This is a genomic window from Pseudomonas sp. AN3A02 (genome assembly GCF_011765255.1).
Lineage (GTDB): Bacteria > Pseudomonadota > Gammaproteobacteria > Pseudomonadales > Pseudomonadaceae > Aquipseudomonas.
Genome location: NZ_JAARNI010000001.1, coordinates 221,815 through 276,904, shown reverse-complemented (window position 1 = coordinate 276,904; position 55,090 = coordinate 221,815). Strand labels below are relative to the sequence as shown.

Below are 55,090 nucleotides of genomic sequence, written 5' to 3'. Positions count from 1 at the left end.
CGGTAGGGCAAAATTGGTATTTGGAAAATATGACTGTTTCGAAGGCTGCGGAACAAATCTCCATGTGTGTAGATGATAGCGCTCAGTAATATATATATTGAAAGAATAAGGTGCTCTCGGAATCAAGAATAATTGAACACTGATTGGGGTTGCAATGGTTTCTAAAAAATGATCCATGATCACATGTTATGCGGGCCCTTTTGGTAATGCCGCTTTTAAGGGGGGGGGCTTAATTCGGATATTGCTGAAATAAGAGTCTTCAGTCGCGATGAAAAAAGCAAAGCTACATGCGTAAGCTATACGCCAGTTCCAAGCAGAAAATCTACATTGGTGATGCCCGTGATTGTCAATGTATATTGTGCAAGAACTGTAGGATAGGTTATATTTTTAGTGCGTCAGTGTTAAAACAAATTCAATCTTGTGAAATTCATCCGATGGAAGCTGGTAAAATGGATGGGATTAGTGCAGGAAATGTACTTGAGGCCGCCATGCAGCACGAGTTGAACGTTTGGAATGGTTAAGTAAAGATAAGGCAGTCTATCAGATCAATGCTGTCAGTATATTCAAAGCAATGATGGTAAAGGTGATGGCAGCGAAGTCACGAACTGTACCAGTTAATATATTCTCAATCGGTTGATAAATATTGTGAAGTTTATAGGGCAGACATGTGTTTTCTTCTTTTTAATACCCTGGGTGTCGTTTGGTCTAAATACAATGGACTCCCAGCCTTGGCCGGCCCTTGCGAGTATGTTTTTTATTTTACTTAACATCACTAATAGCTTCGACAGAAAAGTTTTACTAGTGTTTGCCATCGTTCCGGTTTTTTTTGTAGCTTCCTTATACGCCATGTCTGGGTTGGATTTTTATTTTCTAAGGGCGGGTGCTGCATATATTGGGTTTGCATTAATATATTTTTCGTTTTATCTATATATAAAAAAATATGGCTTTCCTATGTCTGTTTTTGTCGTGATTAATATCATATATATTCTAGCTGGTCTTCTGCAATATATGTTCGGAGTAGAGATTTTGTCTGCGATCATTAATGTGAGGTCCTCCGCTGATCGTGGTGTTACTAGTTTGACCCCAGAGCCCACGTATTTTGGAATTTTCCTGTTTTTCTTATCTTGGATTTATTTATTGCAATGTAATTATCGTCCAGAGAGATGGATGATTTGGCTGATTTTCATAAATCTACTATCTATAATTTTTTTGGCAAAATCTTCAATGGTATTTGTTTTTATTCTGGGTTTTATCGCTTTTTACTGTCTAAAGTTTTTCCGTGCGCGGCATATAATATACTTGGTTGTAATCCTTTCTAGTCTCATTTTGCCGGTAATAATGCTAATGGAAGGGACTAGGATCTATAGTTTATTCATGTTGTTTTATGAGCAAGGGATAAGCGGAGTTGTGTATGCTGACGCGAGTGTCAATAGCAGGCTTGCAGATGTAATACTTCCTCTTCACGGATTTATTAAAAACTGGTTCATGCCGGGTGGTTTTAGCAGTTATGCCGAAACATCATTATCTCTTCGAGATGATTATAATGGCTTCTTCTGGTATGGAGGCGGTGAAAATGTAATTATGTCCTATCTTGGTTCATTTATATATGAACTTGGTATATTTGGATTGGTTTATATGTTGATGCTTTTTAAGCTTGCTGCTGATGGGACGAGACACCGGCTGATTGACCTCTTTCTATTATGGTTTTTGCTTAATTTTGCGATTCCTGTTGGGTTTCCCCTAATACCTATTATGTTGGCTTTCATGTTTTTTTACAGAAATTTTAGTGGGCAAAGCGTACGCTGCAATAAAGAATTAAGGGCGGTTTCGTAGTTGCGAACTTGTATTCGGTCCACTCGATAGAGCGCGTCGTTTTGATGAGTGCTTATAAGCGGCTTTGCATTTTGGCTGGTGATCCTGACAGTAGAGAAAATTATTTTCTCTACTGTGGGGCGTCAGACCGTTGTTATGGTATAAAGAATTTGCTTGATTCTTTTTCGGAGTTCGGAAACGAAAATTTCGATTTGCTGATGTGCGTTGACGGTGATGACCACAGGTGCGTCGAAAGCATGGTGTCTACTCACCCACGTGTCAAATTTCCTGGGCAATTGGATCGTAGCGTAGTTCTGAGCTGTCGGCGTAACGGTAAATTGCTGATTAACCCTCGAAACGATGGGTCTGAATTTACGAAGTATCCGTTTCCTTCCAAGGTAATTGAGTACATTTCATTGGGTATGCCTGTGTTGATGTATGAACTCGATGGTATACCTGATGAATATTACGAATTTTGCTTTGTGATCCCGTCGGGTGAAGATGGGATGAGTGCAAAGCCGTTAAAGGTTTTGAAGCTTTCTGATTATGAGTTATTGGCAAGGGGTTACTCTACCGAAAGATTCATAGTTGGAAATAATATGCCTGGCGTACAGGTAAGTAAGTTGTTGGACGAGATTAAAGGAGATCGTTATGTTTGAAGGCAAAAAGTTGCTCATTACCGGTGGCACCGGTTCCTTTGGTAATGCTGTTCTGAAGAGGTTTCTTGATAGTGATATTGCAGAGATCCGGATTTTTAGTCGCGATGAAAAAAAACAAGATGACATGCGTAAACGCTACGCGAATTCCAAGCTAAAGTTTTATATTGGTGATGTTCGAGACTATCAAAGTGTGCTGAACGCCACTCGTGGTGTTGATTATATTTTCCACGCGGCGGCGCTGAAGCAAGTTCCATCATGCGAATTTCACCCGATGGAAGCAGTCAAAACGAACGTTCTGGGTACCGAAAATCTGCTTGAGGCAGCGATCCAGAATGAGGTTAAGCGCGTTGTATGCCTGAGTACCGACAAGGCCGTATACCCGATTAATGCCATGGGAATTTCCAAGGCAATGATGGAAAAGGTTATGGTAGCGAAGTCGCGAAATGTTGATGAAACCAAGACAGTTATTTGTGGGACTCGTTACGGTAATGTCATGGCATCCCGCGGCTCGGTGATCCCGTTGTTCATTGAGCAGATCCGTGCAGGCCAACCTCTGACCTTGACTGATCCCAACATGACGCGTTTCATGATGACGCTCGCCGATGCTGTAGACCTTGTACTTTATGCGTTTCAACATGGCAGCAACGGTGACTTGTTCGTGCAAAAGGCTCCAGCCGCCACGGTTGAAGTATTGGCCAAGACGCTGACCGCAATGGTGGGGAAGCCGGAGCACGATATTCAGGTGATCGGTACCCGTCATGGCGAGAAATTGTTTGAAGCTTTGCTTAGCCGTGAAGAAATGGCCTGTGCTGAAGACATGGGTGATTACTTCCGCATCCCACCAGATTTGCGCGACCTGAATTACGCCAAATTTGTTGAACAGGGTGAAACCAAAATCTCCAGAACCGAAGACTACAATTCCCACAACACCGAGCGTCTTGACGTTGCCGGAATGGAAAAGCTGTTGTTGAAACTGGACTTCATGCGTGCGATACAGCGCGGCGAGTATGCAACTCCTGAGGAATAATCAATGAAGGTTCTGATTACGGGCGCCAACGGATTTGTCGGCCAGAATCTCATCTCGCACTTGGCCGCGCGTGATGATATTGAGGTCGTCGTGTTTACGCGCAATGACTCTCTGGCGAGCTTGCCTGGCTTGGTAGCGCAGGTGGATTTTATTTTTCACCTGGCCGGTGTAAATCGGCCTAAAGACCCGAAGGAATTCAACACGGGTAATACCGATCTGACCGGTGCGCTATGCGATGCCGTCATTAATAGTGGCCGGCAAGTGCCTGTGCTGTATACCTCGTCCAGCCAGGCTGAGCTCAATAATGCCTACGGTAACAGCAAGCGTGGTGCCGAAGAGTTACTGTCGAATTTGCATTCGGCCGCGAATGCTCCGATTTATATATTCCGCTTGCCAAACGTTTTTGGTAAATGGGCGCGACCAAACTACAATTCTGCCGTTGCGACATTTTGTAATAATATCGCCCGTGATATTCCGATCAGTGTGAATGATCCGCTGGCGGTTATTAATCTTGTCTATATCGATGACGTGGTCGCACGGTTTATCGCGGTAATGGACGGGAAGGTAAGTGTGCAGCCCTTCGTAAACGTCGAGCCTCAGTACAGTATCAGTGTAGGCGGCCTGGTTGAACAGTTGACCTCGTTTCGTGATAGTCGCACCACGATGATCAGTGAGCGTGTGGGCACAGGCTTGGTTCGCGCTTTGTACTCTACTTATTTAAGCTACCTTCCGCCCGAAAGTTTCACCTACAAGGTTCCTAAGTATGAGGATCCGCGTGGGATATTTGTTGAGATGCTCAAGACTCCGGACGCTGGCCAGTTCTCGTTCTTCACAGCCCATCCTGGGATTACGCGCGGCGGGCATTACCACCACACCAAGACTGAAAAATTCCTTGTTATTAAAGGCAAGGCTTGTTTTAGGTTTCGACATATTGTCTCTGGTGAGTTTTACGAGTTGTTCACTACTGGTGAGAGTCCTGAGATTGTCGAGACGGTGCCTGGTTGGACCCATGATGTGACCAATGTGGGCGACGAAGAGGTAATCGTTATGCTCTGGGCTAATGAGATTTTTGACCGCGAGCGTCCGGACACTTTCTCAATGCCCGTGGGTACGGAAGCTTAAACATAATCTCGAGCGTTATAAATTTATGAAAAAAATGAAAGTTGTCACGGTGGTCGGAACTAGGCCTGAAATCATTCGTCTTTCGCGCGTTATTGATGCACTTGACAGGCATTGTGATCATCTCTTGGTTCATACTGGCCAGAACTACGACTATGAACTCAATGAGATATTTTTCCAGGATTTGAACATCCGCAAGCCCGACCACTTTTTGAATGCTGCAGGTGCCAGTGGAGCGGAGACGATCGGTAATGTCATCATTGCTGTTGACCGTGTGCTTGCAGACGTTCAACCCGAGGCGCTGCTGGTACTTGGTGACACCAATAGCTGCATGGCTGTTATCCCTGCCAAGCGCCGCAAGATTCCCACCTTTCACATGGAGGCGGGCAATCGTTGCTTTGATATGCGGGTGCCGGAAGAGATTAATCGGCGCATTGTTGACCATACGGCAGACATAAACCTGACTTACAGTACGATTGCACGTGATTATTTGTTGAGTGAGGGCTTGTCTCCGGACATGGTTATCAAAACGGGTAGTCCGATGTTTGAAGTGCTGACTTACTACCGTGAAGGTATTGAGTCTTCAGACGTTCTCGAGCGACTTGGCCTGCAGGAAGGCGCGTTTTTTGTCGTCAGTGCCCACCGCGAAGAGAATATTGATTCGGATAAGAATTTTCTGAAGCTGGTTGATGTACTCAACACCGTCGCAGCTCACTATAACTTTCCTGTAATCGTGTCCACGCACCCACGTACGCAGAAACGCGTAGATGCGATGGGCGTGGTGTTCCACGAAAACGTAAAGCTGCTCAAGCCGCTGGGTTTCAAAGATTATAATAAGTTGCAACTTACTGCGAAGGCAGTGCTGTCTGATAGCGGAACAATCAATGAAGAGTCATCGATACTGAATTTCCCTGCTTTGAATATCCGTGAAGCTCACGAGCGTCCGGAGGGGATGGAGGAAGCGGCGGTGATGATGGTCGGGTTGGAAGTAAATCGCGTGCTTCAAGGCCTAAACATGCTGGAATGCCAAGGTACTGGGAATAACAGGACCTTGCGTCAAGTTGCCGATTACAGTATGCCAAATGTCTCTGAAAAAGTAGCTCGTATTATTCATAGTTATACGGACTATGTGAATCGTATAGTCTGGAAACGTTATTGATTGAGTTAATGTCAATGCCTGATCGAAAACTAAAAATTCTGGTTGTTACGCAGTATTTCTGGCCTGAAAATATGCGTATCAATGATCTTGTTCGTGACTTTTCAGAAAAGGGTCACCACGTTACGGTATTGACTGGGCTCCCTAACTATCCCGAGGGCAGCATCTACAGCGAGTATCGAACGGCTCCAAGGGAATTTTCGGAATATGCGGGTGCGAAAGTTGTGCGAGTTCCTCTGATACCTCGTGGGAAGCGTAGTGTTAGTCTCATTTTAAATTATGCTTCTTTTTTTATCGCTGCTTCGGTGTTGGGACCTTGGAAATTGCGCGCAGAGCGATACGACGCTGTGTTTGTTTATGCGGTTTCGCCCATCATGGCTGCTATTCCAGCGTTGGTTATCGGCCGTATTAAACGGACACCTGTATTCATTTGGGTGCTGGATTTGTGGCCGGAAACCCTTCGGGCCGTCGGGGCTGTGCACAATCCGAAGGTACTTGGCTGCGTTGGTCGCTTGGTGTCATGGATTTATAACCGTGCTGACTACTTGTTACTTCAGTCGCACGGTTTTTTTGAGAACGTGAAGAAATATTGCACCAAGGATATTGCTGCGGAGCGCCTGGTCTACTTTCCGAGCTGGGCGGAGGATGACTTCTCCAATATCGCACAGCGGACCTCCACGTTGCTTGATCGAGATGATTCGGTTTTCACCGTGCTCTTTGCTGGTAATCTGGGAGAGGCACAGGATTTTCCTGCAATTATTGAAGCGGCTCAATCGCTTGCTGAAACGGTCCCGATCCGTTGGGTGATCGTAGGGGATGGCCGGATGAGTGAGTGGCTCACCCATGAAGTCAGCGCTCGGAAAATGGATAATGTTCTTCTGTTGGGACGTTACCCGCTGGAGGAAATGCCAGGCTTGTTTGCGTGCGCAGATGCACTGCTTGTCTCACTCAAAACCAATGACGTGTTCGAGAAAACCATTCCAGGCAAGGTTCAGGCCTACCTGGCGTCGGGTAAGCCGATCCTGGGTATGATTAACGGTGAGGCTGCTCGCGTTATCGAAGAGTCGGGCGCGGGGTTATGCTGCCCGTCCGGTAATGCGCGTGCCTTGGCAGACATTACATCAAAACTGGCTGCTCTCGATCGCGAACAGCAAAAACAAATGGGCGCCTCTGGTCGGCAGTATTATTTGGAAAACTATTCAAAGCCTACGTTGCTGGCTCGCCTGGAACAGCTATTTCGCGATGCAACTTTACGTAAAGGACGCCTGTAATGTCGCAATCTGTTTTTTTGACCGGGGCCACCGGCTTTGTCGGCAGCGCTGTTATGCGCCGATTGGTAGCTGACGGTTTCAAAGTGACAGCCGCTGTTCGCAATGGAGCTGTCCTTGTTGAGAACGGCGTGCGCACCGCTCATTTTGACACCTTTGAAACGGCTGACTGGGGCGAGCAGCTTCGGGGGGTTGATTCGGTGGTTCATTGCGCCGCTCGTGTGCATGTAATGCACGATACTGAAACCGATCCGTTGGCGGCGTTCCGCAAAGTCAATGTCGAGGGTACGCTGCACCTTGCGCGGCAAGCTGCGGAAGCAGGTGTTCGACGTTTTGTTTTCATCAGTTCCATCAAGGTAAACGGTGAGGGCACCCAGCCAGGTAAGCCATATACTGCAGATGACCCTGCTGACCCACGCGACCCTTATGGTGTTTCCAAGATGGAAGCAGAGCAGGGTTTGAGGGAGCTGGCCAACCATATGCCAATCGAGGTCGTTATTATTCGGCCGGTATTGGTTTACGGTCCAGGCGTGAAAGCCAACTTCCTGAACATGATGCGCTGGCTGGACAAAGGTATCCCTCTACCCTTTGGCTCTATACACAACACACGCAGCCTGGTTGCGCTGGACAATCTGGTTGACCTGATCCTCATCTCGCGTGTTCATCCTCAAGCAGCTAACCAGACATTTTTGGTCAGCGACGGTGAAGATCTATCGACTACTCAACTTTTACGCCGTATGGCCAAGGCGCTGGGTAAATCGGCGCGGCTTTTGCCAATTCCCAGTTGGATACTTAGCTGCGCCGCCAATGTGCTTGGTAAGCGTTCTTTGTCGCAACGGTTATGTGGTTCGTTGTCTGTGGATATAGATAAAACCCGCTCTTTATTGCAATGGACTCCACCAGTATCCGTGGATAGCGCACTGGAGCGGGCTGCAAAACATTATATGGAATGTGAAAAATAATGACTTATTGGTGGTTGATCGTCGTCGTGGCTCTGCTGTCCTTTGCATTGACTGCGGGATTACGACGTTATGCATTGGCACGCAGCATTATTGATATTCCAAACGCTCGTAGCTCTCACTCGGTGCCTACTCCTCGGGGGGGGGGCGTTGCCATTGTGCTCGCGTTCTTGTTCGCGCTGCCTTTTTTGGGTTGGATGCACGTTGTTGCCTCTGATGTATTGATTGCAGTGGGCGGTGCTGGTGCGTTGATCGCGATCATAGGCTTCATGGACGATCACGGTCACATCGCTGCACGGTGGCGTTTACTAGGGCACTTTGTTGCGTCTGCCTGGGCACTGTTTTGGTTGGGGGGGCTGCCACCTGTAGTGATTTTCGGCATGACCATAAATTCTGGTTTGGCGGGCGGTGTTTTTGCCGCTTTTTATCTGGTATGGATGCTCAATCTGTACAACTTCATGGACGGCATTGATGGCATTGCCAGCGTGGAGGCCATCTGTGTGAGCCTTGGTGCATGCCTGATTTATTGGCTATGTGGCTACGAGGACTTAGTCTGGCTGCCTCTCATATTGGCAACGGCAGCCGTAGGGTTTCTTTGCTGGAACTTCCCTCCTGCTCGTATCTTTATGGGCGATGCGGGTAGCGGTTTTCTGGGAATGGTACTCGGCGCGATCTCTATCCAAGCTGCTTGGGCATCCACGCAGTTGCTGTGGGTTTGGTTGATCCTGCTCGGCGTCTTCATTGTGGATGCGACGTTCACCCTCATTCGCAGGCTCATACGGGGTGATAAAGTATACGAAGCGCATCGCAGCCATGCTTATCAGTTTGCATCCCGGCAGTTCGGCAAGCATTTGCCCGTGACTCTGGGGGTAGCGATGCTCAACCTGTTTTGGTTGCTTCCTTTGGCGTTATGCGTGATGTTGCTGGGATTGGACGGGGCAACGGGACTAACTGTTGCCTACGTACCGCTGGTCATCCTGGCGTTCAAGTATCATGCGGGCGCATTGGAAAAAGTAGACACAGCGAGTCCCGGTAACAACTGATGAAGAGTCATGCAGCACGCGTCGAGAGATGTAGTGGAAAATTTTAGGAGCAGTCTGAGGTGGGCAAAGGGGTTATGGAGAAATTACGGGCGTTCTTGGTGGGATTGCCGCGCCGCAAAAAACGACTTATTCAGGTTGCGACAGATGTATTTTTAGTCTGGGCCGCGCTTTGGCTTGCATTTGTCGTACGCCTTGGTATTGATGAGATGGTCAATCCTTTTCTAGATCATTTGTGGTTGTTTTTAGCCGCTCCTATTGTCGCTATTCCTCTCTTTATTCGTTTTGGCATGTACCGTGCGGTCATGCGATATTTTGGTAACGACGCACTCATAGCAATTATCAAGGCGGTCAGCCTTTCGTCCTTAATTCTTGGCGTCGTAGTCTACTGGTACAGCAACCACCAGAATGTCGTACCACGCTCGATTATCTTCAACTATTGGTGGCTTAGCCTGATCATGGTTGGCGGTCTGCGTCTTGCCATGCGCCAGTATTTTTTGGGCGACTGGTTTGCTGCGGCGCAACACGTGCCGTTTACCAGCCGAGAAAACGGGCTGCCGCGCGTTGCAATCTATGGCGCCGGTGCTGCCGGCAATCAGTTGGTCGCAGCCCTGCGTATGGGCAGAGTAATGCGCCCGGTGGCGTTCATTGACGACGACGAAAGTATTACTGGTCGAGTAATCTCAGGATTGCAGGTTTACAAAGCCAAGCACATTCAGCGCATGATCGACGCTACTGGCGCTCAAGAAATTTTGTTGGCCATTCCATCGTCCAGCCGAGGTCGTCGGCGTGAAATTCTCGGTTTCCTTGAGGGCTTCCCCCTGCACGTACGCAGTGTCCCTGGCTTTATGGATCTGGCTAGTGGGCGGGTCAAGGTGGACGATATTCAGGAAGTCGACATCGCCGATTTGTTGGGGCGCGATGCAGTTCCTGCCCAAGGTGAACTCCTGGAGCACTGTATCAAGGGGCAAAGTGTTCTGGTGACGGGGGCGGGCGGCTCCATTGGTTCTGAACTTTGCCGCCAAATTCTATCCCTACGCCCCACCACAATCTTGTTGTTTGAGCACAGCGAGTTCAATCTCTACAGTATTCTCTCGGAGCTTGAGCAGCGTGTGATACGCGAATCTCTGCCTGTGAAGCTGTTGCCAATTTTGGGGTCGGTGCGTAATCAATCCAAGTTACTGGATGTGATGAAGACGTGGCGCGTAGATACCGTCTACCACGCCGCTGCTTACAAACACGTGCCTATGGTTGAGCACAATATCGCCGAGGGTGTACTGAATAATGTGATTGGTACGTTGAATACTGCACAGGCCGCTCTTCAGGCAGGTGTATCCAACTTCGTACTGATTTCTACAGACAAGGCTGTACGCCCTACCAATGTCATGGGTAGTACCAAGCGGCTGGCTGAGTTGACCCTGCAGGCTCTTAGTCGGGAGCTGGCTCCGGTATTGTTTGGCGATAAATCCAATATATCCCGAGTCAATAAAACCCGTTTCACCATGGTCCGTTTCGGAAATGTATTGGGGTCATCCGGTTCGGTGATCCCGCTGTTTCACAAGCAAATCAAATCCGGTGGCCCGTTAACGGTGACCCATCCGAAAATCACTCGTTACTTCATGACGATCCCCGAAGCAGCCCAGTTGGTCATCCAGGCCGGCTCCATGGGGCTGGGCGGCGATGTGTTCGTACTGGACATGGGCGAACCGGTAAAAATCGTCGAGTTGGCAGAGAAAATGATTCACCTGTCTGGCTTGAGCGTTCGCTCCGACAAAAATCCCCACGGCGACATTGCCATTGAGTTCTCCGGCCTACGTCCGGGCGAAAAGCTTTACGAAGAGTTGCTGATCGGTGACAACGTGGTGGCTACCCAACACCCGATGATCATGAGCGCCAATGAAGATCATTTGGCCTGGGATGTACTCAAGGTCAAACTGACCGAACTGCTTGCTGCTGTGGACCAGGACGACTACACCCGAGTTCGTCAGCTTCTACGTGACACCGTCAGCGGCTACTCCCCAGACGGCGAAATCGTCGACTGGATCTACCAGCAACGCCGTCTGGAACCCTGAACTCACACCCTGTAACTCACCCATTTTTGACTCTCCCCCAACATCGCCTAAGTTTGAAAAGCAGCTTCGGAAAAGCTGCTTTTCCCTTATCGATGTCATGGAGCGTCACCAATGCATAAAGCCTATTTCTCATCCCTCATCTTCGCCTTCCTCACCAGCCTTTCGCTAGCCACCACAGCCGCACCCTCCACCAAACCCGAAACCCCGACCCCCATCGCCACCCAAATGACCAAGGTCGACCAAACCACCAAAGTCAGCCTCAACTCCGCCGACGCTGAAACCCTGCGCCGCGACCTCTTCGGTATCGGCGCCGCCAAAGCCAAGGCCATCATCTCCTACCGCGAAACCAACGGCCCCTTCACGGCGATAGATGAGTTACTGGAAGTAAAGGGAATCGGCAAGGCCCTACTGGAAAAGAACCGCGACAGGCTTGAGGTGAAATAAGAACCTGAAAAACAGGCGAGAAGGCCGGTCATCCACCGGCTTTCTTTTGCTCAACAACCTCTGCCTTCAAGCTCCCCCGCACCACATCTAGAATCCGTGTCGCCAACTCGGCACTCTCCACACTTCTCGCCAACACCAGCGCCCCCACCAGCGTCGACATCAGCACCAGGCTTTGCTCCCCGGCATTCGGGTTGCCAAGCGCCGTTTCAACCTGCTTGAGTCGAGCATTGAGGACTTCATCCGTGGTGCGGCTGTGCTGCCCGCGCAACCCCATCTCCGAAGACATCGTTGTCAGCGGGCACCCTTCATGCGGCGAGGTCTGATGCCACTCCGAGAGATAACTGTCGATAAACGCTTCCAGCGGCCGTTCCTGGCTGAATAGCATTGCGCAATGCGCATCCAGTTCTGCAGCCGCCGCCTGTAACGCCTTCTCCACCAACTCATCCTTGGACTTGAAGTGCGCATAAAACCCGCCATGCGTCAGGTTCAGCGCTTTCATCAGTGGCTGCAAACCGGTCGCACCAATGCCGTCACGGCGAAAGCGTACCGAGGCCTCCTTGATGATGCGCCGGTGGGTTTGGGCTTTGTGGTCTTGTGAATAGCGCATGGGAAGGCCTCCGAAACATAAGGCCATATTAACCAAGCTTGGCGGGGCATAGGCGGGTGTTTACAAAATTGTGCGGCTCAACGGGGAGCCGCTTCAGCCTCAACGATCCTGCGCATCCTTGGCATCCGCTTGGGCATTTCGTTCTGCCACGCGCTTGCGTTGTTCATCGGTCAATTCAACCTTGTTGGCGCTGTCTCGCAGCATCAGCAAACCACCGACGATCGAACCGATCGCGACCACTAATATCAACCAGGCATACCACGGCATAGGGCTCTCCTTGAGGCAGCAAACCGTGGGGAAATTTCCCACGGTAATGACTGCTTTGAGTAACGGGCTTTCTTAGTAGTTCATTGTAGGCCCGTTCGGCCCCGGTAACCTTATAGCCCGGTCAACATCGCATCTGCCGGTGCATCGGCGCGGTCTTGCGCGGTCAGTTGGAAGTACACGAACCCCACCACCATGAAACCCAGGGAGATCAGCCCGATCAGCGCGTTGAACCACGCCATCGCCACCAGGCATACCACGGCCAGTACCAGTGCAATCCCCGGCACGATCGGATAGCCCGGTGCGCGGAACGTGCGTTCCAGCAGCGGTTCGGTCTTACGCAGTTTGAACAGGCTGAGCATGCTCATGATGTACATGACGATGGCGCCGAATACGGCCATGGTGATCATTGCGGCGGTCAGAGTCATGCCACCCAGGTTGATCAGTCCATCGCTGTAGATGGCGGCGATGCCGACGATGCCGCCGGCGATGATTGCGCGGTGCGGCGTCTGAAAGCGCGACAGTTTGGCCAGGAAAGAGGGCAGGTAGCCCGCGCGCGCCAGGGCGAAGAATTGGCGGGAGTAACCGAGGATGATCCCGTGGAAGCTGGCCACCAGGCCGAACAGGCCGATCCACACGAGCATGTGCAGCCAGCCCGAGCTGTCGCCGACTACGGTTTTCATCGCCTGGGGCAGGGGGTCGTTGATGTTTGACAGGGTGCGCCAGTCGCCGACGCCGCCGGCAAAGAACATTACGCCCATCGCCAGCACTACCAGGGTCAGGATGCCGCTGATGTAGGCTTTTGGAATGGTGCGCTTGGGATCTTTCGCTTCTTCGGCGGCCATGGCGGCGCCTTCGATGGCGAGGAAGAACCAGATGGCAAATGGAATCGCCGCGAACATTCCGGCAATCGCCGGCGCGCCGAAAGTGTCGGAGCCGGCCCAGCCGTTCAGGGCGAAGTTGCTGAAGCTGAACGCGGGGGCGACTACGCCCATGAACACCAGCAACTCGGCGACGGCAAGCACGCATACCACCAGTTCAAAGGTCGCCGCCAGCTTCACGCCGAGGATGTTCAGGCCCATGAATACAATGTAAGCGCCGACGGCCGCGTGTTTCGGATCAAGGGCCGGGAACTGCACATTCAAGTAGGCGCCGATGGCCAGGGCGATAGCGGGCGGGGCGAACACGAATTCAATCAGCGTCGCCAACCCGGCAATTAATCCGCCTTTCTCACCAAACGCCCGGCGGCTGTAGGCAAACGGGCCGCCAGCGTGGGGAATTGCGGTGGTCAGTTCGGTGAAGCTGAATATAAAGCAGGTGTACATGGCGGCGACCATCAATGAGGTCACCAGGAAGCCCAGTGTTCCTGCCACGCCCCAGCCATAGCTCCAGCCGAAATATTCCCCGGAAATCACCAGCCCGACGGCGATGCCCCACAAATGCAGGGTGCCCAAGGTGGGTTTGAGTTGTGTGTTCATCGTGTAGCACTCCCTGAACGGTTTGGAATGTTTCAGGGCATTGCAGCGGACATGCCATTCATCAATGCCATGTCGTAAAGACGCCGAACTGTCGCCGAGGGGACGGTTTGGCGTTTGAATGCGCCCTGGGCCTGCACCAGATAAGGGCGCTGCCTACAGGAAACGCTCACAAATCCGCCTGTAAACCCCGCATAAACCCACTCTTTACGCCGTCTTTACGCCCCACCCATACCGTCGCTCTCGTTCCTTTACGCCACTCCTGCGGACAATCCTCCTACACGCGGCAGTCGCCGCACGACGGAGAAACTTCCATGAGCGTTCTGGACGGGGTGTCACTGCTGTTGGCTGTGGCGCTGTTCATTTATCTGCTGGTTGCGCTGTTACGCGCGGATCGGAACTAGGAGCAGGCTATGCACAGTTATGACTATTGGCTGATCATCGCCTTCTTTGCCTTGGTGCTGATTCCGGCACCGGCCCTGGGGCGGTTCTACTACAAGGTAATGGAAGGGCAGCGAACCTGGCTCACGCCGGTGTTCGGCCCGGTCGAGCGCGTTTGCTATCGCCTCTCGGGTGTCGATGCAGACCAGGAACAGAGCTGGCAGAAATACGCGCTGGCCTTGCTTGCCTTCAACTTTGCGGGTTTCTTGCTGCTGTTCGCGTTTTTGCTGTTCCAGCAGTATCTGCCGCTGAACCCGCAGAAATTGCCGGGGCTGGAATGGACCCTGGCGTTTAACACCGCGATCAGTTTCATGACCAACACCAACTGGCAGAACTACAGTGGTGAAGCGTCCCTGAGCTACCTCAGCCAGATGGCTGGCCTCACCGTGCAGAACTTCGTCAGTGCGGCCACCGGTCTCGCGGTACTCGTCGCGTTGTGCCGTGGGATCGGTCGCAAATCCACCAAGACTTTAGGTAACTTCTGGGTCGACATGACCCGCGCTACGCTCTACGGCCTGCTGCCGATGTGCCTGGTGTTTGCATTGTTCCTGGTCTGGCAGGGCGTACCACAAACCTTCGCGCACTATGTGAGCGCGGTAACCATGCAGGGTGTTGACCAGGTGATCCCACTGGGCCCGGCCGCCAGCCAGATTGCGATCAAGCAATTGGGCACCAACGGCGGTGGCTTCTTCGGTGTCAACTCGGCGCATCCATTTGAAGACCCGACTGCCTGGGCCAACCTGTTTGAGCTGGGCGCGATCATCCTGATTCCGGTCGCGCTGGTGTTCACCTTTGGCCACTACGTGAAAGACCTGCGTCAGAGCCGGGCGATCCTCGGTTGCATGCTGGCCTTGTTCATCATCGGCGGCGCTACCGCGATGTGGGCCGAGTACCAGCCCAACCCGGCGCTGAACAACCCGGCGGTTGAACAGGCCGCGCCGCAGGAAGGTAAAGAAGCGCGCTTCGGCACCACCGGTACCGTGTTGTGGTCGGTGGCTACGACCGCCGCGTCCAACGGTTCGGTCAACGGCATGCAAGACAGCCTCAACCCTCTGAGTGGGATGGTCTCGCTGGTCAACATGATGGTCGGCGAAGTGATCTTCGGCGGCGTCGGTGCCGGCATGTACGGCATGTTGCTTAACGTGTTGATCGCGGTATTCCTCGCCGGCTTGATGATTGGCCGTACACCGGAATACCTCGGCAAGAAACTCCAGGCCAAGGAAGTGCAGTTGCTGGTCGTGACCTTGCTGGTGATGCCGGTCGGCACCCTGGTGCTGGGCGCCATCGCCGCCAGCCTGCCTGGCCCGGCTGGCGCCATCAGTAACCCTGGCCCCCACGGTTTCAGTCAGTTGCTGTACGCCTACACCTCGGCCAGTGCGAACAACGGTTCGGCGTTCGGCGGTTTCAGCGCCAACACCACATTCCACAACCTGATGATGAGCCTGTCGATGTTGCTTGGCCGCTTCGGCTACATCCTCCCGGTACTGGCCCTGGCCGGCAGCCTGGCGATGAAGAAGACCGCACCGATTGGCCAGAACAGCTTCCCGACCCACGGCCCGCTGTTTGTGACCCTGTTGACCGTGACCATTTTGCTGGTGGGCGGCCTGACCTTCCTGCCGACGCTGGCACTGGGCCCAATTGCTGAACATTTGAGCATGGCTGCTTTTTAAATGAAGAGCCTAGGGGATATGAAAATGAACTTGCCTGCAAAAAACGCGGCTCCCGTCAAAACCCAGGAGCCGGCCAAAACCGCAATGTCGGCCCTGTGGCGCCCGGCGCTGGTCCAGGCCTTCGTCAAGCTGGACCCGCGCCAGCTGCAACGTTCGCCGGTGATGCTGGTGGTCGAACTGACCGCGATCCTCACCACCCTCCTGTGCTTCGTGCCGGATGTTGCCGTACCGACCTACGTCGCCGTGCAAATCGCCGTGTGGCTGTGGTTCACCGTGCTGTTCGCCAACTTCGCCGAAGCCTTGGCTGAAGGTCGCGGCAAGGCCCGCGCCGACAGCCTCAAGGCTGGTAGCGAGGGCCTCAGCGCCCGCCGCAAGGAAACCGACGGCAGCTTCAAAGTCGTACCGGCCACCAGCCTGCGCAAAGGTGATGTGGTACGTGTGGCCGCTGGGGAAATGATCCCGGGTGACGGCGAAGTCATCGAAGGGATTGCCGCGGTCAACGAAGCGGCGATCACCGGCGAATCGGCTCCGGTTATCCGCGAATCCGGCGGCGACCGTTCGGCCGTCACCGGCAACACCCGCCTGGTTTCGGACTGGTTGATGATCCGCATCACCGCCAACCCGGGCGAGTCGACCCTGGACCGCATGATTGCCCTGGTGGAAGGCGCCAAACGCCAGAAAACCCCCAACGAAGTCGCGCTGGATATCCTGCTGATCGGCCTGACGCTGATCTTCCTGCTGGTGGTGGTGACCCTGCAGCCGTTCGCCCACTTCGCCAATGGCAACCTGCCGCTGGTGTTCCTGGTGGCGCTGTTGGTCACGCTGATTCCGACCACCATCGGCGGCCTGTTGTCGGCCATCGGTATTGCCGGTATGGACCGCCTGGTGCGCCTCAACGTGATCGCCAAATCCGGTCGCGCGGTGGAAGCGGCGGGGGACGTGCACGTGCTGTTGCTGGACAAGACCGGTACCATCACCTTCGGTAACCGTCGCTGCACCAACGTGATCGCTGCGCCCGGTGTCAGCGGCAAGGAGCTGGCCGAAGGCGCACTGCTGGCGTCCCTGGCGGACGACACGGCCGAAGGTAAATCCATCGTCGAGTACCTGCGTGGCCAGCACCCGCAAGCCGAGCCATCGACCGATGATTTGACCTCCGTACCGTTCAGCGCGGAAACCCGCCTGTCCGGCGTCGACTACCAGGGCCGTGTGTTCCGCAAAGGTGCCGTGGATTCGCTGCTGGCCTTTATCGGCCTGCAACGCCGCGACCTGCAACCGGCGCTGTCCCGGGAAATCGACAAGATCGCCCAGAGCGGCGGCACGCCGTTGCTGGTGTGTGCCGACGGCAAATTGCTTGGCGCGATTCACCTCAAGGACGTGGTCAAGCCTGGCATTCGTGAACGTTTCGCCGAGTTGCGCAAGCTGGGGATCCGCACCGTGATGGTGACCGGTGACAACCCGCTGACCGCTGCTGCGATTGCCGCTGAAGCCGGTGTGGATGACGTGCTCGCCGAAGCGACTCCAGAGAAAAAGCTGGCACGCATTCGTCACGAACAGAACGACGGTCGCCTGGTTGCGATGTGCGGCGACGGTGCCAACGACGCCCCCGCGCTGGCCCAGGCGGACGTCGGCATGGCGATGAACGACGGCACTCAAGCTGCCCGTGAAGCGGCCAACATGGTCGACCTCGACAGCGACCCGACCAAGCTGCTGGACGTGGTGCAGATCGGCAAGGAATTGCTGGTGACCCGTGGCGCACTGACGACGTTCTCTATCGCCAACGACGTGGCCAAGTACTTCGCGATCCTGCCGGCGCTGTTTGCCTCGATCTACCCGCAACTGGGCGTGCTAAACGTGATGCACCTGCAAAGCCCGCAAAGCGCGATCCTCTCGGCCATTGTGTTCAACGCGCTGATCATTGTGGTGCTGATCCCGCTGGCACTGCGCGGTGTGCGCGTACAGGCGGCGAGTGCGGCGGCATTGCTGCGTCGCAACCTGCTGATCTACGGCCTGGGCGGGATTCTGGTGCCGTTCGTGGGCATCAAGGCGATCGACATGCTGTTGACCGCGCTGCACCTGGTTTGACCCGATGCCTGCAGGCGCCGGCAAACCGGTGCCTGCAGGTTGCAATAACCGAATTGAGGAATTTGAAATGTCCAACATTATCCGCCCGGCCCTGAGCCTGCTGGTGTTGATGACCCTGATCACCGGCGTGGCCTATCCCCTGGTTGTCACTGGCGTGGCGCAAGTCGCGTTCCCAGACCAAGCCAACGGCAGCCTGGTACACGATGCCAGCGGCAAGGTTCGCGGTTCGAGCCTGATCGCCCAGGATTTCACCGGTGACGGCTGGTTCCACCCACGGCCATCTGCCGGCGCGTTTGCGACGGTTTCCAGCAGCGCCAGCAACCTCGGCCCAAGCAACCCGGCCTTGGCTACCCGCGTATTCGACGACGCCAACAAGCTGCTGGTACCCGGTCAGGGGCCGGTGCCGATAGCAATGCTGACTACCTCCGGCAGCGGTCTTGATCCACACTTGCCACCACAAGCGATTGCCTATCAACTGGCTCGGGTAGCAGCCGCGCGTAATCTGCCGGTGGCGACCCTGGAGCGCTTGATGGACGAGCACATCGAAAGCCCGTTGGTGGGCCCGCCGGTGGTGAACGTGCTGGCGTTGAATATGGCCCTGGAAAAACTGTAAACCGTGGCGCCGCTTTCGCAAGCAAGCCCACTCCCACATTCGACTGAGTTTCACCTTTGGAATGCGGTCAAATGTGGGAGCGGGCTTGCTCGCGAAGGCGGACTCAAGAAACCCACATCAACACCTGAAGGAAGCCCGCCCGCATGAGCGACTCCGGCCGCGCCGATGCCCTGTTAGCCGATCTACCCCGGGACGGCCGTGGCCGGCTCAAAGTCTTCCTCGGCGCCGCGCCCGGCGTGGGCAAGACCTACGCCATGCTCCAGGCCGCTCACACCCAGCTGCGCCAGGGCGTGCGGCTGATCGCCGGCGTGGTGGAAACCCACGGCCGCGCCGAGACCGAAGCCTTGCTCAGCGGCCTGCCACAACAGCCGCTGCTGCGCTCCGAATACCGCGGCGTGATGCTGGAGGAAATGGACCTCGACGGCCTGCTCGCCGCCAAGCCCAAACTGGTGCTGGTGGACGAACTGGCCCACAGCAACGCCCCCGGCAGCCGCCACGAAAAACGCTGGCAAGACATCCAGGAATTGCTCTCTGCCGGCATCAACGTTTTCACCACGGTCAACGTCCAGCACCTGGAAAGTCTCAACGACCAGGTGCGCGGCATCACCGGCGTGCAAGTGCGCGAGACCTTGCCTGACTGGGTCTTGCAGGAAGCCGATGAGCTGCTGCTGATCGACCTTCCATCCCGCGAATTGCTGGAGCGTCTGCGTGACGGCAAGGTCTACGTGCCGGAACAGGCCCGCGCCGCCATCGATGCGTTCTTCACCCAGACCAACCTCATGGCCCTGCGCGAGCTGGCGATGCAAACCGCTGCGGCCCACGTCGACGATGATTTGGCCCAGGGTTATCGCCAACTGGGCCAAGCCGCACCCGCCGTGCGTGGCCGGTTGTTGGTGGGCGTGGATGGCGATGCCCAGGCCGAACGCCTGGTGCGTCATGCCAGCCGTGTGGCCCAGCGTCGGCATTTGCCGTGGAGCCTGGTGCATGTGGATAACGGACGGGTGCGGGATGAACAATCGCGCCTGCGCCTGCAAAACGCCCAGCAACTGGCCGAGCGTCTTGGCGGCGAAGTGGTGCTGCTGCGGGCGGGGGAGGTGGCGAAGACGCTGATCCAGCACGCGGCCGAGCGTCGTGCCAGCTTGATCCTGGTGGGGCAATCCCGGCCGCGTTGGCATCGCACCGTGTTTTGGGGTGGCTTGGCCTCACGCTTGCTGCGCAATGCCCGGGGCCTGGAAATCAACGTCCTCGACAGCGACGAAGTGCCGGCCCCGCCGCGCCTGCCGGATGTGCGTGGGCTGGTGTGGTTTGACTATGCCCTGGCGGTGGTCGCGACGGTCATCGCCGCCGCCGTGGCGTGGGGCGTATCGAGCGTTCTGCCGTTGCCCAATATCTCGCTGGTGTTCCTCGCAGCGGTATTGCTGGTGGCAGTGCGCAGTAGCCTGGGCCCGGCGCTGGCCACGGCGGCACTCTCGTTTTTGACCTACGACTTCCTGTTTATCCCGCCGAATTTCTCCTTCGCCATCCAGCGTGAAGAGGACGTGCTGACGCTGTTGTTCTTTCTGCTGATGGCCGCGCTCACCGGCAACCTGGCCGCGCGCCAGCGTCGGCAGTTGCAGGCGTTGCGCGATACCCAGGAAGAGACCAGCGAATTGCTCGACCTGTCCCGCAAGCTCACCGCCGCCACCGATCGCCAGGCGGTGATCAGTGCCGCCGCGCATCACCTGGAAGGCTGGAGCGACCTGCAACTGTGCCTGCTCAACCGCGACGGCCAGGGCGACTGGAAGGTCGAGACCGGCGGGCCGATCACCTTCACCGAAGCCGAGCGCGCCGCCGCCGATTGGGCCTGGCAGCACGATCAACCAGCCGGCATGGGCACCGGCACCTTGCCGTTCGGGCGCTGGTGGTGGTGGCCGTTGTCCGGCGAAGAAGGCCCGTTGGGCCTGCTGGGTGTCAGCCCGAAAGCCGGGCTTGAACTGAGCGGCCAACGCCGTCGCCTGCTCACCGCCTTGAGTCAGCCATTGGCTCAAGCCCTGGCCCGTGCGCAGCTCGGCCAGGAACTGGAAGCGGCACGCCTGCACGGTGAAACCGAGCAATTGCGCAGCGCCTTGCTGGCCTCCGTGTCTCACGATTTGCGCACACCGCTGACCTCCATGCGCGGCAGCATCGACAGCCTGCTGGCCCTCGGCGAAGCGATTCCCCTGGAAGATCGCCGGGAGCTGCTGGAAGGCACCCGCGATGAGGCCGAGCGCCTGGATCGCTACATCCAGAACCTGCTGGACATGACTCGCCTGGGCCACGGTGCGCTGAAGCTGGCGCGGGATTGGGTCTCACCCGGCGATATCGTCGGCAGTTCCCTTGGCCGTTTGCGCGCGGTGCTGGCGCCGCTGCAAGTGACCACCGACGTGCCGCCCGAACTGCCGTTGTTGTACGTGCATGCGGCCTTGATCGAGCAGGCGCTGGTCAACGTACTGGAAAACGCCGCACGCTTCTCACCGCCACAAGGCCGCCTGCAACTCAGTGCTGGTGTGCAGGATAATCAATTGTTCTTTGCGGTCGCCGATGAAGGCCCGGGCATTCCCGAGGAGGAGCGGGCGAAGATTTTCGACATGTTCTACACCGCCGCCAGAGGTGATCGTGGCGGGCAGGGCACCGGGCTCGGCCTGGCGATCTGCCAGGGCATGGTCGGTGCGCACGGCGGGCATATCAGCGTGGCCGAGGGCATCGAAGGTCGCGGTACCTGCATCACTTTATTCCTGCCATTGCAGACCCAGCCTGGCCTGGAAAGCGAACTGTAGGATCGAGGGGGCGCCTGGCGCTTGCTCGCGAAGATCGTTAACGATGATGATGGTGTTCTGAGTTAACGCGCAGCCCTTGCGTTTTTCGCGAGCAAGCTCGCTCCTACAATGAAATGTTTCTTCACGGATTTTGATTGGACACCATGAGCCAGACTGCGACGATTTTGGTCATTGACGACGAACCGCAGATCCGCAAGTTCTTGCGTATCAGCCTGGCCTCCCAGGGCTACAAAGTGATCGAGGCCGGCACCGGCAACGAAGGCCTGGCCCAGGCCGCCTTGAGTAAACCGGACCTGCTGGTGCTCGACCTCGGCCTGCCGGACATGGACGGCCAGCAAGTGCTGCGCGAGTTTCGTGAATGGTCCACGGTGCCGGTGCTGGTGCTGTCGGTACGTGCCAGCGAAGTGCAAAAGGTCGAGGCGCTGGATAACGGCGCCAACGACTACGTGACCAAGCCGTTTGGCATCCAGGAGTTTCTTGCGCGGGTACGGGCGTTGTTGCGCCAGGCGCCGGCGGGGGAGGCACAGGAAGCGGCATTGCGGTTTGGCCCGCTGACGGTAGACCTGGCTTATCGGCGGGTGCTGCTGGACGGTGTCGAAGTGGCGCTGACCCGCAAGGAATACGCGGTGCTGGCGCAACTGGCGCGGCATCCCGGGCGGGTGATCACCCAGCAGCAACTGCTCAAGGATATCTGGGGCCCGACCCATACCGAAGACAGCCATTACCTGCGGATTGTGGTGGGGCATCTGCGCCAGAAACTGGCGGATGATCCGACTCAGCCACGGTTTATCGTGACTGAGGCCGGTGTGGGCTATCGGTTGTTGAACACCGAGGCCTGAAGCGTTAGCTCAACCTGTGGCGAGGGAGCTTGCTCCCGTTGGGCTGCGCAGCAGCCCCAAAATCCCGGGAGCGCTTCGCACTCCAGCGGGAGCAAGCTCCCTCGCCACAAAAGCCCTGCTTATAAAACCTCAGTGTTGCTCACTCTCATACCGATCCAGCGTATCGCTGGCGATCTCCCTGCCCAGCGCGATCAACTCCGGCGCTTTGTAAAACTCGAAAAACCGGCACACCCGCTTCGGCACGTTGATCAGAATATCCGGCGGGTAACCGGCGATCTTGTACTGCGCCAATGACGTCTGCATCACCTCGAAGCTCTGGTTGATCAGGTCCAGCAGCGACGCCGGCCCCACGTTATCGATGATGAACGAGCCGGTCGCCGACTTTGGCGCCCCGGCCTTTTCCGGTGCCGCCGCCGGTTGTTGCGCCTCGGGTTCGGCAGAGTCCAGCCACGGGTTGATATCGGCGGCCTGGGCCAGCAGCGCTTCCTGTTCCAGCATCAATAATTGTTCGGCCTGCTTGCGTCGAAACGGCAAGTGCGAACCCAGTGAACGCACCAGGTTATCGAAGCGGCTCCTGAACGCCGGCGGACGCTGAATCACCGGGAGCGTGTAGTGCTTCTGGTTGGTGGAGTTGAGGTTGACCGCGATGATCAGGTCGCAATGGCTCGACACCACTGGCACGATCGGCAGCGGGTTGAGCAGGCCGCCGTCCACCAGCATGCGGTTGCCCTGCATCACCGGTGTGAACAGGCTGGGAATCGCCGCCGAGGCGCGCATGGCCTGGTGCAGGCAGCCTTCCTGGAACCAGATTTCCTGCTGGTTGGTCAGGTCGGTGGCCACGGCGGTGTAGGGAATGCGCAGGTCTTCGATATTGATCTCGCCGACGATCTTGCGGATCTGCCCAAAGACCTTTTCGCCACGAATCGCCCCCAAGCGAAAGCTCACATCGACCAGGCGCAGCACGTCCAGGTAGTCGAGGCTTTCGATCCAGTTTCGATACGCTTCCAGCTTGCCCGCGGCATAGATCCCACCCACCACCGCACCCATGGAGCAGCCGGCAATGCAGGCGATGTCGTAGCCGCGTTTTTCGATTTCCTCGATCACGCCGATATGGGCGTAGCCCCGGGCGCCACCGGACCCCAGCACCAATGCAACACGTTTGTTCATGACCTGATCCTTCGTAAAACAGGTACCCACAATGCACCCATCGAGGGGCGCGCTTCAATCATCACTGTCACAACCGATTATTTTCGCGAGCGGGCGATCATGCTCGGGTATGCTCTGGCAATCGGAGCTGCGGATTCAGGCAGTCGGATAAGGCACTTTTCTGTGTAGGCAACGTCTACAGCTGTGACTGTTTTTCTTTTCTTGAGGTGTCATTTGATGAAAGCCTGGATGTGTGTGCCTGTGATCGTGTTGGCCCTGGCCGGTTGTGCCGGGAAAACCGCTTATCGCGACAGCTGCGGCACGCAACTGGACGCGGCGTGGCACGAACTGGACCTGGCCAAGGCCGAAGGTTTTGCTGGCACCGTGAGTTACTCCAAGGCTCTGTCGTTGTTGACTGGCGCCAAGACCCAGCAGCAGTTCGAAGCCTTTGAAGGCTGCTCGACCAAGGCCGAGAAGGCCCGCTTCTACATTCGTGAGTCCCGTGCAGGGCGCTAACCCCGCATAGCAACTGTCGAGTGCAACGAGGCTGCATCAGCGGCCTCAAGCTCACAGAAGTCTAATCATTGAGGAGGAAAGGATGTCAGCCTTGGTCGATCAGCTAGTCGCTCAGGTCATTGGCCTGGAAGTAGGGTTACTGAACTGCCAGGCGCGCCTCGCCGCCGTCACGGACGACGAGGCCCTGCATGATCTGCGCACCACCGTGCGGCGCTTGCGCAGCCTGTTGCGACCATTGCGCGGGTTGCCCGGTGTCGAGCAACTCGAGGCGGCCGCCAGTGCCGTCGGCCAACTGACCACGCCGTTTCGTGACCGTGAAGTGTTGGCGGCCTACCTCCACCAGCACGGCCATCACGAGGCGGCTGAGCGGCGTATGCGGCAGCAGCCGGCCACCTACCGCTCGGTTGCACAAGCGCCGGAGCTGGCGCAACTGCTGCTGATCCTCGATGCATTCCCCCGTTTTATCCGCGCCTCCCAACGGCAGAAGTTGCTTAAGGGCCTGAGCACGCGCATTGAAAAACGCCTGGCCAAGCAATGGAAAAACCTCGGCGAGGCGCTGCGCGATCCCAACCATGACCGTCATCGCCTGCGCCTGTTGATCAAGCGTGTGCGTTATGCCGCCGAGGCTTATCCGCAGCTGAACAAGCTGCCGGCCAAAGCCGTGTCCCGTCTCAAGGCGGCCCAAGGCGCCCTTGGCGATTGGCACGACTGCTGGCAATGGCTGGCGCAAGCCGGGCACGAGCCTGATTTGCAGCCGTGCGTGACCGGCTGGCACCGCACCATGGCCGAGGCCGAAGGGCAAGCGGACCGGGTGCTGGACAAGTTGAGCGCCGACTGCTTCGCGTGATTGCGCGGCCTTTCTGTCCGGACTTTTGGCTGGAATAGGTGCTGTGTGGCGCAGGCCGGGTGGTTAAGATCCCTCAATCCTTTCTTCAAGTTGAGATCGCCATGCGCTTTAGTGATTTGCTCGACGCTGCCCGCAGCCACCCGCTGGACGTCTCGGTCCCGGCCGAATGGGCCCAGGGCCGCGCCACCTTTGGCGGGCTGGTCGTGGCGTTGGAGTACGAAGCCCTGCGTGCGCAGGTCCCGGCGGATCGCCCGCTGCGTTCGCTGGCGATTACCTTTGTCGGCCCGGTGGCGCCGGATGTGTCTGCCCGCTACGAAGTCGAAGTGCTGCGCGAAGGCAAGGCCGTCAGCCAATTGCTGGGCCGTGTGGTGCAGAACGGCGAAACGATGACCCTGGTGCAGGCCAGCTTCGGCGCGTCGCGGCCATCGCAGATCGACGTCGCCGCGGAACCTGCGCCCACTTTCAAACACTGGGACGAATGCCAGGAGTTGCCCTACATAAAAGGCGTAACGCCGGAATTCATGCGGCACCTGGCGATGCGCTGGAGCGTGGGCGGCCTGCCGTTCACCGGCAATAAATCCCGTGAGATGGGCGGTTGGGTGCGCTTGCGTGGCGACGTGAAAGAAGAACCGCTGACCGAGGCGCATATCCTCGCGCTGGTGGATGCGTGGCCACCTGCGGTGTTGCCGCACCTGACACAACCCGCACCGGGCAGCACCCTGACCTGGACCATCGAATTCGTCCAGCCGTTGCAAACCCTCAGCACCCTGGACTGGTGCCAATACCGGGTCCACATCGAGCATGCCCGCGACGGGTACGGCCATGCGGCTGCGCAGCTGTGGAGCCCTGACGGCCAGTTGATTGCTATCAGTCGCCAATCGGTGGTGGTGTTCGCCTGAGCCCTCAGACCAACAGGTGTTGATCGTTGGAGGCATCGCTGGCGCGTGCCTCCAGGCTGCGACCGTGATGCTGCAGCGCCAGTGCGGCCAGAATGCCGACAACACCGATGGCCACACTCGCCAGGTTCTCGCTGAATACCCCGGAGACCATCAACAGAAAACCGATCACCAACAGTGGCAGCGCAAGCAGCTGCAGCACTTGATTGGTTGCATGCTGATGATTCTGCGGTTGGGTGCGCCATTGCCAGGCGGGGAGATTCGGATGACGTTTGCCCATGATCGTGATTCCTCTGTCCGTTGAAACATCTTGAACAAAGTGTAGGACGGGCAGGGCGGGGCGGCGAATCAAGGATGGCTATGGGGGCCATAGCCTTTCATTCGGGTTTACAGCTTCAATTGTCCGATGGCCTTGCTCAGTTCCCCGGCCAGGGTCGCCAGCTGATTGCTGGTGGTGGCCGAGTCCACGGTTTGTTGCACGGTGTTCTCGGTGACGTCACGGATGCTCACCACCGCCCGATTCATCTCCTCGGCCACGTGGCTTTGCTGTTCGGCCGCCACGGCAATCTGCGTATTGCTCTCGCGCATCTGCGCCACGGCTCCGGTGATTTCAGCGAGGGCGATCCCGGCCTCTTGCGCCTGTTGCACGCAGTCGTCGGCCTTGAACGAGCTTTCCTGCATAAAGTCCACCGCGTCCCGGGTGCCGGCTTGCAGGGCGGACACCATACGGGTGATTTCATCAGTGGAACTCTGCACCCGCTTGGCCAGGTTGCGCACTTCGTCGGCGACCACGGCAAACCCCCGACCCATTTCGCCCGCCCGCGCCGCTTCGATGGCGGCGTTGAGGGCCAGCAGGTTGGTCTGTTCGGCGATGCTGTGAATCACCCCGACCACACTGTTGATTTTCTGGCTGTCCTCGGCCAGTTTCTGGATCATTTCGGCGGTCTGCTGCACGCCGGTAGACAGCCCGGCAATCGAGCGCTGCACCCGGCTGACCACTTCCTGGCCGCTGCCGGCGAGGGTGTCGGCAGTCTGGGACAGGTCGCGGGTGGCGCCGGCATGCTGGGCGATATGGTAGACGGTGGCGGTCATCTCGTTGATCGCGGTGGCGGCCTGGTCGGTTTCGCTTTGCTGGCCGAGCATGCCGTGTTGCACCTCGTTCATACTGCTGGCCAGGCGTGCGGCACCGTCGTCCAGTTGCTTGGCGGTGCGCGCGACGGTGTTGACCACGCGCTGATAACCCGCTTGCATCGCGTTAAAGGCAGTAGCCATCTGCCCGACCTCGTCTTTACAAGCCAGGGGCACGCGGGCCGAGAGGTCGCCGGTTTTTTCGACGTGCAGCATCACGTCTTTCAAGGTGTTGAGCTGGCTGAGCAGAAAGCGGATCAGCAGCTGTGAGGCGCCGAGCATGGCCAGCATCAGAATCATCACCGCCACGGCGTAATTCGCGAACCGTTCTTCGAACACTTGGCTCAAGCTGGGTCCGTAGGCCAGCACGGCGACCTGCTGGCCGTCTGCACGAGCGATCACTTCGGCGCCCATCAGCGGGTTTTCGCCAAACAACGGCATGTGATTGAAGTCCACCCAGCCACTGGCGGTGGCCAGGGCTGACAGATCCTCGTCGCCCAGTTGTGGGACTTTGCCCTTGGCATAGGTCAGCCAGTGCTCGCCCTTAGGCAGCGGTTGGCCGGCCGGCCAGGCACTGAGCAAGTGCGCCTGGGCTTGCGCCGAAGCCTGGGAGGCCTGGCTGCGGGCCTGTTGTTCGAGCTGCACGGCGTACAACACCAGCAGCAACGTAGTGATGAAGGCGACCGCGTTTACGGCCCAGAATTTGTATTTAAGCGAGATGTTGCTAAGCCAGGCACCCATGGAAGGTTTTCTCTGATAGCGGAAACAGCATTGGCAAGGTGCCATTATTGTGCCGCTATCGAGGCGCCGGGTTTTGATGTGGGTCAATGAGCCGCGTCAATCCGGCACAGGCAATCCAAAAAAGGCCCGGGCGCAGGCGGTGCTGTGTTGCGCCAGGTCTTCCACGGTTTCTTCGCGGTGCAAGGCGACTTCCCGCAGGACTTCCGGCAAATAGGCGGGTTCGTTGCGCCCGTTTTTCGGCTTGGGTCGCAAGGTGCGTGGCAGCAGGTAGGGCGCATCGCTTTCCAGCATCAGACGTCCACGGGGAATTTCCCTGACCAGCGGATGCAGGTGCGTCCCACGGCGCTCGTCGCAGATCCAGCCGGTAATGCCGATGTGCAGGTCCAGGTCGAGGTAGCTGAATAAAGCACGCTGCTCGCCGGTGAAGCAGTGCACCACGGCAGCCGACAGGTGATCGCGGTAGTCCCGCAGGATTTCCAGCAGGCGCTGGTTGGCGTCACGCTCATGAAGAAAAACCGGGAGTTTCAGTTCCACGGCCAGGGCCAGGTGTTCTTCGAGGACTTTTTCCTGCTGGGGGCGCGGCGAGAAATCCCGGTTGAAATCCAGCCCGCATTCACCCACCGCCCGCACACGACTTTCCTTGAGCAGACCGCGCAGGCGCCTGGCGCTTTCGGCATTCCAGTCACTGGCGGAGTGGGGGTGGATACCGGCAGTGGCGAACAGGCGTTGACCGCTTTCGTCCAGTTGTTCGCACAGTTCCAGGGCCTGTTCACTGCCATCGACACTGGTGCCGGTGAGCACCAATTGGCTCACCCCGGCGGCGTAGGCACGGTCGAGAACGGCCTGGTGCTTTTCGTCGAAACTTGGGTTGGTCAGGTTGACGCCGATATCAATGAGTTGCATGGTGCTACCTCCGCCTGCGGTCGGAAAGCATATCAGAGCTGTAGATTTATAAGAAAAGCCAAGAACTACAACGAGTTAAAGCTGTCTTTGAAAGTCGCAAGTAACACCGTGTTTGGTTTGTCGCCATCTGCCGTGCCACCCTTGCGCCCAAAGCCTGCGCTCATGGCGCTCTGTTTCTGTCCCCCAACGCCTCGTTTTTCGCGAAGCAATGGGCAGTATTCTTTCTTCCGGAGAGCGGATGATCCGACCCTCGGCGTTGCTTGTGTTGTGCCTGACGTTACTGCTGCCCATCGCGGCGGTTGCGCGTCTGGACGGCCCGCTGGAGGTGATCAAGCCCGGCAAGGTCCGGGATCTTGCGCAGATCCGCAGCAGCCGCACCTTGCGGGTGTTGGTCAACCAGAGTCGCAACAGTTCCGGTGAAGTCCAGGGCCAGGCCATCGGTGTTGAATACCACCGCCTGCGCGCTTTCGAGCAATACCTCAACGGTCACGCCCGTGACGGTGAAGAGATCAACCTCAAAATTATTCCCAAAGCCAAGGATCAACTGATTGGCGCATTGGCCCGTGGCGAGGGCGACCTGGTAGCCCCCGGCGAATTGCTAGACGTGAAGGCCGCCCACAAGATTGCCGCCAGCGACCCGATAGCCAGCGATGTGTCGTTGTGGCTGGTAGGGCTCAAGGGCGAGCGGCGGTTTACCAAGCTTGAGCAATTGTCCGGGCGCACGCTGGCCTTGACCACGGGCAGTGCCGCGTCGGACGCGATCAATCAGGTCAACCAGAAGCTGGCGCTGCACAAGTTGCCGCCGGTGAAGGTGGAATGGGTCGACCCCAGCCTGGCAGTGGAAGATGTGCTGGAGATGGTCCAGGCCGGGATTTTTCACCTGACGATTGTCGAGCGACCGATTGCCGAGCGCTGGGCGAAGATCCTGCCCAAGCTGCGGTTTGACCGGCAAGTAGCCATCAGCGAGCCGGGTGAAGAATATTGGTTTGTGCGCCAGGATGCTTCGATGCTGCGGGCCAGCATTGACCGTTTCCTCAAGACCTACCACACCCCGTCCGACCAGGACGTGGCATTCCAGCGTATCTACCGCCGCCTGTATCAAGTGCGTTATCCGCTGGCCCGTGCCGATCGACAGCGCCTGGAAAAACTGCGCCCAGTGCTGCAAAAGCATGCCCGTGAGCAGGGCATGGATTGGCTGAACCTGGCCGCGCTGGCGTTCAAGGAGTCTGCCCTCGACCCCGGCGCCAGAAGCAGTGGCGGCCCCACGGGGCTGATGCAGATCACGCCATCGGCGGCCCAGCGGGTTGGGGTCAATAACATCGAGAGCCTGGACAGCAATGTGCAGGCGGGCGCGCGGTACCTGGCGATGATCCGGCGCAAGTTTTTCTCAAGCCCCAAGCTCAACGAACGCGAGCGCATGGCGTTTGTGCTGGCGGCCTACAACATGGGGCCGGAGCGGGTCCAGGGAATGCGTGCCGAAGCGCGGCGGCGCGGGCTTAACCCAAACCAATGGTTTTTCCAGGTCGAGCGCATTGCCATGGAGCAGGTGGGGATGGGTGGCGTCAGCTATGTTAATAGCGTGAACAAGTATTACCTGGCGTTTGATCGGGAACGGGAGTCGTTGGAGCCTGCAGCGCCGCGAGTCGCCTCTCGTAAATAATCTATTAATTAGATTGTTATTAGCCGTTTTATCGGCTTTTATCATTGCTTAAACTGATTAATATAGCGGCCAACCAACCCCTACATCGAAAAGGATTATCAGCATGAGCCCATTGATCACCCGCATCCTCTCCACCCGCGCCGGCTACGGCCTGACGGTTCTGCGGATTTTTGTCGGGATCATTTTCGCCGCCCACGGTTCGCAGAAGCTCTTTGGCTGGTTTGGCGGTGGCGGTCTGGCGGGCACTGCCCAGTGGATGGAAAGCATCGGCCTGGCGCCGGGTACCTTGATGGCGCTGTTGTCGGGTGGTACCGAGTTCTTCGCCGGGCTGGCGCTGATCATCGGCTTGCTGGCGCGGCCTGCGGCGTTGGGCTTGTCGATCATTTCCCTGGTGGCGATTTTCTCGGTGCATATCCACAACGGTTTGTTCATGGCCAACAACGGTTACGAGTTCGCCCTGGCGTTGCTGGGCGGTACGCTGGCGGTCTTGTCGGAAGGTGCTGGCAAATTGTCTGCCGACCGCGCCATCATTCACTGATACCGCGTAAACCCCTTCAAAGGCCCGCCCCGTGCGGGCCTTTTCGTTGCTCGGGATTCTTGACACCGCCCTACAGGCTTCTCTAGGATGTTGCCCATGCGCCGATTTAAACAGCTAATTGCGGGGCGCCACGGGTGACTGATCACAGTCCCGACAGAAGCCAGAGCCATGGGCCAGCTTCGAAATTCCGCTAAAGCGCTGGTTCGGTGTTGCCTCTCACCTGCCCGCAGACTTTTGAGGCAGAGACACGACACGATGAATGCACTACGCCCCGTTATACGCCTAGCCCCGATCACCGCGGACCTTACCCAACGCAATCCGAAAATCCTCTTGGGCGGCAAGCACCAGCCGACGCTACTGCGTTATCTGGATGGTTGGCCACGCCGCACGGGGCGACCTTCAGCCTTTTTGATCCAGTTCGTCGAAGACGGCGACTCCCTTGCGCGCTTTGCGTCCAACAGCTTTGACTTGGCCGTTATTCAAGCCCCCAGTGCCAGCGACGCGGGCGAAGTCATACGCCAGTTGACCCGGATTGCCCGACAAGGGCTGATAGCCCGGCGTTGAATTCTCAGTGAAATGCCGCTGGAGGCAGGTACTGGCGACGGCGGCGCAGCAGGAAGATACCCCACGCAATCAAGCACAGTATCAGCGGTACAGGCAGGATATTGAGCAGCTTCACGTTGCGCTCCAACGCGTGAACCTGGGCATATGACTGAACCTTCAGCGCGTGAATTTCCATCGGTATTCGCAAACGCTCCTTGTTGAGCGCTTGCAGCAATACGTCGGAGGTTACCGCCTGAGCGCCTGGAGAAAGCGTTCGGGGGGTCAGCAATTGCCATTCCTTTTCCGTTTGCTCCAGGCGTTGCGCCCGTTCCGCGGACTTTTCCTGGAAGGCCCGTGCCGCGTCTTCGCGCATCGCCCTTAACACCTGCAGTGATCGACCGCCACCTGCGCGGGGGCGAATGTTCATCAGGGTGTCAGGCGCCGCCAGGTTATCCAGGGTATTCAAGACAAACATGGCGTTATCTGACGAGGGATCACTCGGCGCATCGTTGTCATGAAGCATTCCGGCCACACGATCGCTGAGCAGATCAGTGTCCGCGACCACGACCACATGAATGTGCGCAGACTTTTGCAAGCCGGGTTCACCCCCGCTGATCCCGTCAGGAAAGACGGAGTAGGCGGGCCCCTCGACGCGTGCGGCGATCACCTGGTGCTGACCACGAGCGGCGGCTTCATTGATCAGAGAATCGAACTGCGCCGGCAGGGCAAAACGCTCAGCATTAAACAGGGCCGCTTGCCCGGAGCTTTGCAGCAGCGGGGTGAAGGTCATGCGGCTTTTCTTGGTGGGCGCCAGCGCACCGCTGCTCAAGACATTGACGCTGTGGAGTTTCCAGGTGCTTAAGTCATCCTGTGTCATCGTCTGGCGGGACAAGGACAACGCAGCGGGATGGCGCACCGCCGGCTGACCTGTGGTCATGATCACTTGAGTGGCGTAGTCATGATCGGCGATTACCTTATCCGCGGTCATCTGGATGCCCCAGGCGGTCAGCAATGCTTCCAGCCTGGGGTTTTCCGGGGCGGTGGCGCTGGGCTCCAGCCCGGCAAGCGGGTCGATAAACATCATCAGCTTGCCGGCGCCCAATACAAACTGATCGATCGCGTACAGGGTTTGCTCAGGCAGTTTGCCGGGGTGCACCACCATCAAGGTTCTGATGTGTTCGGGGATTTTCTCGATGCCTGGCTCCAGGCTCACGAGATTGAATTGGCGGCGCATCGCCTGCAATGACTGCCAAGGAGGCGTATTCACGCCGCTGCGCTCATCCCGTTCGCCGTCCATTGGCAGCAGGGTTATCAGGCCTATCACCGGCTGCTCCGGGTGGAGCACTTTATGAAGCAAATGGCTGATCTCATAGTCCAGCAGCGACTCCCGGGCCAGGCTGAACGCCTCGATACTATGTGGCCCATGACCCGCGCTGGTACCGACCAAGCCGAAGAATCCTTGTTGGGCGTCAAGCCCCAGTAACCGCGCCTTGTACTCATCTTCCGAAAAAGGCTTGGGGTCGATGAGGTGCAGGTTGATTTTGCCCTTTGCCGCTTTTTCATACTCCTTGAGCAACAACTCCACCCGTTTACCGTAGCTTTTCACGGCATTGGATTTTTGCGGAGGGTGGCTTGAGTTGAAAAAATACAGATCAACCGGTTGCTCCAGTGAAGCGAGCAGTGTCCGTACAGGGTCGGACAATGTATGAATTTTATGTTCTGAGAAATCAAACCGCACAGTTGGAAGTTTAAGCGCCCATACCAGATTAAAAGCGAGAAAGAGTAATAGCAGGATGCTAATTGTGATGCTGGCACTTAATGGCGATCTCATCGTAGCGTGTCCTTCTCAAGCGTTTCTGACATTCAGGGCAATGGTCGTCATGGCAAGAAAGGCGACGATTATGCTGATGAAGTACAAACTGTCTTGAAGAGCCAGTACCCCTTGGTCAATAGCGTCAAAGCGCGTTGACGGGCTCAGGGAGATGATACGGTCAACGAGCCAGATCGGTGCTTGATGTTCTATGGTGTCAAGTAGAGAAGAAAGTCCGCTGGCGACCAGCAGCAGACAAAGTGTTACTGTAAATATGATCAGACGATGGTGCGTCAGTGCGCAGATAAAACCGCCCACCGACAGATAACTTCCAGCCAATAGCCAACTTCCCAAGTATTGGGACGCAATGACGGTGTTATCCGGATTTCCAAAATAGTTGACGGTGATGACGATTGGAAAGGTCAATAGCAAGGCAATGCCAGAAACAAGCCAGGCCGCCAAAAACTTTCCGATAACCATTTCGAAACCAGTGACGGGTAGGGTTTTCATGAAGCCCATGGAGCCGGCCGTGTGCTCGTCTGCCCAAAGTTGAGTGGAAAGCACAGGGGTCAACAGCAAGTAAAGCCATGGGTGTAACTGGAAGAATCCGTGCAAGTCGACGCTGCTTTGTTCCAAAAGTTGGCTTGTATGAAAGCCAAATGCAGCGGCGGCTGTCAGGAAAACTGCAGTGCTCAGGTAGGTGACGGGGGCCGAAAAATAACTGGCAAGTTGACGCTTGATGATCACCGGTAAAAGTTTCAAATCGATGCCTCCTGGCGCATGTGATGGATAACGTCATCCAGGCGTCCGGGCTCCAGTTTCAGGGCATTGATTTTCCAGCGGCGGTGAGTGATCAGTGCGTTGATATGGGGGTAAATGGTTTGCCCCGGCATGGCGAGTACGGTCACTGTGCCGGGCATCTCGTGGTCTTCCTCGATGCCGGCGACCCCGGGCAATACCGCCAGGGCCAGTAGGTCCAGCGGCGTGTCAGCGGCAAGGGTGACTGCCTGGTAATGACGGGAACTGCGCTGCAGTTCGGGCAGGGGCATGTCTGCCACTAATCGGCCGTTGGCGATCACCAATGCCCGGTTGCAAATGCTGGCCAGTTCTTCGGGCATTCGGGACGCGACAATAATCGTCATTTCGTCGTTCAGCGACTTGATGAGCATTCTGACCTTGTGTTTTTGCTCGGCATTCAGACCTTCCGTTGGCTCATCGAGCAACAGCAGTCTGGGGTCATGCAGGATTGCCTGGGCGATGGCTACTTTGCGTTTCAACCCTGCCGGGAGGGTATCGACCGGGCATTTGAGTATCCGCCCCAGTTCAAGCCGTGCGACTGCGCGGTCAATCATCTTGCGTTTTTCCGCGCCGCGGAATCCGCGTATGCCGGCAATAAAACCGAGAAAGCCCGTTACACTCATTGCGCCATGACTCAGACATTCTGGCTGGTAGCCCGTGACTTTCTTTGCGTGGAGTGTATTGAGGGTAATATCGTGACCGAATACTTTTATATGGCCTGAAGAGGGGAGAATCGAGCTTGCTAGCATTTTGATGAGAGTTGTTTTTCCCGCACCATCATTTCCAAACAGTCCCAGGCATTCCTGAGGTTGGGCACTAAATGAAAAGTCCTGGATGATAGCTTTCCCGCCCATCTTTTTTGTCAGGCTCGTTATCTCGATCATTATGCTTTTCTACTGGATGGATATGGCAAGGCTCGGTTAAGTCGAAGCCTCGATTAACCTGCATGAGCGGCAGGTTGTGATTGGTCGAAAAGTCAAAATTTGAAATATTTTTGTTGTGCGCGTGTCCGGTGTCTTACATTTTAAAAAATGGTACGTTCAATAGGCGGTCTTGGAAACATTAAGGGGGCTGAATAAGATAAGTCCTACGTGTCAAGCTATGTCTCGCTGAAACAATTGTTAGGCATTTGATGCTTTAATTACTGTCGTTGTTTATTTGGCGTGTATTTGAAGTTCTGCCAATTTGAAATGGAGCCTGAACGTCATGCTGCTTCTACGTACCCTTGTTCTAGAACAATCCGGGCATGATGCGCCGGTCAACGGTGCACTGCTGTGTGGTTTTGCGGTGGCTCAGATCGCTTCGAACTTCCTTGCTTATAGTCTGGATGAAGAGACAGAGCCCGGTAGTTCACGGGTATACATCGCAGCGCTGCGCAAAAAATCCGAACGGTACTTTCTGGGGGCGATAGATTCCAAGGAAGACCTGCAAACCGCGACCCGTGTCTTCAAGCAAATCCTGACGCTTGCCGCTGCGCCCGGGACCAAATCCGCAAGTGCCGGCGAGGCCCACATTCCTTATCATTTCGTTGATCTGAAAGGCTGCAAGTTGCCCCCCGCCAGGCCTGAGGATCATCACTCGTTGACGATCAAGAAATCTCTTGTGATGAAGGTCATTACCCTGGGAACGTCGGCGCCCGGTTTGCCCGCCATCGAAAGCAATTCATTGATTGTCCCGTCGATTCGTTTCTCCTCAAGGATGATTTCTCCTCAGAGGGCCGCGGACCCTGCGGAGCCTGCACCGCCAGTGTCCGAACCGGTGCCACAGGCACCCGCGGATACGTTCGAGATAACCGAGCCACTGATTGCGCCACCGATCGAGCCGGTAGTCGCCGCGCCACCGCCACCGCCACCGCAGGCACCGGCAACGCCGCAGCCTGAACCCGCCCGGCATGAAGCGCCCTCATTGTTCGAGGTGGACACTACGCTGGCCAATCTTTCCCGACTGGCGCAAGAGTTGACACAACAAAAGCTCGGCGTGCTCAAGCAGGAGGAAGCACTTGAGCAGTTACGTCTCGAGCTGCGCCAGGAAAAGGTCGAGGTTGAGCAGGAGAGTCAACGGAGTGCCGAGAGAGTTGCCGAAAAAGAGGCCTCCCTGGAACTGTTGACCCGCACGCTGACGACCCGGGAGGAGCATCTGGCGGATTGCTCGGCGTTAAACCAGGCAGAGCAGCGTCGAATGGACGAGCGTGCGCGCGGCCTGGAGAGCGAGGAAGCCCAGGTGCACAACCGTGAACGGGCGGTTAGTCAAAAAGAGCAACAACTGACGGCGACTCTGTCTCAGTTGCCTATCCTGCGGGAAAACCTGAGTGCCGCGTTTCAAACCCTGGACGAGTCTCTTGCACGGCTGAGTGAGTTAGCACACAGCCAGCCTGTAAGTCGCCTACTCCAGTCGGATGCAGATTGACGCTGATTGCTGGAATCCATCGGCGGGTCTGGCTACTTTCCTGTGTTCATTTATCATCGACCTCCACCGCTGACATTGAGCGTCAAATGCGTTGTGCCTGATGCGGCAGCGGGTCTGAACATTGGAACTTCCAGGGGATGTAGAGCTTTTGAGCACTAAGCTGATTACCAAAGAAGGTCATGAAGCCCTGAAAAAGGAGCTTGATTACCTGTGGCGAGAAAAGCGTCCTGATACCACCCGTAAAGTCACGTGGGCCGCCTCCCTTGGAGACCGGAGCGAAAACGCCGACTACCAGTACAACAAGAAACTGCTGCGGGAAATTGATCGCCGGGTGCGCTATTTGCGCAAGCGCCTGGAAGACATGCGCGTGGTGGAGTACATGCCGGAGCAGGAAGGCAAGGTGTTCTTCGGTGCCTGGGTGGAGATTGAAAACGAACAGGGCGAGACCAAGCGCTTTCGCATCGTGGGTTACGATGAGATCTATGAACGCATGGACTACATCTCCATCGATTCACCCATGGCCCGCGCGTTGCTGCGCAAAGAGGTGGATGACGAGGCACTCGTGCAGACCCCGAGCGGCGAAGTGTGCTGGTGGATCACTGCCATCGAATATGTGAAGTAACAACGGATGGCCCGCCCTCTTGGCAGAGGGCGGGCCATTTGCGTTTTCAGCCCTCGCGCAGCACCGTCAACGGGCTGGCATTCAGCGCGCGGCGAGTGCCAAACACGCCGGCACCGCCGATCAGCACTGCACCGATCACCGGCAGCAGCAACAGCCACGGATGTGGGTGCCAAGCCAGGTCGAACGCGTAGCGATACAGCACCAGTGTCACCAGTTCCGTACCCAGCGCCGCCAACAGGCCGCTGACCGCGCCCAACAGCCCGAACTCGATACGCCGCGCCTTGACCAGCAACTTGCGCTCCGCCCCCAGCGCCCGCAGCAGGGCACCTTGGCGAATCCGCTCGTCAAGGGTTGCCTGGAGCCCGGAGAACAACACCGCCATCCCCGCAGCCAGGACAAACAACAGCACGTACTCCACCGCCAGGGTGACCTGGGCGAGGATGCTGCGCAGCTGTTCAAGCAGCGCCTCCACTTGCAGGATGGTCACTGCCGGGAAGGCCCGGGACAGGTCGACGATCTGCTGGTCATGGCCGGGCGCCAGGTAGAAGCTGGTCAGGTAGGTGGTAGGCAGGTCTTTCAAGGTGCCTGGCTGGAAGATCATGAAGAAGTTCGGCTGGAAGTTATCCCAGTTGATTTCCCGCAGGCTGGTGACCCGCGCTTCACGGTTTTCCCCGCCGACGGTGAATACCAGATGATCGTTGAGCTTGAGTTTCAGGCTGTCAGCGACCTTGGCCTCCACCGAGACGCCGGGAATCTCGTCGGTGGGTTGCGCCGTCCACCAGGAACCCGCCGTCAGCTTGTTGCCTGGCGGCAGGTCGGCGGCCCAGGTCAGGCTCAAGTCGCGCTGTACAGCACGATCGCCGCTGGAGTCCTTGCTCACAATTTCCTGCACCGGGGCGCCATTGATGCTGATCAATCGGCCCGGCACTACCGGATACAGCGGTGCAGACTGCGCCTGCAATTCCAGCAGGCGTGCGCCGAAGGTGTCTTTGTCGGCGGGCAGGATGTTCAGCGCGAAATAATTGGGGGCGTCCTTGGGCAACTGGTTTTGCCAGGTGTCCAGCAGTTCGCCACGCAGCAGCGCGATCAAGCCCATGGACAACAGGATCAGCCCGAATGCCAGGGACTGGCCCGCTGCCGCCAAGGGATGACGCAGCAACTGGCCCAACCCCAGGCGCCAGGGCAGGGAGGCCCGGGCCAGCAGGCGTCGAAGGCTCTGCAACAGCAGCAGGAGCAGGCCGCCGAGAATCAGCGCGGCAATCACGCCGCCGCCCAGCAGGGCGAAGGTCAGCACCAGGTCGAGGCTCAAGCGCCACATGATCAGGCCCAGGGCGAACAGCGCGGCACCGTAGACCATCCATGTGCTGGAAGGGATCGGCAGCAGGTCGCGTCGCAGTACCCGCAGCGGAGGCACGCGCCCCAGCGCGGCCAATGGCGGCAGGGCGAAACCGGCGAGGGCGACCAGCCCGGTGCCAATCCCGGCAATCGCTGGCAACAGCCCACCGGGTGGAACGTCCGCCGGCAGCAGGTCATGCAACAGCGCAAACAGCCCCAATTGCGCGAGCCAGCCGAGCAGGGCGCCGGTCAGGCTGGCCAGCAGGCCCAGCACGGTCAATTGCAGGCTGAACAGCAACATGGTCTCGCGCCTGGACAGCCCGAGACAGCGCAATAAGGCACTGGCATCAAAGCGTCTACTGGCGAAGCGGTTCGCCGACAGCGCCACCGCCACGCCCGAGAGCAATACCGCCACCAGGCTGGCCATGTTCAAGTAACGCTCGGCTTTGCCCAGTGCGCCACCGATCTGCTGGTTGCCGTCCCGGGCATCCTGCAGCCGCTGGTTGGCAGCCAGGCCGGGCTTGACCAGGTCGCGATAGGTTTGCAGTACGGTGCCGCCTTGGGGCGCGCGCCAGAGGTCGCGATAACTGACGCGGCTGCCTGGCTGCACCACGCCGGTGGCCTCGAGATCGGCCAGGTTGATCATCACCCTGGGTGTCAGGCTATAGAAGTTACCGGCGCGGTCCGGTTCGTAGGTCAGCACGCGGGCCAGGCGCAGGGTCTTCATGCCGACGTCGATGCTGTCGCCGATTTTCAGGTTCAGTGCCGTCAGCAGCCGTGCCTCCACCCAGGCTTCACCGGGCTTGGGACCACCCCCGGCGGTTTCTTCGGCGAAGGGTTCTGCGGCGCTCTTCAGCTCGCCGCGCAACGGATACTCGTCGTTGACCGCCTTGATGCTGGACAGCTGGATGCCGTTGTCGGTGGCAATCACGCTGGAGAATTCCACCACCCTGGCGTGCTGCAAGCCCAGTTCGGTACCACTCTGGATTTGTTCGGTACGGGCGGGCGAGCTGCCTTCCAGCACCAGGTCGGCGGCAAGGAATTCCGTGGCACGCAACATCATGGCGCCGTTCAGGCGTGCGCCGAAGTAGCCAATGGCGGTGCTGGCGGCGACGGCCACCAGCAGGGCGAAGAACAGCACGCGCAGTTCGCCGGCGCGGGCATCGCGCAGCAACTGGCGAAGGGCAAGGCTGAACAGGCGCAAAAAGGGCAAGCGTGCCATCAAGGCTCCAGGGGCGCGACCATCAGGCCGGCTTCAAGACGGATCAGGCGGCGGCAGCGGTGTGCCAGGCGCTCGTCATGGGTCACCAGCACCAGGGTCGTGCCGCTCTCTTTGTTGAGTTCGAACAACAAGTCGCTGATGCGTTCGCCGGTGTGGCTGTCGAGATTGCCGGTAGGTTCGTCGGCAAACAGCACGTCCGGTTCGGCGGCAAACGCCCGGGCAATCGCTACCCGTTGCTGCTCGCCACCCGAGAGTTGGCGCGGTGAGTGAGTGAGGCGCTGGCCCAGGCCGACGCGCTCCAGCAGGTGCCTGGCACGCTCGCGGGCGTCCTTGCGGCCGTCCAGTTCCAGCGGCAGCATCACGTTTTCCAGTGCATTGAGGCTGTCGAGCAACTGGAAAGACTGGAATACAAACCCCACGTGCTCGGCGCGGATGCGCGCACGCTGGTCTTCGTCGAGGGTACTCAGGGCTTGGCCTGCGAGGGTGACTTCGCCACTGCTGGGCAGGTCGAGGCCGGCCAGCAGGCCGAGGAGGGTGGATTTGCCGGAACCGGAGGCGCCGACGATAGCCAGGCTATCGCCCTTGTTCAGTTCCAGGCTCAGTTCGTGCAGGATAGTCAGTTCACCTTCCGCGCTGGGAACCACTTTGCTAAGGTTTCGCGCGGTGAGAATGCTTGCGCCCATGGAGAATCCAATGCGAATGTGGTTTTTGAGTGCTGGCCTGGCCTTGATGTGCATGGCCCAGAACGCAGCGGCGGGTACAGTCCTGATCGTTGGCGATAGTATCAGTGCCGGTTTCGGACTGGATACCAGCAAAGGGTGGGTAGCGTTGTTGGGACAACGGCTCAAGAGCGAAGGTTTCGACGATAAAGTGGTCAACGCCTCCATCAGCGGCGACACCAGTGCCGGAGGCCTGGCGCGGCTGCCGGCGGCGCTTGCAGAGCATAAGCCAGACCTGGTGATCATTGAGCTGGGCGGCAATGACGGCCTGCGTGGGCAGCCCCCCGCGCAATTGAAACAAAATCTTGCATCGATGATCGACCAGTCCAAGGCCAGCGGTGCCAAGGTGCTGCTGTTAGGCATGCAGTTGCCGCCTAATTACGGGCCGAAATACACCACCGCGTTTGCCAATGTCTACGCGGCCCTGGCCAAGGAAAAAAGCGTCCCGCTGGTGCCGTTTTTCCTTGAAGGCGTCGGTGGTCATCCGGAGCTGATGCAGGCTGACCAATTGCACCCGGCGGTTGGCGCGCAGGGCAAGTTGCTGGAAAATGTCTGGCCAACGCTAAAACCACTGCTATGACGCTTTTCTAGCAGCGGTCTTTCGGCTAAGGTGGCGCCCCCCCGATTTGGAGCCCCCGATGTCGCGTCCTGCCTGGTCCCTGTTTGCCTACCAACTGATCGAGCCTGACGAACAGCTGGATCTGTTCGCCTGCCAGGAAGTCCGGGTGCATCTGGTGACGCGTCAATTGGAGTTGGGCGGGTCGATCGACCGCACCCTCTGCGGTACGTTACTGCCTGCCCAGCCGCGCTGGTCGTCGGTGGATCGCTCGATCTTCCAGGACCAGCGTTTGTGCCCTCTGTGCCGGGCGATCCTCGAGTCGCAAAAGCGCGGTACACCGCCGATCTGGCCAGAGCTGCGCTTCGAACTTTGAATATGGGTGCCCGCCGGGCAGCCGTGTACAATCCATTTTTTACTACCCGTCGATCTGCGAAGGAATTCCCGGATGTTGTCGCGCCTTTCCGCCGTCACCTGCTGCCTGTCTCTTGCTGCGATCTGCGCGGCCGGTTCCGCTGCAGCGTTGCAGTTGCCTTTGCCGCCACCGGGTGAAGATATCGTTGGCCAGGTCCAGGTGATCAAGGCCAAGTACGAAGATACCTTCGCTGACCTGGGCACCACCTACGACCTGGGCTATTCGGAGATGGTCGCGGCCAACCCGGGCGTCGATGCCTGGTTGCCGGGGGCGGGTACCGAGATCGTGTTGCCGACGCGCTTCATCCTGCCGCCCGGCCCGCGTGAAGGCATCGTGATCAACCTGGCGGAATACCGGCTCTATTACTATCCCAAGGGTCAGAACGTGGTGTACACGTTCCCGTTGGGGATTGGCCGTGAAGGCTGGGGTTCACCGGTGGCTCACACCACGATCACGGGCAAGATCCCGAACCCGACCTGGACCCCGCCAGCCTCGATCAAGGCCGAACACGCCGCCAATGGCGACCCGTTGCCGAACGTGGTGCCGGCTGGCCCGGACAATCCGTTGGGGCCGTTCAAGTTCACCCTGGGCACGCCCGGCTACCTGATCCACGGTTCCAACATGAAGTTCGGCATCGGTACCCGTACCAGCCACGGTTGCTTCCGCATGTTCAACAACAACGTGCTGGAAATGGCCGACATGGTGCCGGTAGGGACGTCGGTGCGGATTATCAACGATGCCTACAAGTTCGGCGCAGCCGGTGGCAAGGTTTACCTGGAGGCGCATACGCCGTTGAACGACGATGGCACTCCCTCGGTCGTGGACAAGCACACTGCGGTCATCAACGCTTTGCTCAAGCGTGAAGACTTGTCCAACAACCTGCGGGTCAACTGGGACCAGGTGCGTGACGTCGTTGCCGCCGAAGACGGTTTGCCGACGGAAATCGGTGTACCGGGTGGGGCGCCAATGGTGTCGAGTACGCCGGTCGATCTGCAGCAATAAACCTGCAGGATCCATAACCCGTTGTCGCTTCGCGCGGTGACGGGTTTTTTATTGTCTGGAATCCAGCCGAATTGCAGGCAAAAAAAAGCCGATCCAAGAATGGACCGGCTTGATAACAACCCCGAAGGATTATTACTTGCGGCTTGCTTTTTCAAGCATGCGCAGAGCGCGCTCGTTAGCTTCGTCAGCAGTCTGTTGTGCTTTTTGAGCAGCAGCCAGAGCTTCATCAGCTTTACGATAGGCTTCGTCTGCACGAGCCTGGGAGCGAGCTGCTGCGTCTTCAGTTGCAGTCAGACGAGCTTCGGTTTCTTTGGAGACGCTGCTGCAACCGGTAGCCAGAACTGCGGCCAGAGCCAGAGCAGAGAATTTCAGAACGTTGTTCATCGTGTTCCCCTTCAAGGACTTTCTATTAAATGACTATTCTCTCAGAGTGAGCTAATAGCCGGCGTACATACTACCCATTACTTGTAGTAAGTAAACTGACGTAGCGCAAGAAGCAAAAAAAATTCTCGCGGCCAATCTATTTTGGCTAATCTTTTGAGAGTCTGTATAAAAAATATCCAGATTCTTGCACTCGGCCGAGGATTGGATCCAGCCTGAAAGGGCCGGCTGGCATGTGTTAAGCCATGTAAACATAAGTCATTTTATATATCGTCCCTGACACTATTGTTCAGATTGTCTTTTCGGTCTTCGGTATCTTTTGTGCATGTTGAGGTGACTTTAAGAGCGCGTGTTCGTCTCAAGCTTCAACTGCCGGCAATGTTCAGGCCATCGACCTAAGGATGCTCGATTGGCCCTTTCTATGTCCGCCAGCGCAACGGAAGACGAGCGCGTCTTGAGCAATTGTGCGATTGGCGCCTACTATTTCCCTGTGTTGGTTGTGAGCGCTAGTGCGAGGCACTGGCGGCTTTTCTCGTTGTCGAAACCGGCACCGGGTGGCGTAGATGTTCCTTCGCCGGAAAAACATCGGTAAGGTAGGGGTCAGAAACCAAGACCCGCGAGGAGTAGTGATGAGCGAGGCGTTGTCCATCCACCATGACCAGGCTGGTCATCAGTTCGAGACCAATGTGGACGGTCATCGTGCCTATCTGACCTATATGGACCTTGGGAAGCAGACCCTGGATATCTATCGCACCTTCGTGCCCAACGCATTGCGAGGCCGTGGCATTGCTGCTGCGCTCACCGAGGAAGCGTTGAAGTTCGCCGAAGAGGCAGGTTATACGGTGATCCCGTCCTGCTCTTACGTGGAGCGCTACATGGAGCGCCACCAGCGCCATGCCGCAAAGCTTTGAGCATTGAGTAAGGCGGGACGCAGAGCATCCCAGGATGCATTCCCACGCAAAGCGTGGGAACGATCAAAAAAAACGCCGGGTTTAGCCCGGCGTTTTTGTGTCCGCAGTGTTTGCTCAGCCGCGTTGGCGCTTGGGCAACACGTCCTTGAGCTTGGCATGCATGCTGCGCAAGGTGGTCTCGGTGGCAGCCCAGTCGATGCAGGCATCGGTGATCGACACGCCGTATTGCAGGTCGGCCAGATCCTTTGGAATCGCCTGGCAGCCCCAGTTCAGGTGGCTTTCGACCATCAGGCCGATGATCGACTGGTTGCCTTCCAGAATCTGGTTGGCCACGTTCTCCATCACCAGCGGTTGCAGAGCCGGGTCCTTGTTGGAGTTGGCGTGGCTGCAATCGACCATGATGTTCGGCTTGATCTTCGCCTTGTTCAGCGCCTGTTCGCACAGGGCCACGCTGACCGAATCATAGTTGGGCTTGCCGTTGCCGCCGCGCAGTACCACGTGACCGTAGGCATTGCCTTTAGTGGTGACGATGGACACGCCACCTTCCTGGTTGATACCCAGGAAACGGTGCGGGCTGGACACCGACTGCAGGGCGTTGATCGCCACAGTCAGGCCGCCGTCGGTACCGTTCTTGAAACCGACCGCCGAGGACAGGCCGGAAGCCATTTCCCGGTGAGTCTGGGATTCGGTGGTACGTGCGCCAATCGCCGACCAGCTGATCAGGTCTTGCAGGTACTGCGGGGAAATCGGGTCCAGGGCTTCGGTTGCCGTCGGCAGGCCCATTTCGGCGAGGTCCAGCAGCAATTGACGACCGATGTGCAGGCCATCCTGGATCTTGAAGGAGTCGTCCAGGTACGGGTCGTTGATCAAGCCTTTCCAGCCGACGGTGGTCCGCGGCTTCTCGAAATAGACGCGCATCACCAGGTACAAGGTGTCGGACACTTCTGCCGCCAGCACCTTCAGGCGCTCGGCGTATTCGTGGGCAGCCTTGAGGTCATGGATCGAGCACGGCCCGATGACCACGAACAGGCGGTGGTCGGTGCCGTCGAGAATCTCACGGATGACTTCGCGACCCTTGGTGACGGTCTGCAGGGCAGCGTCGCTCAGGGGGATTTCGCGCTTGAGCTGATCGGGCGTGATCAGGGTCTCGTTGGATTCGACGTTAAGGTCGTTGATCGGTAAATCAGCCATCGTGTTACTCGTCAGGGTCACGGGTGCCGGCCGCCAGCGATCCCCGTGCGGCGGAGCACAGCATGATTTAAGTGCAGCGGGGAGCCGAACCTTAGCGCGTTACAAGGTTGCGAGACAATGGGCAAAGGTCGCTTTAATCCAGCACTGGCTGCACAAAAGCCTCATGGGAGAACTCGCCGGCATGGCGTGTGACCCATTCTCGGGCCAGCGCTTCGCTCTGCCGGGGTGTTGGCCTGGCGCCTTCGTGGAGTCGGCAGTAACGTTGGATCTGGCACACTTGCTCGCCCATCCGTGCCCCGAACAAGGCTTGCTCATCGGTAAAGGTGATGCCGACGCGGTAGCCGTTTTCAGCCTTGCGGCACCACGCTACATAGCCCGGATAGCGGGCCGTGAGGCCCAATGAAGGGATGCGCATCTCGATGGCGGTGCCCTGGCGCCAGGCGCGCGGGTAATTGCATGCGACGCCGCCCAGGCCGATAGTGTGCAGCCGTTGGCGGGAAATGCCGGAAATGGGACGTTGGGTTAATTCGACAGCGACATCATCAGGGTGAGGAAAGAAACGACCCATGCACACGGACTCCGAGCACCGTCCAGTTGACGGCGGTGGCAGCAGTATAGTGAAAGAACTGCACCTTACCGATCTGGATATCGACCAGCAATTATTGGGGCTTCCCGGCACCTCGCTGGTGGTGTTCACCGGCGACGGATGCTCGCGCTGCCGCTTCCTGCACCAGCAACTGCCCGGTTGGGATTTGCCCGTGGACCGGGTCTGTTGGGTGGATGCAGGCCACAATGGCGGCGCGGTGGAACGCTACGAAATCTTTCATCTGCCGGCGTTGTTTGTGGTGTGTGACGGGAAATTCCATGGAATATTAGCGTCACTGACGCGTCTGACCGCCGGCGACCTGACTCAGGGTGTGCAGCAGGCGCTCAAACGAATACCAGAGGAATTGCCATGACCGAAGTTGCAAAAACACAGTCGCCACGGATCGGGATTATCGGCACCGGGGCCATCGGTGGCTTCTATGGTGTGATGCTCGCGCGTGCCGGTTTCGATGTGCATTTCCTGCTGCGCAGCGAGTACGCGGCGGTCAGTGAGCGCGGCCTGCAACTTAACAGCACCCTCCACGGGACCTTGCACCTGCACCCGGTGCAGGCCTATGCCCGCGCCGCGGACATGCCGCCATGCGACTGGCTGCTGGTGGGCACCAAGTCCACGGGTAATGTCGAACTGGCCCCAACCATCGCCCAGATCGCCGCTCCGGACGCCAAGGTCGTGCTGTTGCAAAACGGTCTTGATGTCGAAGATAGCCTGCGGGAACACCTGCCGCCGTCTCTGCACCTGCTGGGTGGCCTGTGCTACATCGGCGTGCACCGCTCCGGCCCCGGCGTTGTCGAGCATCAGGCGCTGGGCCGGGTCAACCTGGGTTACCACAGTGGTCCGGCAGCTAACGACGACGCCAGCCGGCAGGCGATTGTCGAAGAAGGCGCCGCGCTGTTTCACCAGGCCGGTATCGACTCCCAGGCCATGGCCAATGTGCATCAGGCACGCTGGCATAAACTGGTGTGGAACGTGCCTTACAACGGTCTCTCCGTATTGTTCGGCACCGGCACTACGGCGATGATGGCGGATGAGTCGAGTCGCGAACTGATTCAGGCGCTGATGGCCGAAGTGGTACAGGCCGCCCACGCCTGCGGGCATGAAATCCCCGCCAGTTACGCCGGGCAGATGTTCACCATGACCGAAAGCATGGATGACTACCTGCCCAGCATGTATCACGATTACGCGCACAAGCGCCCGCTGGAACTGGCGGCGATTTACGCACGCCCCTTGGCTGCGGCAAAAGCGGCCGGTTGTGAATTGCCACGCATGCAGGCGCTCTACCAGGCCTTGAGTTTTATGGATCGGCATAACCGCTGATTGGGGGGAACACCATGGCAAAGGGATTGGGCGACAAACTGGTGCTGGCGATTTCCTCGCGGGCGCTGTTCGACCTGAGCGAAAGCCACAAGGTCTACCTGGCCCAAGGGGTCGAGACCTATCGCAAGTACCAGATCGACCACGAGGATGAAATCCTCGAGCCCGGCGACGCCTTCCCGTTGGTGAAGAAACTCCTGAGCCTCAACGCCAGCCTCGGCCGTGCCCGGGTCGAGGTGGTGCTGGTGTCGCGCAACAGTGCCGACACCGGCCTGCGGGTGTTCAATTCGATCCAGCATTACGGCCTGGATATCTCCCGCGCTGCGTTTGTCGGCGGGCGCAGTCCTTATCCTTATCTGGCGGCGTTTGGTTGCCACCTGTTTCTGTCCACCCATGCCGAGGATGTGCGCAGCGCCCTGGATGCCGGATTTGCCGCAGCGACGATTCTGTCGGGCGGTGCACGTCGGGCCTCGAGTGCTGAATTGCGGATCGCCTTCGATGGTGACGCGGTGCTGTTTTCCGACGAGTCCGAGCGCGTCTATCAGTCGGGAGGTCTTGAAGCCTTCCAGGCCAGCGAGCGGGAGTCGGCACGCGAGCCGTTGCGCGGCGGACCGTTCAAGGGCTTCCTGGCGGCGCTCAATTTGTTGCAACGTGAGTTCCCGGACGAGTCCTGCCCGATCCGCACCGCGCTGGTCACGGCCCGTTCGGCGCCTTCCCACGAGCGGGTGATTCGCACGCTGCGCGAATGGGACATCCGTCTCGACGAGTCGCTGTTCCTCGGTGGCCTGGAGAAGTCGGCGTTCCTTGAGGCCTTTGCCGCCGATGTGTTTTTCGATGACCAGGAAGGGCATTGCGAGAAGGCCCGGGAGTTCGTGGCCACCGGGCACGTACCCCATGGCATCAGTAACGAGTTGAAAATTCAGACCGAGGGCTGAGCACTGCCAAAGGCGCTGCTAAGCTGAATCAATCCCCGCCATCCTGGCTGCCCAGGAGGTTCTATGATTCGTTCGATGCTGTACGCCACTGATCTGGGTCTGTATGCGCCTTATGTGATGCAACATGCCCTGGCGCTGGCGCGAACGTTCAAGGCTGATCTGTACGTGATTCACGTGGTCGAGCCCATCGGGCTGTTCGCCGAATCCGTGTTGCAGAGCTACCTTGATGAGAAGGCCTTGAGTGAATGGCAAAGCCAGGGGCTGACAACGGTGATGGCAACCATCGAGCAACGGGTGCTCGACAGTTTTCGCGAGGAACTGGGGGAAGGGGAGCAGGACCTCAAGTTGATCCGTTCGGTGCGAGTGATCCAGGGCGATCCCTGTGAAGTGATTCTCGACCAGTCGCAGAAACTCTCCGTGGATTTGTTGATCGTAGGTAGTCACAGCCAGGCGGTCGGGGTGGCAACGCCCCTGGGGAGAACCGCCGCACGGGTGCTGCAGTTGTCGCAGGTGCCGGTGTACCTGGTGCCGCTGTTGCAGCGTCGTCGCAGTGATGACGTGTGATTGGTAGAAAACGATAAAAAGTTCTAGATTTATACTTCTAACCTTTAATATAGTTATATACCGTCGCTGATACCCGTGGCGTCTATCCGCTTTGAGGGACACATATGAAGCTTCAACAACTGCGCTACATCTGGGAAGTGGCGCACCACGACCTCAACGTTTCCGCTACTGCTCAAAGCCTTTACACCTCGCAACCCGGTATCAGCAAGCAGATCCGCCTGCTCGAAGATGAGTTGGGCGTTGAAGTGTTCGCGCGCAGCGGCAAGCACCTGACCCGCGTCACCCCGGCCGGTGAGCGCATCATCACCACCGCCGGCGAGATCCTGCGCAAGGTCGAAAGCATCAAGCAGATCGCCCAGGAATTCTCCAACGAGAAGAAGGGCACCCTGTCGATCGCCACCACCCACACCCAGGCGCGTTATGCGCTGCCGCCGGTGATCAGCAGTTTTATCAAACAGTACCCGGACGTGGCGTTGCACATGCACCAGGGTTCGCCGATGCAGATCGCCGAGATGGCCGCCGACGGCACCGTCGATTTCGCGATTGCCACCGAAGCCCTGGAGTTGTTCGGCGACCTGGTGATGATGCCGTGCTATCGCTGGAACCGCTGCGTCGTGGTCCCGCAGGGTCACCCGTTGGCCAAGTTGCCGAAGCTGACTCTGGAAGCCCTGGCTGAATACCCGATCGTGACCTATGTATTCGGTTTCACCGGCCGTTCAAAACTCGACGAAGCCTTCAGCCATCGTGGCCTGACGCCGAAAGTGGTGTTCACCGCCGCCGACGCCGACGTCATCAAGACTTATGTACGCCTGGGCCTGGGCGTCGGTATCGTCGCCAAGATGGCGGTCGACACCAAGCTCGACAGCGACCTGGTGGTGCTCGATGCCAGCGAACTGTTCGAATCCAGCGTGACCAAGATCGGTTTCCGTCGCGGCACCTTCCTGCGCGGTTTCATGTGCGACTTCATCGAGAAATTCGCGCCGCACCTGACGCGCGAAGTGATGGCCAAGGCCATCCAGTGCCATAACAAGCAGGAGCTGGAAGAGCTGTTCGACGGCGTTGAACTGCCGGTTCACTGATCGGCTTACTTGACCTCGGTAACAGCAAACTGTTGCCGAGCGCCCCCCACCAGAATCTCCACCGCATCCCCTTCGAACTTGCCCAGCAGGCTTTTGCCCAGAGGCGAGCGTGGGGTGATGACGGTCACCGGTTGCCCCACCACATCGACCTTCAACCCTGCGCCGTCCGGTGCCAGGAATAGCCACTGCTGGCGATCGTTTTCATCCACCAGCCCCAGCAATGCGCCCACCTCGATACCGCGCTGGTCATCGTAGGCACGCAGTTGCATGTTCTGGCAGAGCGTCAGCGCCTGCTTGATTTCTTCGACGCGCCGGGCCTGGCCTGCGGCCAGGTAGGACGCTTCCAGCCCCAGGGTGTCGTACTTGTTCTCGGCGATGTTTTCTTCGTGGGTCGCGGTTTCATACGCGGTTTGCGCGGCGCGCTGGGCGATATCGAGATCGACCGCGAGTTTGTCCAGGACCAGTTGGTGAACGGCGTGCTTATTCATGGGCGGCTTTCGTGATCAATCGCAAAATTGCAGGACGTTGGCCCGGCTCTTGTCGTTGGGAGCGTTCTGGTCCTGTTGCAGCCAGAACTGGCATTTGGGGTTGGACAGGTTGCGCGGGTTGTTGCGGGCCTGCTCCAGGGTTTGCTGTTGCTCCTGCTTGCGGAGGTTCTCCTGGTACTGCTCGAACATTCGGTTCGGCGGCTCCGGTGCAACCACCTCCGGCTTGCCCAGCTGCTGCACCACTCGGGCCACTGGGGCTACGGTTTGCTCAGGCAGGTAGCGGGACGCCAGCCACAGGCTCAGCACGATGGCAATAAACCCCAGCCACAGGCCGAAGGCCACGGCGATGCTGAGCTTGAACAGCGAGAACGAACGATCAGACATGGTGGCCTCCTGGCAGGCACGTGCGGCATGGCGCCGATTGTCCCACAGCCACGCGCAGAATAATCGCGATCAACCCTTCGCAATCGAGGCATTTATACGGACAATCGAGCCTTTGAGCGTTGGAGCCCGGAATGAAAGCCCGCTGGGATATTTTTTGCAGCGTCGTCGATAACTACGGCGACATCGGCGTGACCTGGCGCCTGGCCCGGCAATTGGTGGCGGAACAAGGTTGCGCGGTGCGTTTGTGGGTCGATGACCTGCGGGCGTTCGAACGCATGTGCCCCGAGATTGACGTGCAGGTGCACCAGCAGTGGCAAGAGGGCGTTGACGTGCGCTACTGGCCAGCCGACTGGCCGGCGACCGACGCGGCAGACGTGGTGATCGCTGCGTTCGCCTGCCAACTGCCGCCGGACTATATGGAAGCGATGGCCGCGCGCGAACGCACGCCGCTGTGGATGAACCTGGATTACCTGAGCGCCGAGGACTGGGTGGTCGGCTGTCACGGCCTGCCGTCGGTGAAATTCAAGGGCGTGCAAAAGTACTTCTTCTTTCCGGGTTTCCGTCCCGGTACCGGAGGCTTGCTGCGCGAGGACGGGCTGCTGGAACAGCGCGATGCCTTCCAGCAAGACGCCATCGCCCGGCAACACTTTTTGCAGGCGCTCGGGGTTTTCCCGGCAGCCGGTGCGCGACTGATGTCGTTGTTCGCCTATGAAAACGCCGGGCTGGCCAGTTGGCTCGACGTGCTGGCGGCCGATGGACGCGCCACTCATCTGCTGGTGCCCGAAGGGCGAATTCTCGGTGACGTGCAGCGCTGGCTGGGTGTCGAGTCGTTGAGCGTCGGCGATGTGTTCCAGCGCGATGCCCTGACGGTGCAAGTGCTGCCATTCGTGCGCCAGGAGCAATACGACCGCCTGTTGTGGTGCTGCGACTTCAATGCCGTACGCGGTGAAGACTCGTTTGTGCGGGCGCAATGGGCGGGTCGGCCGTTGTTGTGGCACATCTATCGCCAGGACGAAGACATTCACCTGGACAAACTCGATGCCTTCCTCGATCTGTATACCAACGGCCTGTCACCCGCCGCGAAAACCGCGTTGGTCAGCCTTTGGCAAGCCTGGAACGCTGATGGCGATATGGCACATAGCTGGAAAATGCTGCTGGAACACTGGACGGAAGTGACCGCGAATGCCGAGAAATGGGCTCTGGAACAAGGCTCGCGGACCGATCTTGCGACGGCGCTGGTACAGTTTTATGTAAATTGGATATGATACGCGACCTTGATTTTTGTAAATCCCATCCAAATTTCGGATATTCGCAATGAAAACTGGTAAAGAACTGAAACCCGGTACAGTGATCCGTCTCGAAAACGACCCTTGGCTGGTTCAGAAAGCTGAGTTCACCAAGTCTGGTCGTAACAGCGCAATCATGAAGACCAAGCTGAAGAACCTGCTGACCGGTTACAAGACCGAGATCGTCTACAGCGCCGATGACAAACTGGACGACGTGATCCTCGACCGCAAAGAAGCGACCCTGTCCTTCATCAGCGGCGACACCTACACGTTCATGGACACCACCGACTACACCATGTACGAGCTGAACGCTGAAGATATCGAAGCCGTTCTGCCGTTCATCGAAGAAGGCATGGACGACGTCTGCGAAGCCATTTTCTTCGAAGAGCGCCTGGTTTCCGTAGAGCTGCCGACCACCATCGTGCGTAAGGTCGACTACACCGAAGGTTCCGCTCGCGGCGACACTTCGGGCAAGGTGATGAAGCCTGCCAAACTGAGCAACGGTACCGAACTGCAGGTTGCAGATTTCATCGAAATCGGCGACATGATCGAGATCGACACCCGTGAAGGTGGTTCGTACAAAGGTCGCGCCAAGAAGTAATTCTTGCGCCACCGGTACAACAAGAAGCCCGACCATGAGTCGGGCTTTTTTGTGGGCGCTGTTTTTTATTTCAAGTGTTGCTTCAGCTCCTCGGACGCTTGCAGCAGCGCCGAGCGAACTTCCGGTACCTGGCTGACGACGTTCAGCAAACCGTAGTCATGAATCATGCCGTTGTAGCGCACGGCGGTCACCGGCACACCGGCTTCATCCAGCTTGCGGGCGTAGGCTTCGCCTTCGTCACGCAGCACATCGGAGCCTGCGGTCTGAATCAACGCAGGTGGCAAACCCTTGAGCTGTGCGGTTGTGGCCCGCAGCGGCGACGCATAGATCTCGGCGCGCTGCTTGGCATCGGTGGTGTAGTTGTCCCAGAACCACTTCATCATGTTTCGGGTCAGGAAGTGGCCTTCGGCAAACTGGTTGTAGGAGCCTGTGTCGAAGTTTGCATCGGTCACCGGCCACAACAGCAGTTGGAACTTGATCTTTGGGGTGCCTTTGTCTTTGGCCATCAGGCTGACCACTGCCGCCATGTTGCCGCCGACGCTGTTGCCGGCGACGGCCAGGCGATTGCCATCGACGTCGATCTCGCTGCCGTGTTCGGCCACCCACTTCGTTGCGCCGTACGCCTGGTTGATCGCCACCGGGTAGTGCGCTTCAGGGGATGGCGTGTAGTTGACGAATACCGCCGCCGCTCCCGACCCCACCACCAGGTCACGCACCAGCCGCTCGTGGGTCGGGAAATCCCCGAGTACCCAGCCACCGCCGTGGAAGAACATGAACACCGGCAACGTGCCCTTGACCCCGGCCGGACGCACGATGGTCAGGCTCAGCGGCTGGCCATCGACCTGAATGGTCTTCTGGCTGACGTCGGCCTTGGGCAGCGTCAGTTTTACTCCCGACTGGGCACCTGTCAGCACGGCGCGAGCTTCTTTGGGCGTCAGCTGCTCCATCGGTTTGCCGGTGCCGGCGTTCAGTGCATCCAGAAACGCCTGGGTGTTGTGCTCCACGTCACCGCCGGCCGCAAAGGCATTGGTGATCGAGAAAGCGAGCAGGGTGCCGGTGAGTACTTTGCCAAATGTGTTCATGTTCTTCTCCAAAAAACCGCGTGGGGTTAGACGGTCACGTGCAGGCGCACATCGACGTTGCCACGGGTGGCGTTGGAGTACGGGCAGACCTGGTGGGCCGCGTCGACCAGGCTTTGTGCTTCGTCCTGGGCCAGGCCGGGCAGGCTGACGTGCAGGTCGATGTCCAGGCCGAAACCGCCGGGGATTTGACCGATGCCAACGTGGGCAGTGATCGAAGCGTCATCCGGGATTTTGCGTTTGGTCTGGCTGGCGACGAATTTCAGGGCGCCAATAAAGCAGGCGGAGTAGCCGGCGGCGAACAGTTGTTCCGGGTTGGTGGCCTGGCCACCCGCGCCGCCCAGCTCTTTTGGCGTGGAGAGTTTTACATCGAGGATATTGTCGCTGGAAACAGCGCGACCATCACGGCCGCCGGTGGCGGTGGCTACTGCGGTATAGAGAGTTTGCATGGTGAGTTCCTCGTCAGTATTTGCGCTAATTGTTTGCGCGCTAAGTAAGTGGTGAGATGAATGTATCGCACTAATAGTTAGTGCGCAAGATAAATTTGGAAAATATTTTGCCTGGCCCGATGGCGGGGCACTGCACAAGCAAATGTGGGAGCGGGCTTGCTCGCGAATGCTGTGGATCAGTCAATGCACCTAGTGACTGTCACACCGCATTCGCGAGCAAGCCCGCTCCCACTTTTTTTGATACGTGGTGCCTTTAGAGGGAGACTTGCAAGTTTTTCCGCAGCGCCAGTAAATCGCCCTGCAGCTTGCGCAGTTGTTGGATGTCCAGCCCGCTGGCGCCCAGAATGCACTGCGGAATATCCATCGCCTTGTCCCGCAGGGCACGCCCGGCATCGGTCAACTCAACCACCACCACACGCTCGTCTTCACGGCTGCGGGTGCGACTGAGCAGGCCTTCGGCTTCCAGGCGCTTGAGCAGCGGGGTCAGGGAGCCGGGATCCGTCAGCAGGCGATTGCTGATTTCGCCTACGGTCAATCCATCCTCTTCCCAGAGCACCATCATGGCCAGGTACTGCGGATAGGTCAGGCCGAGGGCTTGCAGCAGGGGTTTGTAGACCTTGGTCATCAACAACGAGGTGGAATGCAGGGCAAAACACAGTTGGTTGTCGAGCAGCAAGGATTCGCAGGTATCGAGAGGCTTGGTCATGGCAGTGCCTTAAAACGTGTCTGGTTTCGAATCTAGCGGGCAAATCTTTAACGCGCCAGACAATTCTGTCCGCCCGGTCAGCCAAAGGCGCTTTGCAGCGCAAGATCCCACGGCGGCACGGGGCTGAAGCGCGCCTTGAGGTATTCCAGCAATAACCGGCTGCGGGCGTTGGCGTGTTGCTCCAGGCGCAGGGCGTAGATTCCGGCGGTTTCAGGTGTCGGCAAGCCGTTCTCGCAGAACAGTGGCACCAGCTCGCCGCGCACCAGGTATTCGCTGGCGAGCCAGGTGGGCAGGTGCGCAATGCCCAACCCCGCCAGGGCGCCTGAAAGCAGGGCTTCGGCGTTGTTGGCGCTCATGCGAATGCGTTGCGGGCGGTAGGTGGCCTTGCGCCCGTCCAACTCAAAACGCCAGGCGAACATCGGTGCCAGGCCTTCCCAGTCCAGGCCGTCGTGTTCGTTCAACTGGCTGGGATGAGTCGGTGTGCCACGGCTTTTGAGGTAGGCCGGGCTGGCGCAGGCGATGCGCACGATGCTGGCCAGGGGCGTGGCGATCAGCCGGGTGTCGACGATATGCCCGGCCCGCAGCACTAGGTCGACCTTGCCCAAATGCTCGCCCTGCATGTCGACAAAGCTGTCGATCAAGTGCAAGTGCACGTCCAGGCCTGGGTAGACGTTGAGAAAGTCGGCGATGGCAGGCGCCAGGTGCCGCCGACCGAAGGCGGCCGGGGCGTCCACGCGGATCAACCCTTCAGGCGCATGGCTCAGCGACACCGCTTCGGCCCGCGCCAGTTGCAGCTCGCTGACGATCCGGCGGGCGCGCTCGGCAAACGCCAGGCCGGCGGGTGTTGGCACCACCGCATGGGTGCTGCGTTGGAACAGCCGGCTGCCCACCGAGCTTTCCAGGCTGTCGATACGCCGCGCCACTGCCGAGGGCGTGAGCGGATGACGTCGCGCAGCGGCGGAAAAACTGCCTG

The 55,090-nt window shown here is 58.0% G+C and carries 57 protein-coding genes and 1 pseudogene (2 of these 58 running past the window's edge); 37 read left to right on the top strand and 21 right to left on the bottom strand.

Annotation, left to right across the window (positions count from 1 at the left end; genetic code table 11):
- From HBJ59_RS01400 to HBJ59_RS01345, 12 genes are all read left to right on the top strand, one after another.
- Window positions 1–89: the end of a glycosyltransferase gene (locus HBJ59_RS01400; protein WP_167662582.1), read on the top strand. Its footprint begins 1,126 nt before the window's first position; only the last 89 of its 1,215 coding nucleotides appear in the window; its start codon lies off the left edge, out of view; it ends in the stop codon at window positions 87–89.
- Between the two features lie 198 nt (window positions 90–287).
- Entirely contained in the window at window positions 288–521 is a 234-nt protein-coding gene (locus HBJ59_RS31945; protein ID WP_167662581.1) for a polysaccharide biosynthesis protein, read from the top strand.
- 280 nt (window positions 522–801) lie between these two features.
- Window positions 802–1,833 carry a hypothetical protein gene (locus tag HBJ59_RS01390; protein ID WP_167662580.1) on the top strand — a complete coding sequence of 344 codons (1,032 nt, stop codon included), beginning with the start codon at window positions 802–804 and terminating at the stop codon, window positions 1,831–1,833.
- Between the two features lie 44 nt (window positions 1,834–1,877).
- Window positions 1,878–2,471 (top strand): glycosyltransferase, encoded by a 594-nt coding sequence (locus tag HBJ59_RS01385; RefSeq protein WP_167662579.1) that lies wholly within the window; start codon window positions 1,878–1,880, stop codon window positions 2,469–2,471.
- Complete coding sequence (locus HBJ59_RS01380; protein ID WP_167662578.1) at window positions 2,464–3,498, top strand: polysaccharide biosynthesis protein; 1,035 nt, start codon at window positions 2,464–2,466, stop codon at window positions 3,496–3,498. The genes HBJ59_RS01385 and HBJ59_RS01380 overlap by 8 nt, the downstream gene beginning before the upstream one ends.
- Window positions 3,499–3,501: 3 nt before the next feature.
- Window positions 3,502–4,620, top strand: a complete 1,119-nt coding sequence (locus tag HBJ59_RS01375) for an NAD-dependent epimerase/dehydratase family protein (protein WP_167662577.1) — start codon at window positions 3,502–3,504, stop codon at window positions 4,618–4,620.
- 25 nt (window positions 4,621–4,645) lie between these two features.
- Complete coding sequence (gene wecB / locus HBJ59_RS01370) at window positions 4,646–5,776, top strand: non-hydrolyzing UDP-N-acetylglucosamine 2-epimerase (RefSeq protein WP_167662576.1); 1,131 nt, start codon at window positions 4,646–4,648, stop codon at window positions 5,774–5,776.
- 14 nt (window positions 5,777–5,790) lie between these two features.
- Window positions 5,791–7,044: a glycosyltransferase family 4 protein gene (locus HBJ59_RS01365; RefSeq protein WP_167662575.1), complete on the top strand. Its 1,254-nt coding sequence runs from the start codon at window positions 5,791–5,793 to the stop codon at window positions 7,042–7,044.
- Window positions 7,044–8,003, top strand: a complete 960-nt coding sequence (locus tag HBJ59_RS01360; protein ID WP_167662574.1) for an SDR family oxidoreductase — start codon at window positions 7,044–7,046, stop codon at window positions 8,001–8,003. Before HBJ59_RS01365 ends, HBJ59_RS01360 begins: the two co-directional genes overlap by 1 nt.
- Window positions 8,003–9,043, top strand: a complete 1,041-nt coding sequence (locus HBJ59_RS01355) for a glycosyltransferase family 4 protein (RefSeq protein WP_167662573.1) — start codon at window positions 8,003–8,005, stop codon at window positions 9,041–9,043. The genes HBJ59_RS01360 and HBJ59_RS01355 overlap by 1 nt, the downstream gene beginning before the upstream one ends.
- A 74-nt stretch (window positions 9,044–9,117) precedes the next feature.
- Complete coding sequence (locus HBJ59_RS01350; protein ID WP_167663416.1) at window positions 9,118–11,112, top strand: nucleoside-diphosphate sugar epimerase/dehydratase; 1,995 nt, start codon at window positions 9,118–9,120, stop codon at window positions 11,110–11,112.
- A gap of 111 nt (window positions 11,113–11,223) precedes the next feature.
- Complete coding sequence (locus HBJ59_RS01345) at window positions 11,224–11,556, top strand: ComEA family DNA-binding protein (RefSeq protein WP_167662572.1); 333 nt, start codon at window positions 11,224–11,226, stop codon at window positions 11,554–11,556.
- A 28-nt stretch (window positions 11,557–11,584) separates the two neighbouring features.
- On the opposite strand, the gene HBJ59_RS01340 is transcribed toward HBJ59_RS01345, so the two are convergent.
- From HBJ59_RS01340 to eat, 3 genes are all read right to left on the bottom strand, one after another.
- A complete protein-coding gene (locus HBJ59_RS01340; protein ID WP_167662571.1) occupies window positions 11,585–12,163 on the bottom strand; it encodes a TetR/AcrR family transcriptional regulator in 579 nt (192 codons plus the stop codon).
- A 99-nt stretch (window positions 12,164–12,262) separates the two neighbouring features.
- Window positions 12,263–12,430, bottom strand: a complete 168-nt coding sequence (locus HBJ59_RS01335) for a DUF2897 family protein (protein WP_008437727.1) — start codon at window positions 12,428–12,430, stop codon at window positions 12,263–12,265.
- A gap of 110 nt (window positions 12,431–12,540) precedes the next feature.
- Window positions 12,541–13,905, bottom strand: coding sequence for an ethanolamine permease (gene eat / locus HBJ59_RS01330; protein ID WP_167662570.1), 1,365 nt, complete (start codon window positions 13,903–13,905; stop codon window positions 12,541–12,543).
- Between the two features lie 311 nt (window positions 13,906–14,216).
- On the opposite strand from eat, the gene kdpF reads away from it, so the two are divergent.
- The 6 genes from kdpF to HBJ59_RS01300 all read left to right on the top strand — a co-directional run bounded on the left by kdpF (window position 14,217) and on the right by HBJ59_RS01300 (window position 22,342).
- A complete protein-coding gene (gene kdpF / locus HBJ59_RS01325) occupies window positions 14,217–14,306 on the top strand; it encodes a K(+)-transporting ATPase subunit F (RefSeq protein ID WP_003218754.1) in 90 nt (29 codons plus the stop codon).
- 9 nt (window positions 14,307–14,315) lie between these two features.
- The gene (gene kdpA, locus HBJ59_RS01320; RefSeq protein WP_076017314.1) at window positions 14,316–16,013 is read left to right on the top strand and encodes a potassium-transporting ATPase subunit KdpA; all 1,698 of its coding nucleotides are present in this window, start codon (window positions 14,316–14,318) and stop codon (window positions 16,011–16,013) included.
- A gap of 24 nt (window positions 16,014–16,037) precedes the next feature.
- The gene (gene kdpB / locus HBJ59_RS01315; RefSeq protein WP_178124238.1) at window positions 16,038–18,095 is read left to right on the top strand and encodes a potassium-transporting ATPase subunit KdpB; all 2,058 of its coding nucleotides are present in this window, start codon (window positions 16,038–16,040) and stop codon (window positions 18,093–18,095) included.
- A 67-nt stretch (window positions 18,096–18,162) separates the two neighbouring features.
- Window positions 18,163–18,708 carry a potassium-transporting ATPase subunit KdpC gene (kdpC, locus tag HBJ59_RS01310; protein WP_076017316.1) on the top strand — a complete coding sequence of 182 codons (546 nt, stop codon included), beginning with the start codon at window positions 18,163–18,165 and terminating at the stop codon, window positions 18,706–18,708.
- A gap of 143 nt (window positions 18,709–18,851) precedes the next feature.
- Window positions 18,852–21,503: a sensor histidine kinase KdpD gene (locus tag HBJ59_RS01305; RefSeq protein ID WP_167662568.1), complete on the top strand. Its 2,652-nt coding sequence runs from the start codon at window positions 18,852–18,854 to the stop codon at window positions 21,501–21,503.
- 143 nt (window positions 21,504–21,646) lie between these two features.
- A complete protein-coding gene (locus HBJ59_RS01300; protein ID WP_003218747.1) occupies window positions 21,647–22,342 on the top strand; it encodes a response regulator in 696 nt (231 codons plus the stop codon).
- A gap of 129 nt (window positions 22,343–22,471) precedes the next feature.
- On the opposite strand, the gene HBJ59_RS01295 is transcribed toward HBJ59_RS01300, so the two are convergent.
- Complete coding sequence (locus HBJ59_RS01295; RefSeq protein WP_076017318.1) at window positions 22,472–23,509, bottom strand: patatin-like phospholipase family protein; 1,038 nt, start codon at window positions 23,507–23,509, stop codon at window positions 22,472–22,474.
- A 216-nt stretch (window positions 23,510–23,725) separates the two neighbouring features.
- Between HBJ59_RS01295 and HBJ59_RS01290 the strand changes: the two genes are divergently transcribed.
- The 3 genes from HBJ59_RS01290 to HBJ59_RS01280 all read left to right on the top strand — a co-directional run bounded on the left by HBJ59_RS01290 (window position 23,726) and on the right by HBJ59_RS01280 (window position 25,750).
- A complete protein-coding gene (locus HBJ59_RS01290; RefSeq protein ID WP_003218744.1) occupies window positions 23,726–24,004 on the top strand; it encodes a hypothetical protein in 279 nt (92 codons plus the stop codon).
- An 82-nt stretch (window positions 24,005–24,086) separates the two neighbouring features.
- Window positions 24,087–24,851: a CHAD domain-containing protein gene (locus HBJ59_RS01285; RefSeq protein WP_167662567.1), complete on the top strand. Its 765-nt coding sequence runs from the start codon at window positions 24,087–24,089 to the stop codon at window positions 24,849–24,851.
- Window positions 24,852–24,952: 101 nt separating this feature from the next.
- Window positions 24,953–25,750: an acyl-CoA thioesterase II gene (locus tag HBJ59_RS01280; RefSeq protein WP_167662566.1), complete on the top strand. Its 798-nt coding sequence runs from the start codon at window positions 24,953–24,955 to the stop codon at window positions 25,748–25,750.
- Window positions 25,751–25,769: 19 nt separating this feature from the next.
- On the opposite strand, the pseudogene HBJ59_RS01275 reads toward HBJ59_RS01280, so the two are convergent.
- The 3 genes and pseudogenes from HBJ59_RS01275 to HBJ59_RS01265 form a co-directional block, all read right to left on the bottom strand.
- Window positions 25,770–26,027 (bottom strand): annotated as a pseudogene (locus HBJ59_RS01275) (terminase); the annotation flags it as partial.
- 107 nt (window positions 26,028–26,134) lie between these two features.
- Window positions 26,135–27,616 carry a methyl-accepting chemotaxis protein gene (locus tag HBJ59_RS01270; protein WP_076017322.1) on the bottom strand — a complete coding sequence of 494 codons (1,482 nt, stop codon included), beginning with the start codon at window positions 27,614–27,616 and terminating at the stop codon, window positions 26,135–26,137.
- A 96-nt stretch (window positions 27,617–27,712) separates the two neighbouring features.
- Entirely contained in the window at window positions 27,713–28,519 is an 807-nt protein-coding gene (locus tag HBJ59_RS01265) for a TatD family hydrolase (protein WP_076017323.1), read from the bottom strand.
- A gap of 238 nt (window positions 28,520–28,757) precedes the next feature.
- Here HBJ59_RS01265 and HBJ59_RS01260 point away from each other — a divergent pair, with 238 nt between their 5' ends.
- The 3 genes from HBJ59_RS01260 (at window position 28,758) to HBJ59_RS01250 (ending at window position 31,281) form a co-directional block, all read left to right on the top strand.
- Window positions 28,758–30,179, top strand: a complete 1,422-nt coding sequence (locus HBJ59_RS01260; protein ID WP_076017324.1) for a transglycosylase SLT domain-containing protein — start codon at window positions 28,758–28,760, stop codon at window positions 30,177–30,179.
- Window positions 30,180–30,282: 103 nt separating this feature from the next.
- Window positions 30,283–30,717: a DoxX family protein gene (locus HBJ59_RS01255; RefSeq protein ID WP_167662564.1), complete on the top strand. Its 435-nt coding sequence runs from the start codon at window positions 30,283–30,285 to the stop codon at window positions 30,715–30,717.
- Window positions 30,718–30,972: 255 nt separating this feature from the next.
- The gene (locus HBJ59_RS01250) at window positions 30,973–31,281 is read left to right on the top strand and encodes a hypothetical protein (RefSeq protein WP_076017326.1); all 309 of its coding nucleotides are present in this window, start codon (window positions 30,973–30,975) and stop codon (window positions 31,279–31,281) included.
- Window positions 31,282–31,285: 4 nt separating this feature from the next.
- Here HBJ59_RS01250 and HBJ59_RS01245 read toward each other — a convergent pair whose 3' ends face one another.
- The 3 genes from HBJ59_RS01245 to HBJ59_RS01235 are packed head-to-tail and all read right to left on the bottom strand — an operon-like array spanning window position 31,286 to window position 34,752.
- Window positions 31,286–33,091, bottom strand: a complete 1,806-nt coding sequence (locus tag HBJ59_RS01245) for a Gldg family protein (protein ID WP_167662563.1) — start codon at window positions 33,089–33,091, stop codon at window positions 31,286–31,288.
- A 15-nt stretch (window positions 33,092–33,106) separates the two neighbouring features.
- Entirely contained in the window at window positions 33,107–33,832 is a 726-nt protein-coding gene (locus HBJ59_RS01240) for an ABC transporter permease (protein ID WP_167662562.1), read from the bottom strand.
- On the bottom strand, window positions 33,829–34,752 hold the full coding sequence (locus HBJ59_RS01235; RefSeq protein ID WP_076017329.1) for an ABC transporter ATP-binding protein: 924 nt from the start codon (window positions 34,750–34,752) through the stop codon (window positions 33,829–33,831). The genes HBJ59_RS01240 and HBJ59_RS01235 overlap by 4 nt, the downstream gene beginning before the upstream one ends.
- A 322-nt stretch (window positions 34,753–35,074) precedes the next feature.
- On the opposite strand from HBJ59_RS01235, the gene HBJ59_RS01230 reads away from it, so the two are divergent.
- Both HBJ59_RS01230 and greB read left to right on the top strand, forming a co-directional pair.
- The gene (locus tag HBJ59_RS01230; protein WP_167662561.1) at window positions 35,075–36,274 is read left to right on the top strand and encodes a hypothetical protein; all 1,200 of its coding nucleotides are present in this window, start codon (window positions 35,075–35,077) and stop codon (window positions 36,272–36,274) included.
- A gap of 148 nt (window positions 36,275–36,422) precedes the next feature.
- A complete protein-coding gene (greB, locus tag HBJ59_RS01225) occupies window positions 36,423–36,896 on the top strand; it encodes a transcription elongation factor GreB (RefSeq protein ID WP_008437752.1) in 474 nt (157 codons plus the stop codon).
- Window positions 36,897–36,942: 46 nt separating this feature from the next.
- Here greB and HBJ59_RS01220 read toward each other — a convergent pair whose 3' ends face one another.
- Together HBJ59_RS01220 and HBJ59_RS01215 are read right to left on the bottom strand one after the other, a co-directional pair.
- Window positions 36,943–39,453, bottom strand: coding sequence for an ABC transporter permease (locus tag HBJ59_RS01220; protein WP_167662560.1), 2,511 nt, complete (start codon window positions 39,451–39,453; stop codon window positions 36,943–36,945).
- Complete coding sequence (locus HBJ59_RS01215; protein ID WP_010176179.1) at window positions 39,453–40,136, bottom strand: ABC transporter ATP-binding protein; 684 nt, start codon at window positions 40,134–40,136, stop codon at window positions 39,453–39,455. The genes HBJ59_RS01220 and HBJ59_RS01215 overlap by 1 nt, the downstream gene beginning before the upstream one ends.
- Before the next feature lie 10 nt (window positions 40,137–40,146).
- On the opposite strand from HBJ59_RS01215, the gene HBJ59_RS01210 reads away from it, so the two are divergent.
- The 3 genes from HBJ59_RS01210 (at window position 40,147) to HBJ59_RS01200 (ending at window position 42,145) form a co-directional block, all read left to right on the top strand.
- Window positions 40,147–40,752: an arylesterase gene (locus HBJ59_RS01210; RefSeq protein ID WP_076017332.1), complete on the top strand. Its 606-nt coding sequence runs from the start codon at window positions 40,147–40,149 to the stop codon at window positions 40,750–40,752.
- 58 nt (window positions 40,753–40,810) lie between these two features.
- The gene (locus HBJ59_RS01205; RefSeq protein WP_003218723.1) at window positions 40,811–41,104 is read left to right on the top strand and encodes a hypothetical protein; all 294 of its coding nucleotides are present in this window, start codon (window positions 40,811–40,813) and stop codon (window positions 41,102–41,104) included.
- Between the two features lie 72 nt (window positions 41,105–41,176).
- Window positions 41,177–42,145: a L,D-transpeptidase family protein gene (locus tag HBJ59_RS01200; RefSeq protein ID WP_076017333.1), complete on the top strand. Its 969-nt coding sequence runs from the start codon at window positions 41,177–41,179 to the stop codon at window positions 42,143–42,145.
- Window positions 42,146–42,277: 132 nt separating this feature from the next.
- On the opposite strand, the gene oprI is transcribed toward HBJ59_RS01200, so the two are convergent.
- Window positions 42,278–42,529 carry an outer membrane lipoprotei OprI gene (gene oprI, locus HBJ59_RS01195; RefSeq protein ID WP_003172710.1) on the bottom strand — a complete coding sequence of 84 codons (252 nt, stop codon included), beginning with the start codon at window positions 42,527–42,529 and terminating at the stop codon, window positions 42,278–42,280.
- A gap of 626 nt (window positions 42,530–43,155) precedes the next feature.
- Between oprI and HBJ59_RS01190 the strand changes: the two genes are divergently transcribed.
- Window positions 43,156–43,437, top strand: a complete 282-nt coding sequence (locus tag HBJ59_RS01190) for a GNAT family N-acetyltransferase (protein WP_003189869.1) — start codon at window positions 43,156–43,158, stop codon at window positions 43,435–43,437.
- A gap of 114 nt (window positions 43,438–43,551) precedes the next feature.
- On the opposite strand, the gene HBJ59_RS01185 is transcribed toward HBJ59_RS01190, so the two are convergent.
- Both HBJ59_RS01185 and HBJ59_RS01180 read right to left on the bottom strand, forming a co-directional pair.
- Complete coding sequence (locus tag HBJ59_RS01185; RefSeq protein ID WP_017477367.1) at window positions 43,552–44,628, bottom strand: 3-deoxy-7-phosphoheptulonate synthase; 1,077 nt, start codon at window positions 44,626–44,628, stop codon at window positions 43,552–43,554.
- Window positions 44,629–44,761: 133 nt separating this feature from the next.
- A complete protein-coding gene (locus HBJ59_RS01180) occupies window positions 44,762–45,196 on the bottom strand; it encodes a PilZ domain-containing protein (RefSeq protein WP_167662559.1) in 435 nt (144 codons plus the stop codon).
- Between HBJ59_RS01180 and HBJ59_RS01175 the strand changes: the two genes are divergently transcribed.
- The 5 genes from HBJ59_RS01175 to cysB all read left to right on the top strand — a co-directional run bounded on the left by HBJ59_RS01175 (window position 45,195) and on the right by cysB (window position 49,124).
- Window positions 45,195–45,587, top strand: coding sequence for a thioredoxin (locus HBJ59_RS01175; RefSeq protein WP_167662558.1), 393 nt, complete (start codon window positions 45,195–45,197; stop codon window positions 45,585–45,587). The genes HBJ59_RS01180 and HBJ59_RS01175 overlap by 2 nt on opposite strands.
- On the top strand, window positions 45,584–46,549 hold the full coding sequence (locus tag HBJ59_RS01170; protein ID WP_167662557.1) for a putative 2-dehydropantoate 2-reductase: 966 nt from the start codon (window positions 45,584–45,586) through the stop codon (window positions 46,547–46,549). Before HBJ59_RS01175 ends, HBJ59_RS01170 begins: the two co-directional genes overlap by 4 nt.
- Before the next feature lie 14 nt (window positions 46,550–46,563).
- A complete protein-coding gene (locus HBJ59_RS01165; RefSeq protein ID WP_063032090.1) occupies window positions 46,564–47,481 on the top strand; it encodes a 5'-nucleotidase in 918 nt (305 codons plus the stop codon).
- A gap of 63 nt (window positions 47,482–47,544) precedes the next feature.
- Window positions 47,545–48,045 carry a universal stress protein gene (locus HBJ59_RS01160; RefSeq protein ID WP_017477371.1) on the top strand — a complete coding sequence of 167 codons (501 nt, stop codon included), beginning with the start codon at window positions 47,545–47,547 and terminating at the stop codon, window positions 48,043–48,045.
- Window positions 48,046–48,149: 104 nt separating this feature from the next.
- Window positions 48,150–49,124: an HTH-type transcriptional regulator CysB gene (gene cysB, locus HBJ59_RS01155; RefSeq protein WP_010176165.1), complete on the top strand. Its 975-nt coding sequence runs from the start codon at window positions 48,150–48,152 to the stop codon at window positions 49,122–49,124.
- A gap of 5 nt (window positions 49,125–49,129) precedes the next feature.
- Here cysB and HBJ59_RS01150 read toward each other — a convergent pair whose 3' ends face one another.
- Entirely contained in the window at window positions 49,130–49,612 is a 483-nt protein-coding gene (locus HBJ59_RS01150; protein WP_167662556.1) for a GreA/GreB family elongation factor, read from the bottom strand.
- Between the two features lie 15 nt (window positions 49,613–49,627).
- Window positions 49,628–49,996, bottom strand: coding sequence for a hypothetical protein (locus HBJ59_RS01145; RefSeq protein WP_076017338.1), 369 nt, complete (start codon window positions 49,994–49,996; stop codon window positions 49,628–49,630).
- A gap of 131 nt (window positions 49,997–50,127) precedes the next feature.
- On the opposite strand from HBJ59_RS01145, the gene earP reads away from it, so the two are divergent.
- Together earP and HBJ59_RS01135 are read left to right on the top strand one after the other, a co-directional pair.
- The gene (gene earP, locus HBJ59_RS01140; RefSeq protein WP_167662555.1) at window positions 50,128–51,261 is read left to right on the top strand and encodes an elongation factor P maturation arginine rhamnosyltransferase EarP; all 1,134 of its coding nucleotides are present in this window, start codon (window positions 50,128–50,130) and stop codon (window positions 51,259–51,261) included.
- A 49-nt stretch (window positions 51,262–51,310) separates the two neighbouring features.
- Complete coding sequence (locus HBJ59_RS01135) at window positions 51,311–51,883, top strand: elongation factor P (RefSeq protein WP_076017340.1); 573 nt, start codon at window positions 51,311–51,313, stop codon at window positions 51,881–51,883.
- Between the two features lie 65 nt (window positions 51,884–51,948).
- Here the strand turns inward: HBJ59_RS01135 and HBJ59_RS01130 are convergent, their stop codons facing one another.
- From HBJ59_RS01130 to HBJ59_RS01115, 4 genes are all read right to left on the bottom strand, one after another.
- Window positions 51,949–52,965 (bottom strand): alpha/beta hydrolase, encoded by a 1,017-nt coding sequence (locus tag HBJ59_RS01130; protein WP_167662554.1) that lies wholly within the window; start codon window positions 52,963–52,965, stop codon window positions 51,949–51,951.
- Between the two features lie 26 nt (window positions 52,966–52,991).
- A complete protein-coding gene (locus HBJ59_RS01125) occupies window positions 52,992–53,411 on the bottom strand; it encodes an organic hydroperoxide resistance protein (RefSeq protein ID WP_076017342.1) in 420 nt (139 codons plus the stop codon).
- A 253-nt stretch (window positions 53,412–53,664) separates the two neighbouring features.
- On the bottom strand, window positions 53,665–54,117 hold the full coding sequence (locus HBJ59_RS01120) for a MarR family winged helix-turn-helix transcriptional regulator (RefSeq protein WP_167662553.1): 453 nt from the start codon (window positions 54,115–54,117) through the stop codon (window positions 53,665–53,667).
- Between the two features lie 77 nt (window positions 54,118–54,194).
- Window positions 54,195–55,090 carry the 3' portion of a LysR family transcriptional regulator gene (locus tag HBJ59_RS01115; RefSeq protein WP_076017344.1) on the bottom strand. It continues 55 nt past the right edge of the window, so 896 of the gene's 951 nt are visible here — the last part of the coding sequence; the start codon falls outside the window, past its right edge; it ends in the stop codon at window positions 54,195–54,197.

Excerpts from the sequence above, each read along its gene's own strand:
- HBJ59_RS31945 (WP_167662581.1), top strand. The coding sequence starts at position 288 with ATGCGTAAGCTATACGCCAGTTCCAAGCAGAAAATCTACATTGGTGAT.
- HBJ59_RS01385 (WP_167662579.1), top strand. The coding sequence starts at position 1,878 with ATGAGTGCTTATAAGCGGCTTTGCATTTTGGCTGGTGATCCTGACAGT.
- HBJ59_RS01380 (WP_167662578.1), top strand. The coding sequence starts at position 2,464 with ATGTTTGAAGGCAAAAAGTTGCTCATTACCGGTGGCACCGGTTCCTTT.
- HBJ59_RS01375 (WP_167662577.1), top strand. The coding sequence starts at position 3,502 with ATGAAGGTTCTGATTACGGGCGCCAACGGATTTGTCGGCCAGAATCTC.
- wecB (WP_167662576.1), top strand. The coding sequence starts at position 4,646 with ATGAAAAAAATGAAAGTTGTCACGGTGGTCGGAACTAGGCCTGAAATC.
- HBJ59_RS01365 (WP_167662575.1), top strand. The coding sequence starts at position 5,791 with ATGCCTGATCGAAAACTAAAAATTCTGGTTGTTACGCAGTATTTCTGG.
- HBJ59_RS01360 (WP_167662574.1), top strand. The coding sequence starts at position 7,044 with ATGTCGCAATCTGTTTTTTTGACCGGGGCCACCGGCTTTGTCGGCAGC.
- HBJ59_RS01355 (WP_167662573.1), top strand. The coding sequence starts at position 8,003 with ATGACTTATTGGTGGTTGATCGTCGTCGTGGCTCTGCTGTCCTTTGCA.
- HBJ59_RS01350 (WP_167663416.1), top strand. The coding sequence starts at position 9,118 with ATGGAGAAATTACGGGCGTTCTTGGTGGGATTGCCGCGCCGCAAAAAA.
- HBJ59_RS01345 (WP_167662572.1), top strand. The coding sequence starts at position 11,224 with ATGCATAAAGCCTATTTCTCATCCCTCATCTTCGCCTTCCTCACCAGC.
- HBJ59_RS01340 (WP_167662571.1), bottom strand. The coding sequence starts at position 12,163 with ATGCGCTATTCACAAGACCACAAAGCCCAAACCCACCGGCGCATCATC.
- HBJ59_RS01335 (WP_008437727.1), bottom strand. The coding sequence starts at position 12,430 with ATGCCGTGGTATGCCTGGTTGATATTAGTGGTCGCGATCGGTTCGATC.
- eat (WP_167662570.1), bottom strand. The coding sequence starts at position 13,905 with ATGAACACACAACTCAAACCCACCTTGGGCACCCTGCATTTGTGGGGC.
- kdpF (WP_003218754.1), top strand. The coding sequence starts at position 14,217 with ATGAGCGTTCTGGACGGGGTGTCACTGCTGTTGGCTGTGGCGCTGTTC.
- kdpA (WP_076017314.1), top strand. The coding sequence starts at position 14,316 with ATGCACAGTTATGACTATTGGCTGATCATCGCCTTCTTTGCCTTGGTG.
- kdpB (WP_178124238.1), top strand. The coding sequence starts at position 16,038 with ATGAACTTGCCTGCAAAAAACGCGGCTCCCGTCAAAACCCAGGAGCCG.
- kdpC (WP_076017316.1), top strand. The coding sequence starts at position 18,163 with ATGTCCAACATTATCCGCCCGGCCCTGAGCCTGCTGGTGTTGATGACC.
- HBJ59_RS01305 (WP_167662568.1), top strand. The coding sequence starts at position 18,852 with ATGAGCGACTCCGGCCGCGCCGATGCCCTGTTAGCCGATCTACCCCGG.
- HBJ59_RS01300 (WP_003218747.1), top strand. The coding sequence starts at position 21,647 with ATGAGCCAGACTGCGACGATTTTGGTCATTGACGACGAACCGCAGATC.
- HBJ59_RS01295 (WP_076017318.1), bottom strand. The coding sequence starts at position 23,509 with ATGAACAAACGTGTTGCATTGGTGCTGGGGTCCGGTGGCGCCCGGGGC.
- HBJ59_RS01290 (WP_003218744.1), top strand. The coding sequence starts at position 23,726 with ATGAAAGCCTGGATGTGTGTGCCTGTGATCGTGTTGGCCCTGGCCGGT.
- HBJ59_RS01285 (WP_167662567.1), top strand. The coding sequence starts at position 24,087 with ATGTCAGCCTTGGTCGATCAGCTAGTCGCTCAGGTCATTGGCCTGGAA.
- HBJ59_RS01280 (WP_167662566.1), top strand. The coding sequence starts at position 24,953 with ATGCGCTTTAGTGATTTGCTCGACGCTGCCCGCAGCCACCCGCTGGAC.
- HBJ59_RS01270 (WP_076017322.1), bottom strand. The coding sequence starts at position 27,616 with ATGGGTGCCTGGCTTAGCAACATCTCGCTTAAATACAAATTCTGGGCC.
- HBJ59_RS01265 (WP_076017323.1), bottom strand. The coding sequence starts at position 28,519 with ATGCAACTCATTGATATCGGCGTCAACCTGACCAACCCAAGTTTCGAC.
- HBJ59_RS01260 (WP_076017324.1), top strand. The coding sequence starts at position 28,758 with ATGATCCGACCCTCGGCGTTGCTTGTGTTGTGCCTGACGTTACTGCTG.
- HBJ59_RS01255 (WP_167662564.1), top strand. The coding sequence starts at position 30,283 with ATGAGCCCATTGATCACCCGCATCCTCTCCACCCGCGCCGGCTACGGC.
- HBJ59_RS01250 (WP_076017326.1), top strand. The coding sequence starts at position 30,973 with ATGAATGCACTACGCCCCGTTATACGCCTAGCCCCGATCACCGCGGAC.
- HBJ59_RS01245 (WP_167662563.1), bottom strand. The coding sequence starts at position 33,091 with ATGAGATCGCCATTAAGTGCCAGCATCACAATTAGCATCCTGCTATTA.
- HBJ59_RS01235 (WP_076017329.1), bottom strand. The coding sequence starts at position 34,752 with ATGATCGAGATAACGAGCCTGACAAAAAAGATGGGCGGGAAAGCTATC.
- HBJ59_RS01230 (WP_167662561.1), top strand. The coding sequence starts at position 35,075 with ATGCTGCTTCTACGTACCCTTGTTCTAGAACAATCCGGGCATGATGCG.
- HBJ59_RS01220 (WP_167662560.1), bottom strand. The coding sequence starts at position 39,453 with ATGGCACGCTTGCCCTTTTTGCGCCTGTTCAGCCTTGCCCTTCGCCAG.
- HBJ59_RS01215 (WP_010176179.1), bottom strand. The coding sequence starts at position 40,136 with ATGGGCGCAAGCATTCTCACCGCGCGAAACCTTAGCAAAGTGGTTCCC.
- HBJ59_RS01210 (WP_076017332.1), top strand. The coding sequence starts at position 40,147 with ATGCGAATGTGGTTTTTGAGTGCTGGCCTGGCCTTGATGTGCATGGCC.
- HBJ59_RS01205 (WP_003218723.1), top strand. The coding sequence starts at position 40,811 with ATGTCGCGTCCTGCCTGGTCCCTGTTTGCCTACCAACTGATCGAGCCT.
- HBJ59_RS01200 (WP_076017333.1), top strand. The coding sequence starts at position 41,177 with ATGTTGTCGCGCCTTTCCGCCGTCACCTGCTGCCTGTCTCTTGCTGCG.
- oprI (WP_003172710.1), bottom strand. The coding sequence starts at position 42,529 with ATGAACAACGTTCTGAAATTCTCTGCTCTGGCTCTGGCCGCAGTTCTG.
- HBJ59_RS01190 (WP_003189869.1), top strand. The coding sequence starts at position 43,156 with ATGAGCGAGGCGTTGTCCATCCACCATGACCAGGCTGGTCATCAGTTC.
- HBJ59_RS01185 (WP_017477367.1), bottom strand. The coding sequence starts at position 44,628 with ATGGCTGATTTACCGATCAACGACCTTAACGTCGAATCCAACGAGACC.
- HBJ59_RS01175 (WP_167662558.1), top strand. The coding sequence starts at position 45,195 with ATGCACACGGACTCCGAGCACCGTCCAGTTGACGGCGGTGGCAGCAGT.
- HBJ59_RS01180 (WP_167662559.1), bottom strand. The coding sequence starts at position 45,196 with ATGGGTCGTTTCTTTCCTCACCCTGATGATGTCGCTGTCGAATTAACC.
- HBJ59_RS01170 (WP_167662557.1), top strand. The coding sequence starts at position 45,584 with ATGACCGAAGTTGCAAAAACACAGTCGCCACGGATCGGGATTATCGGC.
- HBJ59_RS01165 (WP_063032090.1), top strand. The coding sequence starts at position 46,564 with ATGGCAAAGGGATTGGGCGACAAACTGGTGCTGGCGATTTCCTCGCGG.
- HBJ59_RS01160 (WP_017477371.1), top strand. The coding sequence starts at position 47,545 with ATGATTCGTTCGATGCTGTACGCCACTGATCTGGGTCTGTATGCGCCT.
- cysB (WP_010176165.1), top strand. The coding sequence starts at position 48,150 with ATGAAGCTTCAACAACTGCGCTACATCTGGGAAGTGGCGCACCACGAC.
- HBJ59_RS01150 (WP_167662556.1), bottom strand. The coding sequence starts at position 49,612 with ATGAATAAGCACGCCGTTCACCAACTGGTCCTGGACAAACTCGCGGTC.
- HBJ59_RS01145 (WP_076017338.1), bottom strand. The coding sequence starts at position 49,996 with ATGTCTGATCGTTCGTTCTCGCTGTTCAAGCTCAGCATCGCCGTGGCC.
- earP (WP_167662555.1), top strand. The coding sequence starts at position 50,128 with ATGAAAGCCCGCTGGGATATTTTTTGCAGCGTCGTCGATAACTACGGC.
- HBJ59_RS01135 (WP_076017340.1), top strand. The coding sequence starts at position 51,311 with ATGAAAACTGGTAAAGAACTGAAACCCGGTACAGTGATCCGTCTCGAA.
- HBJ59_RS01130 (WP_167662554.1), bottom strand. The coding sequence starts at position 52,965 with ATGAACACATTTGGCAAAGTACTCACCGGCACCCTGCTCGCTTTCTCG.
- HBJ59_RS01125 (WP_076017342.1), bottom strand. The coding sequence starts at position 53,411 with ATGCAAACTCTCTATACCGCAGTAGCCACCGCCACCGGCGGCCGTGAT.
- HBJ59_RS01120 (WP_167662553.1), bottom strand. The coding sequence starts at position 54,117 with ATGACCAAGCCTCTCGATACCTGCGAATCCTTGCTGCTCGACAACCAA.